The organism is Streptomyces sp. NPDC008137 (assembly GCF_042957035.1).
In the GTDB taxonomy this organism is placed as follows: domain Bacteria; phylum Actinomycetota; class Actinomycetes; order Streptomycetales; family Streptomycetaceae; genus Streptomyces.
The window spans coordinates 1-52,850 of record NZ_JBIBHN010000045.1 but is presented as its reverse complement, the minus strand read 5'-3'; the positions used below and the strand labels follow the sequence as shown (position 1 = coordinate 52,850).

46 protein-coding genes and 3 pseudogenes are annotated in these 52,850 nt (G+C 68.8%); 24 read left to right on the top strand and 25 right to left on the bottom strand.

Annotated features, from left to right (window positions below):
* The 5 genes from ACFZBT_RS38530 to ACFZBT_RS38510 form a co-directional block, all read left to right on the top strand.
* The coding region (locus tag ACFZBT_RS38530; RefSeq protein WP_391114438.1) for an SDR family NAD(P)-dependent oxidoreductase at window positions 1-474 on the top strand (474 nt) is incomplete at its 5' end.
* Between the two features lie 126 nt (window positions 475-600).
* Entirely contained in the window at window positions 601-1,701 is a 1,101-nt protein-coding gene (locus ACFZBT_RS38525; RefSeq protein WP_391114435.1) for a zinc-binding dehydrogenase, read from the top strand.
* A gap of 140 nt (window positions 1,702-1,841) precedes the next feature.
* Window positions 1,842-3,113 carry an aldehyde dehydrogenase family protein gene (locus ACFZBT_RS38520; protein WP_391114433.1) on the top strand — a complete coding sequence of 424 codons (1,272 nt, stop codon included), beginning with the start codon at window positions 1,842-1,844 and terminating at the stop codon, window positions 3,111-3,113.
* Window positions 3,114-3,891: 778 nt separating this feature from the next.
* Window positions 3,892-4,194 (top strand): DUF485 domain-containing protein, encoded by a 303-nt coding sequence (locus tag ACFZBT_RS38515; protein WP_391114430.1) that lies wholly within the window; start codon window positions 3,892-3,894, stop codon window positions 4,192-4,194.
* A 10-nt stretch (window positions 4,195-4,204) separates the two neighbouring features.
* Window positions 4,205-5,818 carry a transporter gene (locus tag ACFZBT_RS38510; protein ID WP_391114428.1) on the top strand — a complete coding sequence of 538 codons (1,614 nt, stop codon included), beginning with the start codon at window positions 4,205-4,207 and terminating at the stop codon, window positions 5,816-5,818.
* Here the strand turns inward: ACFZBT_RS38510 and ACFZBT_RS38505 are convergent.
* From ACFZBT_RS38505 to ACFZBT_RS38480, 6 genes and pseudogenes are all read right to left on the bottom strand, one after another.
* On the bottom strand, window positions 5,742-6,122 hold the full coding sequence (locus ACFZBT_RS38505; protein ID WP_391114444.1) for an integrase core domain-containing protein: 381 nt from the start codon (window positions 6,120-6,122) through the stop codon (window positions 5,742-5,744). The two genes, ACFZBT_RS38510 and ACFZBT_RS38505, sit on opposite strands and share 77 nt — an antisense overlap.
* Before the next feature lie 13 nt (window positions 6,123-6,135).
* Window positions 6,136-6,648, bottom strand: coding sequence for a transposase (locus ACFZBT_RS38500; protein ID WP_391114425.1), 513 nt, complete (start codon window positions 6,646-6,648; stop codon window positions 6,136-6,138).
* Window positions 6,649-6,778: 130 nt separating this feature from the next.
* On the bottom strand, window positions 6,779-8,395 hold the full coding sequence (locus ACFZBT_RS38495) for an FAD-binding protein (RefSeq protein WP_391114421.1): 1,617 nt from the start codon (window positions 8,393-8,395) through the stop codon (window positions 6,779-6,781).
* A 156-nt stretch (window positions 8,396-8,551) separates the two neighbouring features.
* Window positions 8,552-9,550 (bottom strand): helix-turn-helix domain-containing protein, encoded by a 999-nt coding sequence (locus ACFZBT_RS38490; RefSeq protein ID WP_391114419.1) that lies wholly within the window; start codon window positions 9,548-9,550, stop codon window positions 8,552-8,554.
* Between the two features lie 85 nt (window positions 9,551-9,635).
* Window positions 9,636-9,881, bottom strand: coding sequence for a hypothetical protein (locus tag ACFZBT_RS38485; protein WP_391114416.1), 246 nt, complete (start codon window positions 9,879-9,881; stop codon window positions 9,636-9,638).
* Between the two features lie 591 nt (window positions 9,882-10,472).
* Window positions 10,473-10,622 (bottom strand): annotated as a pseudogene (locus ACFZBT_RS38480) (cobalamin-dependent protein); the annotation flags it as partial.
* A gap of 2 nt (window positions 10,623-10,624) precedes the next feature.
* Here ACFZBT_RS38480 and ACFZBT_RS38475 point away from each other — a divergent pair.
* From ACFZBT_RS38475 to ACFZBT_RS38465, 3 genes are all read left to right on the top strand, one after another.
* A complete protein-coding gene (locus ACFZBT_RS38475; RefSeq protein WP_391114413.1) occupies window positions 10,625-11,092 on the top strand; it encodes an ester cyclase in 468 nt (155 codons plus the stop codon).
* A gap of 17 nt (window positions 11,093-11,109) precedes the next feature.
* Complete coding sequence (locus ACFZBT_RS38470; protein ID WP_391114410.1) at window positions 11,110-13,572, top strand: SpoIIE family protein phosphatase; 2,463 nt, start codon at window positions 11,110-11,112, stop codon at window positions 13,570-13,572.
* A gap of 356 nt (window positions 13,573-13,928) precedes the next feature.
* Window positions 13,929-14,093 carry a SpoIIE family protein phosphatase gene (locus tag ACFZBT_RS38465; protein ID WP_391114407.1) on the top strand — a complete coding sequence of 55 codons (165 nt, stop codon included), beginning with the start codon at window positions 13,929-13,931 and terminating at the stop codon, window positions 14,091-14,093.
* Between the two features lie 121 nt (window positions 14,094-14,214).
* Here the strand turns inward: ACFZBT_RS38465 and ACFZBT_RS38460 are convergent, their stop codons facing one another.
* Complete coding sequence (locus ACFZBT_RS38460; protein ID WP_391114404.1) at window positions 14,215-15,267, bottom strand: helix-turn-helix domain-containing protein; 1,053 nt, start codon at window positions 15,265-15,267, stop codon at window positions 14,215-14,217.
* A 96-nt stretch (window positions 15,268-15,363) separates the two neighbouring features.
* Between ACFZBT_RS38460 and ACFZBT_RS38455 the strand changes: the two genes are divergently transcribed.
* On the top strand, window positions 15,364-16,215 hold the full coding sequence (locus ACFZBT_RS38455) for an MBL fold metallo-hydrolase (protein ID WP_391114401.1): 852 nt from the start codon (window positions 15,364-15,366) through the stop codon (window positions 16,213-16,215).
* Between the two features lie 112 nt (window positions 16,216-16,327).
* On the opposite strand, the gene ACFZBT_RS38450 is transcribed toward ACFZBT_RS38455, so the two are convergent.
* The gene (locus ACFZBT_RS38450; protein ID WP_391114398.1) at window positions 16,328-17,188 is read right to left on the bottom strand and encodes a helix-turn-helix domain-containing protein; all 861 of its coding nucleotides are present in this window, start codon (window positions 17,186-17,188) and stop codon (window positions 16,328-16,330) included.
* 257 nt (window positions 17,189-17,445) lie between these two features.
* Between ACFZBT_RS38450 and ACFZBT_RS38445 the strand changes: the two genes are divergently transcribed.
* The 3 genes from ACFZBT_RS38445 (at window position 17,446) to ACFZBT_RS38435 (ending at window position 19,781) form a co-directional block, all read left to right on the top strand.
* Window positions 17,446-18,228, top strand: coding sequence for an MBL fold metallo-hydrolase (locus tag ACFZBT_RS38445; RefSeq protein WP_391114396.1), 783 nt, complete (start codon window positions 17,446-17,448; stop codon window positions 18,226-18,228).
* 62 nt (window positions 18,229-18,290) lie between these two features.
* On the top strand, window positions 18,291-19,226 hold the full coding sequence (locus ACFZBT_RS38440; RefSeq protein WP_391114393.1) for a nuclear transport factor 2 family protein: 936 nt from the start codon (window positions 18,291-18,293) through the stop codon (window positions 19,224-19,226).
* A gap of 279 nt (window positions 19,227-19,505) precedes the next feature.
* Window positions 19,506-19,781, top strand: a complete 276-nt coding sequence (locus ACFZBT_RS38435) for a hypothetical protein (protein WP_391114390.1) — start codon at window positions 19,506-19,508, stop codon at window positions 19,779-19,781.
* 25 nt (window positions 19,782-19,806) lie between these two features.
* Here ACFZBT_RS38435 and ACFZBT_RS38430 read toward each other — a convergent pair whose 3' ends face one another.
* Entirely contained in the window at window positions 19,807-20,700 is an 894-nt protein-coding gene (locus ACFZBT_RS38430; protein WP_391114388.1) for a helix-turn-helix domain-containing protein, read from the bottom strand.
* A 104-nt stretch (window positions 20,701-20,804) separates the two neighbouring features.
* On the opposite strand from ACFZBT_RS38430, the gene ACFZBT_RS38425 reads away from it, so the two are divergent.
* A complete protein-coding gene (locus tag ACFZBT_RS38425; RefSeq protein ID WP_391114385.1) occupies window positions 20,805-21,563 on the top strand; it encodes a nuclear transport factor 2 family protein in 759 nt (252 codons plus the stop codon).
* 44 nt (window positions 21,564-21,607) lie between these two features.
* Here ACFZBT_RS38425 and ACFZBT_RS38420 read toward each other — a convergent pair.
* The 7 genes and pseudogenes from ACFZBT_RS38420 to ACFZBT_RS38390 all read right to left on the bottom strand — a co-directional run.
* Window positions 21,608-22,184, bottom strand: a pseudogene (locus ACFZBT_RS38420) (transposase); the annotation flags it as partial.
* A gap of 76 nt (window positions 22,185-22,260) precedes the next feature.
* Window positions 22,261-23,250, bottom strand: coding sequence for an alpha/beta hydrolase fold domain-containing protein (locus ACFZBT_RS38415; RefSeq protein WP_391114382.1), 990 nt, complete (start codon window positions 23,248-23,250; stop codon window positions 22,261-22,263).
* A gap of 149 nt (window positions 23,251-23,399) precedes the next feature.
* On the bottom strand, window positions 23,400-24,287 hold the full coding sequence (locus tag ACFZBT_RS38410; RefSeq protein ID WP_391114379.1) for a GDSL-type esterase/lipase family protein: 888 nt from the start codon (window positions 24,285-24,287) through the stop codon (window positions 23,400-23,402).
* An 88-nt stretch (window positions 24,288-24,375) separates the two neighbouring features.
* On the bottom strand, window positions 24,376-25,383 hold the full coding sequence (locus ACFZBT_RS38405; protein WP_391114377.1) for an oligopeptide/dipeptide ABC transporter ATP-binding protein: 1,008 nt from the start codon (window positions 25,381-25,383) through the stop codon (window positions 24,376-24,378).
* Window positions 25,380-27,356: an oligopeptide/dipeptide ABC transporter ATP-binding protein gene (locus tag ACFZBT_RS38400; protein WP_391114374.1), complete on the bottom strand. Its 1,977-nt coding sequence runs from the start codon at window positions 27,354-27,356 to the stop codon at window positions 25,380-25,382. Before ACFZBT_RS38400 ends, ACFZBT_RS38405 begins: the two co-directional genes overlap by 4 nt.
* A complete protein-coding gene (locus ACFZBT_RS38395; protein WP_391114372.1) occupies window positions 27,353-28,291 on the bottom strand; it encodes an ABC transporter permease subunit in 939 nt (312 codons plus the stop codon). The genes ACFZBT_RS38400 and ACFZBT_RS38395 overlap by 4 nt, the downstream gene beginning before the upstream one ends.
* A 28-nt stretch (window positions 28,292-28,319) precedes the next feature.
* Window positions 28,320-29,909, bottom strand: coding sequence for an ABC transporter substrate-binding protein (locus ACFZBT_RS38390; protein ID WP_391114369.1), 1,590 nt, complete (start codon window positions 29,907-29,909; stop codon window positions 28,320-28,322).
* Between the two features lie 292 nt (window positions 29,910-30,201).
* Between ACFZBT_RS38390 and ACFZBT_RS38385 the strand changes: the two genes are divergently transcribed.
* The 4 genes from ACFZBT_RS38385 (at window position 30,202) to ACFZBT_RS38370 (ending at window position 35,397) form a co-directional block, all read left to right on the top strand.
* Window positions 30,202-31,227 carry a substrate-binding domain-containing protein gene (locus ACFZBT_RS38385; protein WP_391114366.1) on the top strand — a complete coding sequence of 342 codons (1,026 nt, stop codon included), beginning with the start codon at window positions 30,202-30,204 and terminating at the stop codon, window positions 31,225-31,227.
* 99 nt (window positions 31,228-31,326) lie between these two features.
* Window positions 31,327-32,274, top strand: coding sequence for a family 43 glycosylhydrolase (locus ACFZBT_RS38380; RefSeq protein ID WP_391114363.1), 948 nt, complete (start codon window positions 31,327-31,329; stop codon window positions 32,272-32,274).
* A gap of 74 nt (window positions 32,275-32,348) precedes the next feature.
* Window positions 32,349-33,503, top strand: a complete 1,155-nt coding sequence (locus ACFZBT_RS38375) for a serine hydrolase (RefSeq protein ID WP_391114360.1) — start codon at window positions 32,349-32,351, stop codon at window positions 33,501-33,503.
* A 199-nt stretch (window positions 33,504-33,702) separates the two neighbouring features.
* Window positions 33,703-35,397 carry a CocE/NonD family hydrolase gene (locus ACFZBT_RS38370; protein WP_391114358.1) on the top strand — a complete coding sequence of 565 codons (1,695 nt, stop codon included), beginning with the start codon at window positions 33,703-33,705 and terminating at the stop codon, window positions 35,395-35,397.
* Window positions 35,398-35,706: 309 nt separating this feature from the next.
* Here the strand turns inward: ACFZBT_RS38370 and ACFZBT_RS38365 are convergent, their stop codons facing one another.
* Together ACFZBT_RS38365 and ACFZBT_RS38360 are read right to left on the bottom strand one after the other, a co-directional pair.
* Window positions 35,707-36,624, bottom strand: a complete 918-nt coding sequence (locus tag ACFZBT_RS38365; RefSeq protein ID WP_391114355.1) for an alpha/beta fold hydrolase — start codon at window positions 36,622-36,624, stop codon at window positions 35,707-35,709.
* A gap of 2 nt (window positions 36,625-36,626) precedes the next feature.
* A complete protein-coding gene (locus ACFZBT_RS38360; protein WP_391114352.1) occupies window positions 36,627-37,802 on the bottom strand; it encodes an alpha/beta fold hydrolase in 1,176 nt (391 codons plus the stop codon).
* Window positions 37,803-38,021: 219 nt separating this feature from the next.
* Between ACFZBT_RS38360 and ACFZBT_RS38355 the strand changes: the two genes are divergently transcribed.
* On the top strand, window positions 38,022-38,870 hold the full coding sequence (locus ACFZBT_RS38355; protein WP_391114349.1) for an MBL fold metallo-hydrolase: 849 nt from the start codon (window positions 38,022-38,024) through the stop codon (window positions 38,868-38,870).
* A gap of 35 nt (window positions 38,871-38,905) precedes the next feature.
* Here ACFZBT_RS38355 and ACFZBT_RS38350 read toward each other — a convergent pair whose 3' ends face one another.
* Window positions 38,906-39,499: a CGNR zinc finger domain-containing protein gene (locus tag ACFZBT_RS38350; protein WP_391114346.1), complete on the bottom strand. Its 594-nt coding sequence runs from the start codon at window positions 39,497-39,499 to the stop codon at window positions 38,906-38,908.
* Window positions 39,500-39,807: 308 nt separating this feature from the next.
* Here ACFZBT_RS38350 and ACFZBT_RS38345 point away from each other — a divergent pair, with 308 nt between their 5' ends.
* Genes ACFZBT_RS38345 through ACFZBT_RS38335 form a run of 3 tightly spaced genes read left to right on the top strand, consistent with a single transcriptional unit; the run spans window position 39,808 to window position 42,378 of the window.
* Complete coding sequence (locus ACFZBT_RS38345) at window positions 39,808-40,551, top strand: 3-oxoacid CoA-transferase subunit A (RefSeq protein WP_391114343.1); 744 nt, start codon at window positions 39,808-39,810, stop codon at window positions 40,549-40,551.
* Complete coding sequence (locus ACFZBT_RS38340; RefSeq protein ID WP_391114340.1) at window positions 40,548-41,210, top strand: 3-oxoacid CoA-transferase subunit B; 663 nt, start codon at window positions 40,548-40,550, stop codon at window positions 41,208-41,210. Before ACFZBT_RS38345 ends, ACFZBT_RS38340 begins: the two co-directional genes overlap by 4 nt.
* Window position 41,211: 1 nt before the next feature.
* Entirely contained in the window at window positions 41,212-42,378 is a 1,167-nt protein-coding gene (locus tag ACFZBT_RS38335) for an acetyl-CoA C-acyltransferase (RefSeq protein ID WP_391114337.1), read from the top strand.
* A 225-nt stretch (window positions 42,379-42,603) separates the two neighbouring features.
* Here ACFZBT_RS38335 and ACFZBT_RS38330 read toward each other — a convergent pair whose 3' ends face one another.
* From ACFZBT_RS38330 to ACFZBT_RS38310, 5 genes and pseudogenes are all read right to left on the bottom strand, one after another.
* A complete protein-coding gene (locus ACFZBT_RS38330) occupies window positions 42,604-42,963 on the bottom strand; it encodes a hypothetical protein (RefSeq protein ID WP_391114333.1) in 360 nt (119 codons plus the stop codon).
* 41 nt (window positions 42,964-43,004) lie between these two features.
* Window positions 43,005-45,533 (bottom strand): hypothetical protein, encoded by a 2,529-nt coding sequence (locus ACFZBT_RS38325; protein ID WP_391114331.1) that lies wholly within the window; start codon window positions 45,531-45,533, stop codon window positions 43,005-43,007.
* Window positions 45,530-47,287, bottom strand: a complete 1,758-nt coding sequence (locus ACFZBT_RS38320) for a hypothetical protein (RefSeq protein ID WP_391114328.1) — start codon at window positions 47,285-47,287, stop codon at window positions 45,530-45,532. The genes ACFZBT_RS38325 and ACFZBT_RS38320 overlap by 4 nt, the downstream gene beginning before the upstream one ends.
* Window positions 47,288-47,493: 206 nt before the next feature.
* Window positions 47,494-48,951, bottom strand: coding sequence for a recombinase XerD (locus ACFZBT_RS38315; RefSeq protein ID WP_391114325.1), 1,458 nt, complete (start codon window positions 48,949-48,951; stop codon window positions 47,494-47,496).
* Between the two features lie 112 nt (window positions 48,952-49,063).
* Window positions 49,064-49,558 (bottom strand): annotated as a pseudogene (locus tag ACFZBT_RS38310) (hypothetical protein); the annotation flags it as partial.
* Between the two features lie 114 nt (window positions 49,559-49,672).
* Here ACFZBT_RS38310 and ACFZBT_RS38305 point away from each other — a divergent pair.
* On the top strand, window positions 49,673-50,632 hold the full coding sequence (locus ACFZBT_RS38305; RefSeq protein ID WP_391114321.1) for a DJ-1/PfpI family protein: 960 nt from the start codon (window positions 49,673-49,675) through the stop codon (window positions 50,630-50,632).
* A 30-nt stretch (window positions 50,633-50,662) separates the two neighbouring features.
* A complete protein-coding gene (locus ACFZBT_RS38300) occupies window positions 50,663-51,298 on the top strand; it encodes a DJ-1/PfpI family protein (protein ID WP_391114318.1) in 636 nt (211 codons plus the stop codon).
* Here the strand turns inward: ACFZBT_RS38300 and ACFZBT_RS38295 are convergent.
* Window positions 51,285-52,040 (bottom strand): enoyl-CoA hydratase-related protein, encoded by a 756-nt coding sequence (locus tag ACFZBT_RS38295; protein WP_391114316.1) that lies wholly within the window; start codon window positions 52,038-52,040, stop codon window positions 51,285-51,287. The genes ACFZBT_RS38300 and ACFZBT_RS38295 overlap by 14 nt on opposite strands.
* Window positions 52,041-52,258: 218 nt before the next feature.
* Here ACFZBT_RS38295 and ACFZBT_RS38290 point away from each other — a divergent pair, with 218 nt between their 5' ends.
* A complete protein-coding gene (locus ACFZBT_RS38290; RefSeq protein WP_391114441.1) occupies window positions 52,259-52,759 on the top strand; it encodes an ATP-binding protein in 501 nt (166 codons plus the stop codon).
* Window positions 52,760-52,850: the final 91 nt, after the last annotated feature.

Here is a 52,850-nt window from a genome sequence, read left to right as displayed (position 1 = left end):
CAGATCGGCCTGAACGTGGCCAGCCTGGTCGACGTCACCAGGGCGTTCATCGGCCAGCTGACCGGTGTCCTGGTCAACATCGCCAGCTCCCTCGGGTACCAGCCGTGGCCGAGCGCCGCCGTCTACGGGGCGACCAAGGCCTTCGTGCTGAACTTCACCGAGGCGCTGTGGCAGGAATCGCGAGGCACCGGCCTGCGCGTGCTCGCCCTCTCCCCGGGCCCGACCCGCACCGAGTTCTTCGACACGGCCGGCTCCGACAACATGGCCCGCGGTGTCCGGCTGCAGACCCCGGGTCAGGTGGTCACCACCGCACTGCGCACGCTGGACCGGCGCAACCCGCCGCCCAGCGTCGTCTCCGGCACCTTCAACTGGGTGATGACCCTGACCTCGCGCTTCACCACCCGACGGGCCAACGTGCTGGCCTTCGGCGCGATGACCCAGTGGCAGATGCGCTCGAGTGGGCCCGGCCACTGACACGTCCGAGCTTCGCGACGGCACCGGGCCGTGCGAACACGGTGCCCACCCACCCCCCTGCCCATGGCTCGCCGTGCCCGTCACCGAGTCGATCTGTATGGGAATCATGCACAGAAGGAGACCGCCATGAAGGTGAAGGCCGCCATCGCGACCGCCAAGGAACAGCCGCTCGTCATCGAGAACGTCGAGATCGACGAGCCCCGCCCTGACGAGGTGCAGGTTCGCCTGGTCGCCACCGGTGTCTGTCACACCGACGCGATCGTGCGCGACCAGTGGTACCCCACGCCGCTTCCGGCGGTGCTCGGCCACGAGGGCGCGGGCATCGTGGAGAAGGTCGGCTCCGCGGTCACCGGCATCACGCCCGGCGACCGGGTCGTGCTCAGCTTCGCCAGCTGCGGTGCCTGCGCCAGCTGCAACGCCGGCCACCCCGCCTACTGCACCGACTTCGCCATGCGCAACTTCGGTGGCGCTCGCCCGGACCGCAGCACGGCCTTCCGCGCCGAGGACGGCTCCGCCGTCTCCTCCCACTTCTTCGGACAGTCCTCCTTCGCCGGCGTGACGAACGTCGCCGAGCGCAGCGTCGTGAAGGTGTCCGAGACCGCCCCGCTCGAAATCCTCGGCCCGCTCGGCTGTGGCGTCCTGACCGGCGCGGGCGCCGTGCTCAACGTACTCAAGCCGAAACCCGGTTCGAGCTTCGTGCACTTCGGTACGGGCGCGGTCGGCCTCTCCGGCCTGCTCGCGGCAGTGGCCGCAGGCGCCACGACCGTGATCGCGGTCGACATCGTCGACAGCCGCCTCGAGTTCGCCAAGAGCGTCGGCGCCACTCACACGATCAACAGCAGGAACGAGGACCCGGTCGCCTGCATCAAGGAGATCACCGGAGGCGGCGTGGACTACGCGCTGGACGCAACCGGCAACAAGGTCGTCTTCCGCCAGATGATCGACTCGATGGGCCTGCTCGGCCACGCCGCGATCGTGGGCCTGGCCAAGCCCGGTACCGAGTCGCCCGTCGACATCGGCAGCTCGATGCTCACTGGCGCCAGCGTGACCTTCGTCCTTGAGGGCGACGCCGTGCCTCGGGTGCTGATTCCGCAGCTGATCGCTCTCTACGAGGCCGGCAGGTTCCCGTTCGACAGACTCATCAAGCACTACGACTTCGAGGACATCAACCAGGCCTTCGAGGACAGCGAAAGCGGGGTCACGCTCAAGCCGGTGGTCACTTTTTGAGCACCCGGCACGGGACAAGAACGGCACTCTTTCCCTTGCCCAGCGGAAACCGGGCGGTTTACGGTGACACCGCCCGGAGATTGTTGAACGATCCTCCTGTCACCCGACGCGTAGTGCGCCTGGACCATGAAGGGACCCATGTGAGCAGGAACGAGATGAGCGTGCCCCACTCCGTCCAGGAGGCGGTCCAGGCTTGCGCAGCCCGGGCGACGCAGGGCTCGGCGGACCTGGCCCGGGCGTCGGACGTGGAGATCGACACCGCGCTGCGGGCCATGGCGGAGCGGCTGCACACGTCACGCGACCTGCTGACAGCGGCGAATCAGGACGACCTGAGATCGGCCGCCGCAAGCGGGATGTCGGCGGCACTGCAGGACCGCCTGCGGCTGACCGGCCCACGGCTGGAGGACATGGCCGCAGCGTTGCGCACGCTCGCGGACGTGCCGCACGAGCCGCGGGACACCGTCCTGGAGGAGCGTCCCGACGGCCTGGTCCTGCTGGAGCGCCGCCGCCCGGTAGGGGTCATCGGCGCAAACTACGAGGCGCGTCCGAACGTGACACTCGACGTCGCCTCCCAGTTCCTCAAGTCCCGCAACGGCGGTGTGCTGCGCACCGGTTCGGCGGCCCTGCGCTCCTCCCAGGCCCTGGTCACCCACGTGATCACGCCCGCTCTCAACGACGCCGGACTGAACCCGGACGCCATCCAGCTGGTGCCGAACGAGGACCGAGCGGCGGCATACGCGCTGGTGTCGCTGCCCGAGACCGTCCCCCTGGTCATCCTGCGCGGCAGCGGCGACAGCACCCGGGAACTCGGCCGAGAGGCCGCCCGCCACGGTGTGCGCACGCTGGCCCACGCGGACGGCGGCGGAGTGCTCTATGTGGCCCCGGACGCCGACGAGCAGCTGGTGCACGAACTGATCACCAGCAGCCTGGACCGGCTGGGCGTCTGCAACCGGCTCAATCTGCTCCTCATCGACTGGGCCGTCCGCGACAAGCTGCTGCCGGGCATCCTGAAGACTCTCGAAGACCTGGGCATCGCTGCGTCGCTGCCACCGCACCCCCACGCGCGCGGCTACGAATGGTCCCTGGACTCCGAGCACGCGGCGACGGTGACGATTGACGAGGCGGACGGCCCGCTCCACGCCGCACGGATCGCCAACGAGGAGACCTCCCAACTGGCCGCCGCCATCGCCACCCACGACCCGGACACCGCAGCCCAGTTCATGGACGCCTACGGTGGATCAGGCGTCTTCTGGAACTCCACCACACGCCTCCTCGACGGCTTCAAGCTCCTGCGCCTGCCGGAAACCGGCATCAACATCGACCGCGTCCCCGGCCCCCGAGGCCCCGTCACCTACCGCGACCTGTACCTGCGCCAGTACGTCGTGCGACCCGCGGCGTCCCTGCACAGCTGAGCCGATGCCGCATCGAGGCGCGCTCACTGCCCTCGTTGGCCCTACTCACGCCCCAGAAGCGACAGTTCGGCCCACCCGGCCTGGCGATCAGCCCACATCCGGCGCGAGGCGGTGCGATCCCTGCCGTCCCCACCGTTGGGACGTCTCTGCGACATGGGTCACTGAGCGGGCCGTCGAAGTACCCCGAGGCACAAAGGAATTGCCAGCGCCATGAGCACCCGCCGGGCGGGCAGATCTCGTTCGACCAGCTGGCGGTCAAACCCGCTGGGGAGGTTGGGAATCGGTGAGCAGCTTGCGAGTTCCGAAGTCTCGCTGGCACGCAGTGACATGTCGCACACGTCCCACAGGCTGTTGACAGGCCATCACAGAGTCCGTGATTCTCTTGATCGCAGCATGGCGCATCACGGCAACAGCGGCTTGTAGGTACGCGCACGCTTTCGCGAGGTCCGGCTGGAACCTCACAATCCGTGCCCAGCTCCTCGTCCGCGTTGATCCGCCAGGCCCCCGACACAGCACCCTGTGCATCGAGTGGCAACAGATGCGAGCAGCCCCCATGTGCTGCGTGCCGTGCTCCCCCTTGGCGCCACACCCGTTGGCCCTCACTCACCACCGTCATCCCGTGGCCGGCCGGATCCTCCTGCCCGCCATCGGACGCTGCGCGCTGCGCCGTCACCCACCCTCAATGCCTGGAGATTCCGTGCATTCGCATTTCCCCCCGAATCCCCCTGGCGGCCCGCCGGCGCCGCACCAAACGCACAATGCCGGACGCTCACAACACGTGGACAGACTCCGCGAGACCGCGCATCGCGCGCAGCGCGACTTCCTTGTCGTCAACGGGATTCCCTTCGCCGTCGGCATCACGCTGTCCTGCTTCACCGACGTCCCCGGAGTGCAGGTGTACGGCGAGCTCACCCTGGGACTGGTGTGGGGCGTTCTGCAATGCGCCCTGTTCATCGCCACTGCCTGGTTGTACGAGATGCGCAGTACCCGGTCGGTCGATCCCCTCGAACAGGCTCTGCCCTCCGACGCACCCCCCACCGATGTATCCGGTGTTCCCTCTGTCAACGGTTCCCGGTGGTGACGCGGTGACTATGGACATCCTGGCCTCGGGCGTGCTCGACCCCATCGGTTCGGACGCGAGACGCCCCGTGATCATGGCCTTTCTCATCTTCATCGGAATGGCACTGCTGTGGCTCTTCAGTCTCGCCACAGCGGAGGCGGAGAATCCGGAGAGGCTTTATGTCGCCAACCGGTCCCTCTCCCCGGTCATCAACGGATTCGCCATGGCCGGCGAACAGATCTCGGTCGTCACCCTTTTGGGGTTCTCCGGCGGTGTAGCTCTGTTCGGTTACGACGGGTTCACGTACGCCATCGACTTCCTGATCATGCTCGGTGTAATGCTGCTCCTCGCGCAGAAGATACGTACCAGTGGTCGCTACACCCTCGGTGACCTCTTCGCATTGCGGGCCCCGGGAACGGGGCCCCGCATCGCGGCGACCGCGGTGACGCTGGCCATCTCGCTCCCCCTCATCGTGATCAACCTGCGTGTCGCCGGCACCAGTACGGCCCTCCTGATCGGCATGACGACCGACGGGGCGCAGGTGGTGTGCACGGTCCTGATGGGCTGTCTGGTCGCCTGCTTCGCCGCCGTAGCGGGCTTGAGAGGCGTCAGTTTCATGCACGTCGCCAAGGTGCCGCTGACTTTGGCGGCGCTCGCGGTGATCACATTGCTGGCCGTCAGGAAATTCGACTGGGACCCTGGATCTCTGCTCTCGGCCGCGGTGGACAACAGCATGGCGCCGGACAAATATCTGAAGCCGGGGTTCTGGCCTTACACGGTGAGTCTCGGCTCACTCAACACGTTCGGCAATCACATCGTCCTCATCCTCGGCATGGCAGTGATGCCTTACCAGATTCTTCGGGTCAGCGCGTCCCGAACCGGCCGCGCGGCACGGCGATCCGTGAGCATCGCCATTGGACTGGTCGGCGCATTCGTTGTCCTGCTGATCACCACCGGCTTTGCGGCAGCAGCCGTGGTGGGCGCGTCCGGTATCGGGGCGGTCGATGCCGCTGGGGAGTCGTCGCCGATCCAGCTGGCCTCGGAGGTGCTCCATGACGGTTCGACGGGACGCATCGTCCTCATCACCGTCTTGGCATGCGTCGTGTTCCTCACTGTGATCACGACCATGACCAGCGTGACCTTCGCTGCTGCCGTCGCCCTCAGCCACGATGTGTTCGCGCGTGGCAAGCGCCCCCGCACGGAAACCGGAGAGGTGCGGGCACTGCGCGTGGCCGCCGTCAGCATGTGTGCGGTGAGCCTGTCGCTGGCCGCTGTCATCCACCGGTCTCCCATGGAATTCATGGCCGTTTTCTCGATCAGTGTCGCGGCTTCGTGCGTCTTCCCTACGTTGATCTACTCCTTCTTCTGGAGTCGCTTCAACCGTCGAGGACTCCTGTGGTCCGTCTACGGGGGACTACTGCTCTGCACCGTCCTCACGCTCTTCTCGCCCATCGTCTCGGGAACCGCGTTCGCGCTGTGGCCGCAAGCGAGTTTCAACTGGTACCCGTACCAGACCCCGGGTCTGATTTCCGTTCCCGCGGCGTTCGCCCTGGGTTGGCTGGGCAGCGTCACCTCGTCTCGAGAGTACCAAGTCGATTTCCGGCACGTGCAAGACGAAATCCTGACAGGACAGAAAGCCGGATGACTGGCCACTGATCCGCCCAGGGAAGCGAGTGAACTGACGGATGACCCAAGGCCGTCGCCTCGGAATTGGGCACAGGTGCGCAGATCCCATCGGCCGACTGGGTACGCGAATGCCAATCCTGGTAGTCGTGTTCGTAGTCGATCGGGCTCTTGAAGCCACACACGCTGTGTAGTCGTCGGGCGTTGTAGAAGTCGGTGATCCAGGTCGCGATCCGAATCCGATCCTCCGCACGGGTCGCGAAAGCGTGCCGATGGGCGTACTCGACTTTCAGGACGCTGTTGAACGCCTCGCTGACGGCGTTGATGCCCCTATGGATGTCAAGCAGAGTCTTGGGCTGGTTTCGTGGGCTGTGCCGTGGTGTTTGCGGGGACGATGTGCCGGTAGGTCTCTCGTGCGACGTATCGTTTCAGGCAGTGGATGATCTCGCGTTTGGTCTTGCCCTCCGCGAGCCGTCGCCGCAGGTAGTCATGGGAAGGGCCCGCCCAGCACAGGCGGCTGAGGACGATCCGGTAGAGAGCGGCGTTGGCCTGGCGGTCGCCGCCGCGGTTGAGCCTACGGCGCTGGGTCTTGCCGGAGGATGCCTCGACCGGGCTGGTGCCACACAGGGCGGCGAAGGATGCCTCGCTGCCGAGGCGTTCGGGGTTGTCACCGGCCGAGATACGCAGGGCCGCCGCGGTGTCCGGCCGACGCCGTGCACGTCGAGCAGGCCCGGAGTTCTCGCATGGATCGCTTCTGTTATCCGCTTGTTGAGGTCGTTGATCTCCTCGGTCAGGTGGTGGATGCCGCGGGCCAGCAGTCTCAAGGAGTCGACAACCGGTGTCAGGTCTCACTGATAAAGCCAGCCCGGCCGGCCCCTGTCCGCACGGGGCGACCGCACGGTAGAGGCCGTGGCCACGCCGCCCCGGGCGGGCGTGCGCCACCCCCGCGGCCACCCCGCGCGCACCCGTCCGCCGCACCGGTTCAGTGGCTCTGCCCGCGGAAGCGTTTGGGCCAGATGCCGGACTTGCCGGGGGCGATGACGCCGCGCGGGTCGAGGGCGTCCTTGACGCGCTCGTGGAACTTCAGCAGGGCGCCGTCGCCCCAGTTGTAGGTGGCCATGACGTCGTCCATCAGGGCGTTGTGGGTGCGGTACTCGCCGTAGCCCTCGGCGGCGGCCTCACGGATCAGGAGCCTGGTCAGGTCGAGGGTCTCCTGACGGGCTTTCGGGTCGTGGGTGTCGTAGAGGAAGAGGCCGATGTGGTGCATCTCCCGCAGGCCGATGATGAACTGCGCCGCGTAGTCGGTGCCCCACTCGTCGGTGCGCCGGCGAACCATCCTGAACTGCTTGAGCGCGTCCTCGCCGTCGGGAGCGGAGACCGGGGAGAAGGCGAGGTGCCCGCCGTTGGGGATCCAGTCCAGCAGTTTGAGCTCGTCAAGGCTCGGGACGCCGTTGTTGATCTTGTGGCGGTCATGGAGGGCGTGTGCGCCGCGGTCGCCGGCTTCGGGGCGCTCCTTGTGAGTGTGGAACCTGGCGCCCGGGATCTGCCCGAAGGCGTCCTTGATCATCCCGTAGTACGTGTCGATCACCGGCGGTGGGCCGTAGAGGGTGCCGTAGAAGTTCCAGTAGCCGAGGTTCAGCTCGCGCTTCATCCGCTCGATGGCCTCGGCGGGCAGCGGGCCGTCGCCGTCGTACCACTCGGTGCGGTGCGAGACGACGCCTGCGTCGAGGACGATGTTGCGCAGCACGGGGACGTTCTGAAGCGGGGCCATGTTGATGCGCAGTGGCAGCATGATGTCGACGATCCGCGCGAGGTCGTCCTCGTGCTCGAAGGTGATGAGATAAGACATCGCAGCTGGCGGACGCTGCATCAGCGCGATGCCCATCCTGGTGACGATGCCCAGGTTGGACTGGGTGAACATGCCGTCCAGGTAGGGCCCGAACCCGTACGGGAACAGCTGCCAGGAATTGCTGCCGGGCACCGCGCCCATGCCGGTGCGCAGGACGTCGCCCTCCGGGAGGACGACCTCCAGGCCGGTCTGCCACATGAAGTGGTCACCGTACGGGGTGTAGCCCACCCCCCGGTCCAGGGTGTTGCCGACGACGCTGCCCCAGCCGAGGTCGGGGCAGTCCAGCATCAGCCGGCTGCCGGTGGTTTGGAGGTGCTCGTACAGCTGGAAGTAGGTGACGCCGGGCTCCAGCAGGGCGTAGCCGAACCGCTCGTTGACCTCCAGGATGCGCCGCATACGGGCGCCGGTGTTGACCACGACGGAGCCGGTCAGGCGGGGGGCGGCGCCGCCGTACCCGTTGTTCTTGCCGGTGGAGATCGGGGAGAGCGGGATGTCGTACTCGTTGGCGACCCGGACGACGGCCTGGACCTGCGCTGTGTCGGCGGGACAGACCACCGCCGAGGCCCCGCCGGCCGGCTCCTCGCCGACCGGGTAGGGGTCATGGAACGCGTCGAGGCCGGCGGGTTCGCTGATCACATGCTCCTCGCCCACCACCTCCCGGAAGCGGACGACCGCCTCGGCGAACTGCTTCTCGTCCAGGCCGGGCGGAAGAATTCGGGATGCAGGTGTGGGTGTGGCTGTGCTGGTCATGGCTGGGGCTCCTCACTGAACCGTGCGCCGTTCGTCCACTCGGTGCCGATCGTGCGCGCGGCGGGCGGAACCCGGCAATCCAGAGAGCGAGGCGGAAAACGCGGAGCGGCGCACGGCAGGAAACCCGGAGCCGGACTTTGCCCCGGTCCTTTCAGATCAGCCCCGCAAGGTCTGGGACGGAGTCTCCCCGTAGAGCTCCGCGTACCGTGCCGCGAACCGCCCCAGGTGGGTGAAGCCCCAGCGGAAGGCGACCTCGGCTACGCTCTCCGCCGCGTCGCCGGCCTCCAGCAGTTCGTGCCGTACGCGGGCCAGCCTGACACCGCGCAGATAGCTCATGGGCGTGGTGCCGAGCGAAGCCCGGAAGCCTTCCTGCAGGACGCGGACGCCGACCCCGGCAGCGTCGGCGATGTCGCCCACCGTCAACGGCAGTTCAGGCCGGCTCTCGATGTAGTCGACCGCCTTGCGCACCGCCACGGGCCCGGCGGGCGTCACCGGCGCTTCCAGCTCCGCCCGGTAGTTATGACCGGCCGCGAGCAGCAGACCTCTGGCGATGCTGTGCTCCAGTGACGCCGCCAGCGTGGGGTGCGGTGGCGGGCAGTCCGGGTCGTGCACCTGCCCGGCGAGCGCCTGCACGAGCGCCCACCAGTGATAGCCCCGGCCCCCACTGAGGTCGAGCGGCAGGTCGAAGGCGATGGGCGACCGCACCCGGTGTCCCAGCAGGACTTCCAACTGCCGGTCCAGGAAATCGCGTTCGATCCTGAGCCCGAAGGTCCGGCACGGCCCGTCCCATCCCTGCAACGCGTGCGCCCGGTCCGCCCGGTACACCGCCGCCCGCAGCGGCGAGGCCACCATCCGGTCCTCGCCCGACCAGGTCAGCACGCTGCCGGTGCAGGCCACGTTGACCTGGTAGGCGGACTCCGGCGCGGCCGCTTCGACCCGGACCTCGGTGTCGTAGGACAGCCACCCCACGGTGAGCGCCCCGACACGGACCGCCGCGAGTCGCAGAGCGAAGCGGGTCTGGTCGCCGAGGACATCGAGATCATGCGCGTGATACAGATCCGTGCCCAGGGACCGCGCCTCGTCGATGTCGGTGACGCACTGCTCGACCGCCGCCGTGGCGTACGGCTTTTGATCACGAGGAGCCCCAGTGCTCATACGTCGCATGGTAAGCACCCAAGCGAAAAACAGACAGGAATCCTGAGGATCGTCATTCCGTCAGGGCCGTTCGACCTGCCCAGCGTCAGGCCGAGGTCGCCGTCCGTGGGTCGGCATCCGGTACCGACAGGCGCGTCCCCCTGGACTCGGCGACGTGCAGGGCGTCGATCAGGCACTCGGCCAGGCGGATGCCGGGGGAGCGGACCACGGCCGCCTGCGGTTCCGGCAGCACGTAGCCACGGTCGTGCGTGTCCTGGCTGTTCTGCCAGGCCTCACGCCGGTGCAGCCCGTTGACCGTCTTGCGCAGCCGCCGCAGCGGAGAGCCGGACAAACCGAGCGACCGCGCCGAGCGGCTCCGCCGGTCTCATCCACGCCGAACCCGAACGGGCTGACCCGCACGGCCCTGGGATGCGCCTGCGCGCCGTGTGGCGCGGTCTGCCGCCACACCCACGGGCGCCCCGCCCTCCGCCGTGCCGGAAAAGGCCGGCGATGCCTTGGCCACCGTCGGCCGCGATGCCGGAGGCAGTCCCTTCACCGCTGCTGCCGAGGCCGCCATCCAGGGTGCACTGAGCAGTGCGTCCCTCACCCCCGGCGCGGCCGGGCCAGCTACGTGGGCGAGCACGCCATCGGCGTCCCCGACCCCGGGGCCTTCGCCGTGGCACTGTTTACCGCGCTCGACGGCGTCTACGAGCCGGCCACCGCCACGTGCTGCCCGACCCCCGGCGCATCGCCTCGCGCTGACCCGGACCAGCGCGGCCCCGGCCACCGCACAGGTTTCGGCACGCCATTCCCGGCCACAGACCCGTTCCTCTGCGTCCAGGGCTGCAAGCCGCCCAGGCAGCGGACTTTCCGCGTAGTCAGCGGGTGGCGAGGAACTGAGACGAGCAAGTCGTCGGAGTACCGTTCCGGTGATCGAACCAGCAACCTGTTCGGGGGATTGGTGCAGGCCTGTGTAGATCACCTCGATGCCCGCGTCCCGCAGCGCCCGGGCGATCACCTTGGCTCCGCGATCGTGCCCGTCCAGACCGGGCTTCGCCACAATGATCCTGAGAGGAGGGGGAGTTGCAGACATGTGTGTCACCTGTTTTCACGTTTCGTTCAGACCACAACCCCGCTACTGACGCCTCGGGCATCGACGGCATGCGGGCGTCGATCGCCGCGGTCCGCGACGGGTTCACCGGCGCACAGCACCGGATCCTCTTCCAGCAGGAGCTGCCCGGCGGCTGGGTGGTCCTCCATTGGCGGATGACCGCGACTCACACCGGAGACGCCCTCGGGTTCCCCGCCAGCGGCAACCCGGTCGACATCAACGGCCAGCTCCACACGCGTCGGGTCGCGGGTCCGGCATTCCGTACAAGTGGTCCTGGCGGCCCAGCAGGGGCCGGACAGGACGGGACGAGCGCAGGCCCCCCGCTACGCGGCGTTGTCCCGTTGGGGCACTCTCGCACCGAGCCGCGGGACAGGAGGATAATGGCTTACGTTCAACGATCCGCTGCCCGCCGTATACGCGGACCGCGGATCGCAGACAGTGGATCTCCGTGAGAGCGAGATGAGCGATCATGGGCCAACGCATCGCCGCTGACCGGGCGTCGCGGCCGCTCGCAGAGGTGGACGGCGAGGCGCTCACGGTGCGTGTCACCGTCGATGAGTACGCCACCGTGACCGGGTGGAACACCGGGGCCGAGCAGTTGCTGGGATACTCGGCTGCTCAGACCGTGGGGCGATCAGCGGCCGATCTGCTGGCTGAGCCGATCCCGGCGCAGGACCTGCGATCCCTCGCGGAGCTGCCGAGATGGCATGGGAAGCTCGCCGTCCGGCACCGTGACGGCCGGCGGCTGGAGATCAAGGTCCTCGCGCATCACAGGACACCGGAGACCGGCGCCCGCGAGTGGTTCCTGGTGTCCGCCCTGGCCCCGCAGCCGCCCCGGCCTTCCGACGACGCCCTCGTGAGCTGGAGCTTCGCCCAGTCCCCTTCCTGTGCGCTGGCGCTGTACGACACTAGTCTCCTGGTGCGGCGGGTCAACGAGGGCACGGAACAGATCATGGGCCTCACCGAGGACGACGTGCGCGGACTGCACGTCGACGAGATCTGGGACAGCCCGGTCGCTGATCAGCTGGCACAGGGCCTGGTGCGTGTGCTGGAGACCGGCGAGCCGCAGTACCGGGAGCACTTTCTGCGCGCCCCCGGTGAGACGCGCGAGCACGCCTGGTCGACCGTTCTGTCGCCGGTGCGGGACCGGGCGGGCGAATTGCGCGGCGTCTGCCACACCGCGCGCGACATCACGGAGCAGTACTGGGCACGCAAGCGGCTCCAGCTGATCGCCGAGGCCGGCCGGTGCATCGGCACCACGCTCGATGTGATGCGGACGGCGCAGGAGCTGGCGGACGTGACGGTCCCGGAACTCGCCGACTTCGTCAGCGTCGACCTGCTGACCTCCCTGGACGACCTGCACGAGCCGCCCCCGGGAGGCGTGCCAGCGGCCGGCCATCTCGTGCTGCGGCGCGTCGCCCACCAGTCCGTGACCTCGGGCATCCCGGAGGCGGTCCTGGGCCTGGGTGACGTGGACGAGTACCCGGAGGGCTCCGCACCGGTCGAGAGCCTGCGGTCGGGGCGGCCCGCGGTGCACCGGACGACCGACGCTGCGATCGCCGAGTGGATCGCCCGTGACCCGGCCCACATGTCCCGCGTCTGCGGACTCGGCGCCCATTCGGTGATGACTGTGCCCCTGACGGCACGCGGAACCACGCTGGGCGTCGCCGTCTTCGTCCGCCACCACCACCCCGAGGCCTTCCAACAGGACGACCTGGTGCTGGCCGAGGAACTGACGGCCAGGGCGGCCGTCTGCATCGACAACGCCCTCCGCTACACCCGGGAACGCGGTACGGCGGTGATGCTGCAGCGCAGCCTGCTGCCGCAGCTACTGCCCGAGCAGGCGGCGGTGGAGGTCGCTTCCCGCTACCTCCCGGCCGGCGGGCACGCCGGCGTGGGCGGCGACTGGTTCGACGTGATCCCGCTGTCCGGGGCGCGGGTGGCACTGGTCGTCGGCGACGTCGTCGGCCACGGCATCCGCGCCTCCGCGACCATGGGCCGCCTGCGTACGGCTGTCCGCACCCTCGCCGACATCGACCTGCCCCCCGACGAATTGCTCACCCATCTCGACGACCTGGTCGCCCGCCTGTCCACCGAACAGGAGAGCGCCCAGCCGGCCGACCGAAACCCGGAAATCGGCGGCGACGTCGGCGCGACCTGCCTGTACGCCGTCTACGACCCGATCTCCCGGCGCTGCACGCTCGCCCGGGCCGGACATCCGCGGCCGGTCGTGGTGAGCCCGGACGGCACCGTCGAACTCGTCGACCTCCCCGTCGGCCCTCCGCTGGGTCTGGGAGGCCTGCCCTTCGAGGCGGCCGAGATCGACCTGCCCGAGGGCAGCCTGCTCGCCCTCTACACCGACGGCCTGATCGAATCCCGGAACCGCGACATCGACGACGGCCTCCACCGGCTCTGCCACCTGCTCACCCGGCCGACGCCCTCCCTGGACGCCCTGTGCGACACGGTGCTCGCCGATCTCCTGTCCCAGCGACCCGCCGACGACGTCGCGCTCCTCCTCGCCCGCACCCGCGCGCTCGACACCTCCCAGGTCGCCACCTGGGAGGTACCGGCCGACCCCTCCGTCGTCGCCCAGACCCGTAAGGACGCGGTGGCACAGATCGAGGCCTGGGGGCTGGAGGACGCCGCCTTCGTCACCGAGCTGGTCGTCAGCGAACTCGTCACCAACGCCATCCGGCACGGCCAACCTCCCATCCAACTCCGCCTGATCCACGACAAGACCCTCATCTGCGAAGTCTCCGACGGCAGCAACACCGCTCCCCACCTGCGCCGCGCCCGCACCTACGACGAAGGCGGCCGCGGCCTGCTCCTCGTCGCGCAGCTGACCCAGCACTGGGGCACCCGCCAGAGCACCCAGGGCAAGACGATCTGGGCGGAACAGACATTTGAGCCGGTCCCGTCCGGCCACTTCTGACCCGCGCGGCCATTTCTTCCTCATCGCCGGACGCGAAGTGGGCGACGAGCGGACGCACCGTCCCTCACGGCGCACGCCGTGCGCCCCGGGGCACGCGTCCGGTTCATCGGGGCAGCCGCCACGTCCGTCGGCGCCGGTGGGCGCATCGTCCGCCACGAGCCCCTGGTCCGCCTCTGTGTAGACGTTCCCCTGGACGGCTGGATCCGCGAGGCGGGTTGAGCCGTCGCCCGGGCTGGATCGGCGGCGCCCCCGCCGTGGTGTGCATGGACGCGCGACACCGGGTGACGGCCTGAGCGGCCGGTGCCCAGCTCCTGCTGGGACACCGGCCGCAGCCGTCCCACGGATCCAAGGCCGACGTGGCGGGAGTCGGCTGCCTCTATGCCGTCTACGGTCCGGTTACCCGCACCTGCGCCATGGCCGGCGCAGGACACCTTGGCCCTGCCGTCCTGCGGCTCGACCACTCCCTTGGCTTCCACGAACTGCCTGCCGGCCCGCCGCTGGGTCCCGACGGGAGCCGGTGACCGGCCAACTCATATTCCAAGGGCTGGAGGAGACCGCTCGCGAGGCGTACGTCACAGCGCCACCTCCAGACGGAGAGGGCGCCTGCTCCCGACAACCGTTCAGACCTCCCAGCCAGGCGTGTCAACGGACGCGATTGCCCTTCGACGTGTGATGCGTCCTGCGGTAGGTGGCGGGGCTGGTCCCGAAGCGAGCCTTGAACGCCCGGGAGAAGTGGGAAGCATCCTTGAACCCGACGCGCAGCGCGATGCTGCTGATGCTCTGAGCGTCGTATCCGGCCCCCGACAGCATCGCGCGGGCGCGGTCGAGCCTCAGGGCGTAGAGCCATGCGCGCGGTGTGGTGTCGGCCTCGCGGAACAGCTCATGCAGATAACGCAGTGAAAAGCCCAGGTCGTGGCTGGCGGCCAGCAGCGTCAGGCCGGGGTCGTGGAGCCGGTCGGCGAGGTGGGCTTTGGCCAGGCGAAGATCACGTCGGTGAACGGCCGCGCTCGCTTTCCCGGAGACGCCCGAGCCGAGAGCGTCACACGCGGTGGCCAGGAGATCGAGAAGGTTCCTCATGAAGGATGCGGTGGTCGCCTCGCCAAGGTCATGACCTTGTTCGGCCAGGGCGCGCAGGACGGGGCTGACGAAGGCGCCCGTGCCGCGCGTGGTCCGGAACGGTACGGCGGTGACGTGCTCGGCGACGGCGGAGCGGGAGGTGAGCATCGCGCGGGGTATCTGCAGGACCACCGAGCGGAACGGGCGATCGAAGCGGAACACGTAGGGGTGGGCGCTGTCCACGAGAGCGAAGTCGCCGGGGCCCATCTCGGCGGCGTGGTCGCCTTGCCGGAGCCTGGCCGATCCCTCGGTGAGCAGCGTCAGGAAGAAGTCCTCTCCTGCCGCCCTCCTGACCAGGTCAGGCGTACGAGCGGCCTCATGCGGATCCGCCCGCATGGTGCTGACCATCAGCCCGCCCGTCACCTGGGCGACGGCGGATGCGGCGAAGCGGTGCTTGCTTGGGACGGGAGCCGTGTCGGGCAGTGCGGCCGCACGCATGGCGACGAACGCCGTGCGGGTCACCTCGCTCCAGTAGTCCCACGGGTCATGGTCTAGGCCGAGCGTGGTGAAACGCCGCTCGGCGTCCGCACCGGCGTCGTAGCTGCGCTGTGGTGCCGAAAACGGCGCGCTCCCAGTCATGTCATGGATTCCCAGGTTTCCTTAGCGTTACCGCACGGCTCAGAGGATGCCACGCATCGAGTGGCACGAAAAGGGTCGGTCAGAGAGGAGTGACCCATGATCACCAACATCTTCTCGGAGCAGCGGAACGGGCTTCGTTTCGATGTGTTCGCGGGTTCCGAAGCGGCTCTGTCGCCGAACTGCGTCCTCATCAGCGGCGAGCACGACGCGATCCTGATCGACGTGCAGTTCGTCATCGACGAGGCACGCGAACTCGCCGAGCGCGTCCGTGACAGCGGTAAGCAGCTCAAGGCGGCCTTCATCACCCACGCGCACCCGGATCACTACGGCGGCATGGGTGAGATCGCCTCCGCTTTCCCCGACGCCCGGATCCTGGCCCGGCAGGGCGTCATCGACGGGATCCTGGAGTGGCCGGCCAAGCGCCTGCACTGGCAGGAAGCCTACGGCGACCAGATCCCGGACGAGATGCCGGTGCCCGAGCCGCTGACCGGGGACAGCTATTCCCTGGAGGGGCACGCGGTGGTCTTCGTGGACCTCCCGGTGGCCGAGACGGTCCACGCGACCGCCTTCCACGTGCCCGACGCGCAAGCCGTGATCGCCGGGGACCTGCTCAACCACCACTCGCACTGCTACATGGCGGACACCAACAACCCCGCGTCATGGCTCACCGCCCTGGATCAGGTCCAGGCGCTGGGAGAACACCGGATCGTGGTCCCGGGCCACGGCCCGGTGGGCGGGACAGAGGTGTTCGACGACACCCGCGCCTGGCTGGAGGACTACCGGGAGGTGGCCGAGCCGCGGGTACCCGTCGCCGACATCGCCCGCGAAATGAGCCGCCGACACCCCGAACGTGCCCTGCCCATGGTGCTCTGGCTCACCCGAGGCCCCTCGTTCGGGCTTGTCGGACCCAAGGAACTGGGCGTGCCGCCGGAGGTGTTCGGAGGCTGAGCCAGTCAGGCTTGTGGCCCAAGGGATGGAATGTGCTGCTCGTGACTCCAACGGGCCAGCGTCCGAAGCAGCCCTCGCCGAACTCGTTCACGCAGTCAGGTGGCGTGGGCGGCTACGCAGGCGGCGACGCACGTTGGGAGGCGCGGAAGGCCAGGGGGGTGTGGCCGGTGTGGCGTTGGAAGAACTTGCCGAAGTGGGTGGCGCTGGTGAAGCCGAGGTGGGCTGCGATGGTGGAGGCGGGTTCGGTGCCGTGGGCGAGGAGTCGCTTGGCCTCCAAGGCGAGGCGCTGGTCGAGGTAGTCCTTGGCGCTGAGGCCCGCCGCGGTCTGGGTGGCGCGGGTCAGGGTGCGGGTGGAGTAGCCGAGTTCGCGGGCGTAGTCGTCGATGCGATGGGTGCGGGAGAAGCCTCGTTCGACAGCGTCGCGAAAGCGCAGGAAGGGCTCGGGGGCGGATTCCGCAGCCTGGCCGTGCTGCTGCAGGTGGGCCAGGCGCAGGAGTACGACGTCGAGCAGGCGGTGCAGCAGGGCGGTGTGCACCGGCAGCGGATGGCGGTCCCACTGGGAGAACTCCGCGGCCAGTTGCTCTGCCGCAGCTGTCAGGACGGGGGCCTGCGAAGGGTCGGGGCTGTACAAGGGCATCGGGGCGGTGCCGGTGCCGAGTCCGGCCAGTTCTGCGGTGTCGGGGGCGACGAAGTCCTCCTGGAAGAAGATCAGGATGGCCTCGGCCTGGTCAGGGTTCTGCCACTGGTGCACCTGGCCGGGCCGGATCCACAGCCAGGAACCGGGCGGCAGTACGTACCCGGTGAAGTCGACGCGGTGGCGCAGGGTGCCGGCGGTGACCAGCATCAGGGCGTGGAAGTCCTGCCGGTGCGGGGTGGCGATGTGCCAGGGCCAGTCACGGGTGCGGTCGCGGAAGTCGGCCAGGGTCATGACCTCCATGCCCGCCGGGGTTCCGGCCGGAGGCTGGAAAGCCACCTTCGGCAGGACCGTCTCCCGCCGACCGGGCTTCTGCCGCGCTTGTCGCCTGTGGACCATCACGAGACCGCAGCGTACCTCGCTGGACCTCCGGTTCCGTCCCAGTATGGAGTTGTTCCAGGGGCGCGGGCCCGTGGGGATGGAAAGCCGGCGGTGTCCGTTGCGGCCGATGGTCGGTCGTGAGTCGGCCATTAACGATCCGCCCCTTCCCGCGTCCCCTCATCACCGCTCATCCGCACTTCGACAGGAGCACAGCCATGCACGGCACCCTCACAGTCATCGACAAGGGCCAGGTCCGCATTCACAGCTACGGCGCGCCCGAGGACGGCCTGGCCGTCACCACCCAGCTGATCGAGACGCCGTCGCGGATCATCGCCATCGACGCGCAGTTCGTCCTGGCCTACGCCGACGAGGTCGTCGCCTACGCCAAGAGCCTGGGCAAGCCGCTCGACCGCCTCGTCGTCAGCCACGCGCACCCGGACCACTACCAGGGCGCGGCCCGCTTCGGTGTCCCTGTGCACGCGCTACCGGAGACCACCGCGGAGATCGTCGCCATGGGTGCCAAGACGGATCTGCCCACCGGCGCCGCGATCCCGCTCGCCGATATGACTCCGACCGTGGAGATCACCCCGGGCACCGAGGTCATCGACGGCATCCCGTTCGTGTTCGAGAAGGTCACCGGCGGCGAGATCCACACCACCCTCGTGATCAAGCTGCCCGAGGAGGGTGTCCTGGTCGCTCAGGACGTCGTCTACAACCACACCCACCTGTGGTTCCTGGACAAGGACTTCGACGGCTGGCAGGCCAATATCGACCGCTTCGCAGCCGAGACCGAGTACGACACCATCCTGCCCGGCCACGGCGAACCGACCACCCCGACCGTCTGGGCCGAGCTCACCGACTACGTCAACGCCGGCCGGGAGCTGCTGGGCGACGACGGCGACGCCTACAAGAAGGCCATCACCGAGCGCTACCCCGCCTACCAGGGCGCAGCCCTCATCGACGTCGCCAACGCCTACATGTTCGGCACCAAGAACTGAGTCAGTCCGATCTTCCAGCACAGCGCCCAAGTCCCAAGAGAGGGAACATCGTGACTTCCCGCATGTCCAGCCGGCCCACGGCCACCCGGCGCATCCTCCTCGCCACGGTCGCCACGTCCGCCCTGCTGGGCGCCGCGACCGTACCCGCCTTCGCCTCGCCGCCCGTCAGCGCGGGTCACGCCATCGGGCACGTCGACGGCGGCGCCCGGCTCGACTACCAGAAGACCGTTGCCGTACACGTCCTCAAGGAGGCGTTCGAGCGGGGTGACACCGCGGTTGTGGACAGGTTCGTGCGGGCCGACTACATCCAGCACAACCCCCTCGCGTCCGATGGCCCCGAGGCGTTGAAGAACTTCGCTGCCGGGTTGCATCAGCAGTTCCCCGACACCAAGTACAACGTCAAGCGGGTCATCTCCGAGAACGACCTCGTCGTGGTGCACTCCAACCTCGTACTGACGCCGGGAACTCGAGGCTCGGCCGTCATGGACATTTTCCGGTTCCAGGACGGCAAGATCGCCGAGCATTGGGACACCCTGCAGGACGTCCCCGGCAGCAGTGTCAACGGCAACGACATGTTCTCCACCATCAGCCGGCCGCAGACCGGGCAACCTGGTCCGCGCTCGCTCACCGCCTCCAACAAGAAGCTCGTTACCAAGGCATTCGACCGGCTCATCGTCGACAAGGATCTGTCCGCGCTCGACACGTACTGGAGCGCCGGGTACCACCAGCACAATCCCGGCATCGCGGATGGTGTGGCCGGTGCGCGGGACGGGCTCGGGGCGTACTTCCGGGCGTTCCCGGAGCTGACCGTCTCGCGCAAGCGCGTTGTCGCCGAGGGGGATCTGGTCGCCGTCCACAGTCACTATGTGAACGCGCCCGGCGAGCGCGGGCAGGCCGTCGTGGATCTGTTCCGGGTACAGGGCGGGAAGATCGTCGAGCACTGGGACGTGCTTCAGGACGTGCCTGCCACTTCCGCCAACGACAACACGATGTTCTGAATCTGAGGGGCGTTCGACGAAAACAGAGCGCCCCTTTGCGTTCCAGTAGGTTCCTCGCCGGGCGGATGGGATCTCGCTTTCACCACGCCGGATCACGGCCGCTGCGGCACATGGGTCGGGACGGCCCTCAGGGGGCCGCCCATCGGTCCGTCCGTGTGCCCCGGCGACCTCGCCCGGACACGCGGACGGAACTCACCGCAGGGGCCGACGACTGAAGGCAGTCCGCCAGGTCGGTGATGTACGTCCGCAGTCGGCGGCCTGATGGGGAGCACCGGCGCCGTGCCCGCCCCGTTCGCGGCGCATCCCATCGGCGTGCGCCTGGCCGTCGTGGAGGAGTTCGACTTCAACGCTTGTCCGAAGCTGCCCGCGGCCCAGATCTGCGACTTGGCCGCCCCGCGCAAGGACCTCGGCGTGCTGGTCAACCGCCGCATCCGCACACGCGAAGCCCTCGAGAAAACCGCTGGCCGGGCGTCTTCGGGCTCTGATCTCCTGGGCGACCGGGTGGACTTCGGAGTCGACTCGTTTCGCCACGCCCTTGCCGGAAGAGGGAGCTGAATCCGCATGACGCACATCGGCAGCGTCAGGGCTCACCTTGCGGACTTGGGACCTGTCGGGCTGCGTTCCTGAACTGGATCGGGCTCTGTCCGGCTCGGGACTGGAAGTATTTGCTGAAGTTGGTGGCACTGCTGAAGCCGAGGTGTGCGGCAACGCGGACGGCGGTCTCGTCGCTGTGGGCCAGGCGGCGCTTTGCCTCCAGCATGACTCGTTCGTCGATGAACCCCTTGGCGCTGGTGCCGACCGCGGATGCGGTTGCCCTCGTGAGCGTGCGCGGGGAGTAGCCCAGGTTTCTGGCGTAGTCAGCGACCTCACGGGTCTTGGTGAAGTCACGCTCCACCGCCTCGCGGAATCGGCGGAAGGTGTCGCTGTCTTCCGTAGTGCTGGGAAGCCCAGCCGGCTGGTCGGCCAGCCGGAGCACCAGCACGGACAGCAGGTGTCGCAGGACGGCGATGTGCACGTCGAGCGAACTGTTGCCGACGGCACCGAACTCGTGACAGAGGTGCTCGATCGCCAGATCGACGCCGTGGTCGACGACGGCGTCGTACTGCACCGGGCTGCCCGGCGTCTCCAAGCGCGCCGCGACCACCGTGGCCGGATCGAGGAAGTCACTTTCGAAGAGCACGAGATGCCCCTCGACCTCGCTCAGATCCCCCCACCTCTGGACCTGCCCCGGACGGACCCACAACCAGCTACCGGGGATCGCGTCGTACGTGGTGAAGTCGACCTCCTGCTTCAGCGTCCCGCTGACCGTGGTGATGAGGTGGTGGAAATCGGGGCGCTGCGGCGTGATCCCGCCGCCTCCACGCCGCCGGAACTCGGACAGTGACATCACCTCGACGCCGGCCGGAGTGCCGACCCGCGCGTTGAAGTCAACCCTCGGGATGGCATCACGCTTACGCTGTCCGATATTGACCATCACAAGACCCGAACTTACCGCAGGACTGGCCCTATACGTACCTACGTTGATGTCAGAAACCACAAACCGCCCACCGGGGCCACCAGCAGAAGGAAATGGCGAACATGAGCGACAACAAGACCACCGTCCTCACCGCACTCAAGGAGCTTTTCGGCGACAAGGACGTCACCGCCGTCGACCGGTGGGTCGCCGCCGACTACCGCCAGCACAGCTCGGCCGCGCCCGACGGCCCCGAAGGCCTGCGTGGGCTGATCGGGTCACTCACCGACGACGTCCGTCACGAGGTCGCCCGGGTCATCACCGAGGGCGACCTGGTCGCGGTCCACGGCGTCTACTACGGCTTCGGTCCGGACCCGATGGTCGCCTTCGACCTGTTTCGCGTCGCAGACGGCAAGCTCGCCGAGCACTGGGACGCGCTCACCCCCCAGATCACCAAGACCGTTTCGGGCCGCTCGCAGGTCGACGGCCCGGCAGAGGCCAGCGACCTCGACAGGACTGAGGCCAACCGCGCCTTGGTCCTCGAGTTCGCCGAGAAGGTCCTCAAGGGTGGCGACTTCTCCGTGGTGACCGACTTCATCTCCACCGAGCAGTACGACCAACACCACCCGGAGATCGCTGACGGGCTTGACGGGCTCGGCGCCGCCGTTGCAGCGTGGGCTGAGCAGGGCAAGAACGTCGTCTACGGGACAGTTCACCGGGTGATCGCCGAGGGCAACTTCGTGTTGGTGGTCGGCGAGGGCGAGTTCGATGGGCCGGTCGCGTACTGGGACCTGTTCCGTGTCGCCGACGGCAAGATTGTCGAGCACTGGGACATCGTCCCGGCCATCCCGGACACCCTGCCGCACGACAACGGCCTGTTCTGATCGCCGGACCCGAGAGATAACGCGACGGGCACACCCGCGTTCGCCGCGGCTCGTGTGAGGTCCTTGATCCAGATCATCGAGGAGCGAAGGTGAAGCCGGTGAGATGGCTTCCCTGGAGTCTCGTCGTAGCGGGTTGCGATGCCTCGCCATGCCTCCACTCTGTTGATCGCGCGTTCCACTGTGTTCCGTTGCTTGCGGAGCTCGGTGTCGTGGCTGACGGGCCTGCCTCCCCTGCTGATCTTCTTTCTCCGGTTGGTGGTCTGGTCCTTTCCTCCGGGATCATCGCCTTGATGCGGCGTTTACGCAGGTAAGCGCGGTTCCCCCGGGACGAGGAAGCCTTGTCTGCGGCAACCGCGTCGGGCCGGGTGCGAGGACGGTCGATAGGACCCGCGCACCCGCACCCTCTTCAGGACGGGGACGAACCGCGGGCTGTCCGCCGCCTGGCCCGCGGTCAGGAGGAGGGCAAGGGGGCGGCACTTTTGATCGGCAGCGAGGTGGACCTTGCTGGTCTGCCCACTCCTGGAGCATCCCCAGGAGGGCGGCCCCCAGCCGGAGGTTGCGCCCCCGGATCATCAAGGGGAGCGGCAACGAGTCATACCGGCCCCGATGACCGCGAGCCCGAACCGGGCTCCACGACCAAGGTAATGGGCGACTTGGAGGCCGATCGCCCCGCTGCCCGGTCATACGCCGTGGGCTGTCAGCGGGTTTCGCCGGCGGCTTCGGAGTGCAGCGGAAGGCGGAGGGTGCCGGCGTGCGCCGCACGGAGGACCTTGAGTGCTTCCTCACGCCACGCTCGTGCGGCGGGCAAGACCTTCGTGAACGCGGGGGAGGGGTGGATGTGACCGTGCTGGAGGGCGAACTGGGCGGGCACTGCTGCTTCGTTGAGCTTGTCGGCGTAGGCCTGGCCGTCGTCGCGGAGCAGGTCGAACTCCGCGGACATGATGTACGCCGGTGGCAGGCCGGCGAGGGTGTCGGCGAGCAGGGGCGACGCGTAGGGGTGCGTGGGGTCGCCGTCTTCGCCGAGGTAGAGGGGGATGAGGCGGTCCACGTCCTGTCGGTGCAGCGCGTACTTCGTGCCGAGCTCCGGGTCGGAGTGCGAGGGGAGGCTGCCGGTGAGGTCGAGTGCGGGCACTTCGAGGAGTTGCAGTGCGATGGCGGGGCCGTGTTCGTCGCGCAGCTTCAGGGTGAGCGCGGCCGCGAGGTTGGCGCCGGCGGATCCTCCGCCGAGGGTGATCGTGTTCGTGTCGATACCGAGTTGCTCGGCATGCTGGATCGCCCATTCCAACGCTGCCTGGCAGTCCTGGAGCGGGATGGGGAACTGATGCTCGGGTGCCTTGCGGTAGTTCACGGTGATCACGACGCACTGCGCGCCCACAGCCCGTTCGCGCCCGATGATCGCGGTGCTGAGGCTGAGGCCCGATCCGGCGACCCATCCGCCGCCATGCACGTACATGTGCAGCGGGAGTACTCCGTCCGAGACGGGGCGGAAGATCGCCAGTTCGATGGTGCCGCCGTCCACAGGAATGGTCTCGATGCGGTGTTCAGCGACGTCGGGACCGGGCTCGGCGATCTGGCTGACGAGCGCTTCTCCATTCGCTTCTTCCAGGGCGCGCCAGGCGGGGAAGTCGATGTCCTCGGGCAACGAGGGGAAAGGCAGGAACGACACAAGCGCGGGATCGATGGGCATGAAGACTCCTGTTCGGGGTGCGCGAGGAAGGTCGCAGGCAGGAAAGCCGTGCGGCCGAGAGGATCTCCGCGCGTGTCGTCGTCGCCGGCTTAGGCGGTTTGGAAGGCCGTGCAGGTGAGCGCCCTTGGCAGCTCGCCCGCACCACCGGCTTATGGGAGGTGCAGGACCCTGCGGACTTGGGCGGCCATCTCGGATTCGCCGAGTGCGTTCGGATGTCCGACGGCGAGGGAGGTGGTCGTCACGAGGGGTTCGACCCAGCGGACGCCGGGCGCTTCGCAGGCGTCGTGTCCGTTGGACGGGCCGCTCATGTCCACGTAGATGGCTCCTGCGGCACCAGCTGCCCGACGGACGGTGTCGTTCATGGTGGCCTGGATCCCGCGGACGTAGGGGATGTCGCCGACCGCGATCGGAAGCGTGGGGTAGCAACCGCCGGCCGCAGGGGCGATCCAGGGGTAGCCGAGGATGGCGACGCGGGCGTGAGGTGCTTTGGCCTTCACGGCCTTGAGCGCCTGGATGATCGCCGGGTAGGTGGTGCTGTTGATCGTGTCGACGAAGCTGGTGCCGTACTGCTGCTCGCAGGGGGTGCCTTGTCCGAGGGTGGTAGCTGAAGCGATGGCGCAGCCGTTCATCACGTTCGCGAAGACGTTGTTGTCGTTGCCGCCGATCGTCATCGTCACCAGCCGTGTTGTCGAGGTCACGGCGTCGAGCTGGGGCGCGATCCCAGGTCCCTGCGAAGTCGCGAAGTTCGCGGTGGTCGCACCACTGCAGGTGACATCGGTCAGGCTGGCGCCGGTCGCACGCGTGATGACGTTGGCGTAGTTGACGGTGGAGCGCCAGCACGACGGCGGCGCGGTCAGATCCAGCGGCAGATTTCCTGCTCCGGAACTGTACGAATCACCCATCGCGACGTACTCCAGAGGAGCAGTGTCCGCACTGGCAGGAACGGCGACACCGGCGACCGCGATGAGGCTGGTAGCCGCAGCCAGGGCGGCTGCACCGCGACTGACGGTTGGTGCATTCCAAAAGGTTCTCGTCATCCTCGACACTCCATTGAAGGATCAGCGCAAACACGGAGACTCCCTGGTGCGGGCGGAAAGGCGAAGAGTCTTGCGCCCGGCAGAGGGGTCACCGTGCGATGTCGGTGGAGATCTCGCTCTGCCACTCGGGGTAGCGATGGCAGGCGACCGTCCGGCCGTCGGCCGTCGTCCGGGCCTCCGGTCGGGTCTGTCGGCAGCGTTCCTGAGCGACTGGGCATCGGGCGGCGAACGGACATCCGCTCCCCGGCTGCGGGTCGCCGTTCGCGAGTTCACCGGCTGCGGCGATCGCGCGGCGCTTCCGTTGGACGGCGGGGTCGGCGACCGGGGCGGCCAGCAGGAGTGCGCGGGTGTACGGGTGTGCGGGTTCCTGTGTGACCAGCCGGGTCGGTCCGGCCTCCATCACCTGCCCTCGGTACAGGACGGTGACGTCGTGGCAGATGTGCCGTACGACGGACATGTCGTGCGAGATGAACAGGTATCCGACCCCGTGCTCGTCCTGTAGGTCCGCCAGGAGATTGAGGATCTGGGCCTTGACCGACAGGTCCAGCGCGCTGACCGACTCGTCGCAGATCACCAGCTGGGGCTCGGTCATCAGGGCACGGGCGATGGAGATGCGCTGGCGTTGCCCGCCCGAGAAATCGCGCGGGTACTTCGCGGCGGCGGCCGGGTCCAGCCCCACGTCCTCAAGCATCTTCGTCGTCCGGCGCGCGATGGTCTCCTGGGAACGGATGCCCTGGGCCAGCATGGGCTCCGCCAGGCTGCGGCCCACGGTGTAGGAGGGGTTGAGGGAGCTGTTCGGGTCCTGGAAGACGGCTTGCATGGAGCTGCCGAGCTTCCTTCTTTCCGCCAGCCTCAGGTGAGTCGTGTCCTGGCCGAGTAGATGTACGCTGCCGGACTGGGCGGGTGCGAGGCCCAGCACCGCCTTCGCGAGCGTGGACTTGCCCGATCCGGACTCTCCGACGAGCCCCATGGTCGTACCGCGCGGGACGGTCAGACTGACGTCGTCGAGTGCCTGGAACAGCGGTTCACGGCGTCGGCGTCTGAATCCCACACTGACGTTGCGGACGTCCAGGACGGGAGACTGCTCCTCGGTCATCGCGGTAGTGCTCCTTCACGGACGAGATCCTCGGTGCGGATGCAGCGGGCGGCCGCGTCCGGGCCGACCGGCAGGAGAGGGATGGGCCCGCTGGTGCACTCCTCGCGCGCGTGGACGCACCGGCCGGCGAACCGGCATCCGGCAGGCCAGGCTCCGGGGGGCGGCACCCGGCCGGGCAACGTGGGCAGTCGTGCCCCGTGCTCCGCGGTGCTCGGATCGGCGGCCAGCAGCGCCGCGGTGTAGGGGAAGCGCGGCGCGTGGAACAGGCTCTGGACGCCGGCCTGTTCGACGACCTCTCCGGCGTACATGACGACGGCTCGGTCGGCGATGTCCGCGACGACGCCCCAGTCATGGGTGATCAGCAGGATCGCCATGCCGGTGTTCTGCTGCAGTTCGCGCAGCAGCGCGAGGATCTCCGCCTGCACGGTGACGTCCAGCGCGGTCGTGGGTTCGTCGGCGATCACGAGTTTCGGCCGGCCGGCGAGCGCGAGGGCGATGTTGACGCGCTGGGCCATGCCGCCGGAGATCTCATGCGGGTACGAGGCGAGCACGCGGTCGACGTTGTGCAGCTTGACCTGGTGGAGCAGTTCGGTGGCTCGTGCGCGCGTCGCGGGTCCGGAGAGCCGTTCGTGGCGGCGGATGACCTCCTTGAGGTGGCTGCCGACCGTGTGCGTGGGATCGAGGCTGCCGAGTGCGTCCTGGGCGACGTACGCGATGCCGGAGCCGCGGACGGCACGGTAGGCCCTGGGGCCGCCGGCCACGAGGTCCGTACCGCGATGGACGACCGCGCCGCCGGTGACGTCTACACCGTCCGGCAGGAGCCCCAGCAGTGCGAGGGCGGTCATGCTCTTGCCGCATCCGGATTCGCCGACGACGGCGACCGTCTCTCCGGCGCCGATGCTGAACGTCACGTCGCTGACCAGGGTGGTGTCCGGGCCGGACGTGCTCGCCGCCACGGTGAGTCCCCGAACGTGGAGAAGACCGTCGTCCGGACCGCCCGGCGGTGTCACCACCACCGCCCGCTGTGCCGCGTTCGTCCTGCGGTCGCGTGCCGCCCGGGGTCCGCGCGGTGCGGGTGCCCTCCGTTCGAACGCCGTCTGCTCGCGGATGGCATCGCCGAGCACACCGAACGCCAGCACGGTGAGGGCGATCGTCACACCGGGGGGAACGAGCAGCCACCCGTCGGAGGTGACGACGGTGGAGGCCTGGCTGATCATCTCCCCCCAGCTCGGCCGGTCGCCCGCGGACATGACGCCGAGGAAGGCGAGCGCGGCCTGGAAGCCGAGGCCGATGCCCGCGAACACCGACGCCTGGGCCAGGATCGGGCCAAGTACCCGGCGCAGCACATGGCCGCTCATGATCCGCCAAGGGCGTACTCCGGCGACCCGGGCGGCGGTGACGAACAGTTCCTCGCGGACCACGAGCGTGGCGCCCCGTACGAGCCGGACGAGTCCCGGTGAGCCGAGCACGCCGAGGGTGATCATGGCCGCGGTGGGGCTGGAGGAGAAGACGCCGAGCACGACCAGGACGATGATGATCGCGGGGATGCCGAGGATCAGTTCGGCCGTCCGGCTGATCGCGGTGTCGAGCCAGCCGCCCCGGTAGCCGGCGATGATGCCCAGCGGCACACCCAGTAGCAGGAACACCGCCAGCGCGGTGAGCGTGTTCACGAGTGCGGGGTTGATGCCGTACAGCAGGCGGCTGAGTACGTCGCGGCCCACCGTGTCGGTGCCCAGCCAGTGCGCGCCCGATGGGCCGCTGAGTACGGTGCTGAGGTCCTGCTCATCGGGTGAGTAGGGTGCGATGGCGGGGGCGAGCAGCCCGGCCAGTACCAGCAGAGCCAGGTAGGCCGTGGCCACAGCGCCCAGTGGGTGCCGGCCGAGGGCGCGGCGCAGCCCTGGGGGTTCTGGGGCCGACTTCACTGGGTGCGAGGGGGCCTGGGAGACCTCTGGGTTCATGGTTTGCGTCGTCATGATGTGCGCACCCTCGGGTTGACGACGTGGTAGGCCACATCGACGAGGAGGTTCACCGCGATGACGATCATCGTGAAGTACACGACGACTCCTTCGATCAGTGGCAGGTCGTGGGAGGCGGTCGCCTGGACGGCGGTGCTTCCCAGCCCGGGGATGGCGAAGATGAACTCCACGGCCACGGTTCCGCCGAGGGCGCCGACGAACACCGTGCCGATCACGGTGAGGACCGGGACCGCGGCGTTCTTCAGGGCGTGCCGGTAGACCACGGACCGTTCCGGCACCCCGGCCGCCCGCAGGGTGCGGACGAAGGGCTGGTCGAGCGCGGTCGCCACGGCGTCGCGGCTCTGCTTGGCGATCACGGCTGTGGCCGGGACCGCCAGGGTGACGACCGGCAGGACCAGGGAGTTGAACCACGCCGCCGGATCCTCGGGCAGTGCCACATAGCCGGTGGGCGGGAAGAAGGGCAGCTGCACCGCAAAGAGGACGACCAGCACGAGGCCCAGCCAGAAGTCGGGAATGGCGAGGCCGATGACCGATCCCGACTTGACCGCCTGGCCCAGCACGCCTCGCTGCGCGCCGCGCACTCCGAGAAGGATCCCGACGACGGCAGCGAGGAGTGTGGCGCCGATGATCAGCGACAGCGACGGCCCGAGCCGGTCGTCGAGTTGGGCGGCCACCGGCTGCCGGTTGATCAGCGAGGTGCCGAAGTCACCGTGCAGCGCCTTGGACAGCCACCGCCAGTACTGGACCCACAGGGGTTGGTCCAGGCCCAGTTCGTGGCGTGCGGTGTCCAACTGCGCCTCGGTGGCGTTCTGCCCTAGCAGGGAGCGGGCGGCGTCACCCGGCAGCAGCGCCACGAGGACGAAGGAGACCGCCGAGGCCACGAGCGCCAGCGGGACGGCCCAGGCCAGCCGGCGCAGGACGAGCCTCAGCATCGGTCACCTCTGCTCACGGGCGTGCTCATCAGTTCTCCGGACGCAGGTCGGCGAACGTGGGAACACCGGCGTTGGCCGTCGTGGCCTCCAGACCGGTCAGGCCCTTGGCGAGGTAGTAGCTCAGCGGTGAGCCGACGACGGGAAGTGCCCATGCCTGCTTCGTGAGGTAGGCGTTGATCTTCTTCTGCAGCGCGGCACTGTCCTTCTCGTTGGCCGCGAAGTACTGCTTGTACAGCGCGTCGAGGCGAGGGTCGGACACGTGGAAGGGGTTGAACGGCCCCTTCGGATTGACGAAGCCGACGTGCAGCGTGGCCATGTTGGCCAGGCCGTACCCGATCACGGGGGCCGGATACTTCCCGGAGGTCATCGCGACGAAGTAGTCGCTCACGCTCGGCTTCGTGGTGATCTTGAGCTTGACGCCGACCTTCGAGAGCTGGCCGGCGACTGCCTGCGTCATCTTGTCGAGCCCGACGAGAGTGGTGTCGAGCACGGGAAGCGTGAACCCGCCCGGGTATCCGGCCTCGGCGAGGAGACTCTTGGCGCGCGCCGGGTCGTACGGATAGGTGGCTTCGAGAGAGGCCTCGTATCCGGCCTGTCCGGGGAGGGCGTACTGGCTGAGTGCCAGCTTCTCGTCGCCGTACAGCGCCTTGGCGATGGCCTTGCGGTCGACCGCGTAGTTCAGTGCCTGCCGCACCCGTACGTCGCTCAGCGGCTTGCTCAGCTTGCCCTCCCGGTCCGCGAGGTTGAGGCCGGTCATCGCCTGCGGCGGGGCCAGTACGGTGAGTCCGGCGCCCGCAGCCGCCTGGAGCGTGGTGGCGTCGCCCATCGCCGCCTGGACCTGACCGGCCCGCATCGCCTGGATCATCGACGACGAGTTGGGGATGACGCGGATCGTCACCTGCTTCCAGTGCTGCCGGTCCTTGTTCCAGTAGTGCGGATTGGGGACGAAGGTGTAGTGGTCCGAGGCGACCGTCCGAGTCGCGTCCAGCATGTACGGACCTGCTCCGGCCGTGCCGTTGTCCAGCGACGCGGGCTTGCCCACCGCTTTCGGGCTGGCGATGTTGCCCGCGCCGAACGCCTGGGCGAACGCGAACGTCAGGTTGGGGTCGGACGCGCGCAGCTTGAGCCGTACGGTCAAGGGCCCGGTGGCCTCGATGGACTCCACGCTGCCCAACAGGCCGGGCACACTGCCGGTCTTCTGGGACCTCTCGTAGTCCAGGTACGTCTTCACCGCCTGGGCGTCCAGGGCCGTGCCGTCGCTGAACTTGACGCCCTTGCGCAGGGTCAGCTCGTAGGCACGGTTGCCCTTCCCGACGTAGCCCCACTTGACCGCGAGGCCGGGGCCGAACGTGCCGTCGGCCTGCATGACCATCAGCGGGTCGTACGCCCACTGGTAGAAGGAGCCGTAGGCGGGGTCACCGACCGCCGGGTTCAGGCTCGGCGGCGACAGCGGAGCGCCGAAGGTGAGGTCGTCGCCCACGCTCCCGGCACCGCCCTTCGAGGACGCGCCCCCCGAACAGGCGGTGAGGACCAGGGCGGTGGCGGCGATCACGGCGACCGCCGCGCTGCTGCGCGGGCGGGGTGCCTGGAGTCTGCGGTGAGACAGGCGAGAGGACACGTTCATCTCCTGCGGCTCTGAGGAGTTTATCGATTTAGCAAGCGCGAAATCGATAACGAGGTGTGCGGGGTGCGGTGCGAGTGCGTCAAGGCGATCGGGCTAGGCCCGCCTGATGGTGCGGGAGGCCCGTTCGCGGCCCCACGAACTTGGGGTATCCCGCGGTGGCGAGATCACGGTGTACCTTGCTCAAAGGTTTTAGCAGGATGCGCCCGACCGGGCGCCTCGTCAAGACCCCGTTCTATGCTTCCCGAGCCCGAGCACCGGACGACGCGAGCCATACATGGAGGAGCCCATGCCCCAGCGGCGGGTGACACTGGCCGACGTGGCCCGGCGCGCGGGACTGTCCACGACCGCGGCCTCGCTGGTACTGAACAAGCGGCCGGGGACCCGGCTGTCCGAGGACGCGCAGCAACGCGTCCTGGCCGCCGCCGAGGAACTGGGCTACCGCCCCAACGCCGCGGCACGCAGTCTCCGTACCCGCAAGAGCGCCACCGTCGCCTTCGTGTCGGACACGGTCGCCACCACGCGTTTCGCCGGGGACATGATCCGAGGCGCTCTCGACGCGGCACGGGAACAGGGCCATGTGCTGCTCATCGCCGAGACCCAGGGCAACGCCGATCTCGAACGGGAGGCGATTGAGGCGATGTTGGACCGCCAGGTCGACGGCATCGTCTACGCCGCCATGTACAGCCGCAGGCTCGCGGTCCCGCAGGAGATCCTGGGCCGGCCCGCCGTCCTGCTCAACGCCACCTCGGACGACCCGGTGCCCTCCGTGCTGCCGGCCGACGAGCAGGCGGGGCGCACCGTGGCCACCGCACTCCTCGACCACGGGCACCGCCGGATTGCCGTCATCGGGCGCGTGGAGGAGAAGGAGCGCGACCCGTGGAAGTCCCTCGCCGTCGGCCCACGGCTCAGGGGCATACGGCGGGCTCTCGCCGATCGCCGCCTGCGGCTCGTCGGTGCCGAGTACACCGCCGAATGGGAACCCTCGGACGGGTATGAGGCCATGACTGCGCTGCTGGGGCGGGCCAACCCGCCCTCAGGGGTCATCTGCATGAACGACCGGCTGGCCCTCGGCGCCTATCAGGCCGTGGCCGAGGTGGGGTTGAGTATCCCGGACGACATCTCGGTCGTCTCCTTCGACGACGACCCCATCGCCACCTGGCTCCGCCCCGGGCTCACCACCGCCGCCCTGCCTCACGAGGACATGGGGCGACTGGCCGTCCGGCTGCTGCTCGACGAGGATCCCGGTCCGGGAGTGCGCTGGGTTCCGATGCCCCTGCAGGAGCGCGGTTCCATCGGCGCACCCGCGCGCTGATCGACATCACCGGTCCGAAACAGCACGACGAACTGACCTTGCGCGGGAACCGTACAGCAGCCCATGATGCTAAATCGATTGAGCAAAGGAGACCGAAGCATGCTGCGTCTTACCGACCACTGGGTCTGGGACAGCTGGTACGCACGGGACGACCAAGGCCGGCACCACGCCTTCTTCCTCCGTGCTTCCCGCGCCCTGCACGATCCCGAACGCCGCCACCGAAGGGCATCGATCGGGCACGCCGTCTCCACCGACCTGCGCACATGGGAACTCGGCACCGACGCCCTCGTGGCCGCCGACACGCCCGCCTGGGACGACCTCGCCACCTGGACCGGCAGCGTCGTCCGCGGCCCGGACCGGCGCTGGTACCTCTTCTACACCGGCCTCACCCAGGCCTCTGACCGCCATGTGCAGCGCATAGGCGTGGCCGTGTCGGACGACCTGAACGTCTGGCAGCGCCACGGCGACAAGGCCCTGGTGGAGCCAGACCCGACCTGGTACGAGGACTGTGACCGCTCCGCATGGCCGGGTGAGGCGTGGCGCGATCCTTTCGTCTTCGCCGACCCGTCCGGCGACGGCTGGCACATGCTCATCACCGCGTACGCCAAGCAGCGCCCCGCCCACGGCGGTGGAGTGATCGGGCATGCCTGGTCGCCGGACCTGCTCACCTGGCAGGTGCGGCCGCCGCTGACGAAACCGGCGGGATTCGGTCACCTGGAGGTCCCGCAGGTGGCCGTCGTCGACGGCCAACCGCTCCTGCTGTTCTGCAGCAACTACGCCGAACGCCCCCTGACCCATCAGATCTGGGTGGTGCCCGGCCCGTCCCTCACCGGCCCATGGGACATGGCACAGGCGCGGGCCGTTCTGGTGGACAACCTCTACGCACCACGCCTGGTGCAGGACGCGACCGGGGGCTGGAACCTCATGGGCTTCGTCGAAGAGCGCGACGGACTGTTCGCGGGTGAGCTGTCCGACCCGATCCCTGTTCGCTACACACCCGAGGGAGGCCTCGGCGTCGTCGGACGAGTGGTGAGTTCCGAATCCTGAGCTCTTGCTAAATCCATTCACCACTGTGCATCCTGCCTGCGGGGTGCTGACCTAGAACCCCCGAGAGGGACAACATGCACGCTGATCACGACGGTCTCGTCGCCCCGGGTTACGGCAAGGTCGCCGACGCCTTTAACGCGGAGCTGACCCACAGCTCACGCGGCGGCGCGGCGCTGACGGTCATGGTCGACGGTGAGAAGGTGGTCGATCTGTGGGGCGGAGCGGCTGACGCCGACAACGGCCGCGCCTGGGGCCCGGACACCCCCACCGTGACGTTCTCCTGCGGCAAAGGGCTCCTCGCCCTGCTCGTCGCCCGGCTCGTGGCAGCCGGAAAGATCGACCTGGACCTGCCGGCCAGCACCTACTGGCCCGAGTTCGGCCAGGCCGGCAAGGAGACCATCCCCGTACGGTGGCTGCTCTCGCACCAGGCCGGCCTGTCCTATCCGACCGAGGACATCACGAGGGACGACGTCCTCGCGTGGCATCCCGTCGTGGACAAGCTCGCCGCCCAGGCGCCGCTGTGGCAACCCGGAACCGGTCACGGCTATCACGCCCTCACCTACGGTTGGCTGGTTGGTGAGGTGGTCCGCCGCGTCACCGGCCGGAGCGTGGGCGAGGCGTTCACAGAACTGGTCACCGGGCCGCTCGGCGCCCGTGCGTGGTTCGGCGTGCCGCAGGAGGAGCTTGCGTCGGTGGCGGTTCTCGCGATGGCCCCCGAGATCAACGTCGACATGTTGCCGTCCACACCGGAGTTCGACCCTGTGAGAAGGGCCTTCACTCTCGGCGGTGCTTTCCCCGGCACTGTCGCCGGGAATGGCACGGGCCTGAGCGATCCGGCCATCCAGGCCGCCGAAGTCCCCGGCGGCGGAGCAGTCGCGACTGCACGGGCACTGGCCGAGATCTGGTCCTCGGCGATCCTGCTCACGAGCGCGACCGAGCCTCTCCCCGAGGACGTGGTGACGGACATGGTGCGCATCCAGTCCTCCGGGCCACAGATCCTGGGCCTCCAGGGCATCCCCCAGCCCAGCTGGGGAACGGGCTTCATGCTCGACAGCCCCGACCGCCCGTTCCTGACCTCGTCGTCCTTCGGCCATGACGGCACCGGCGGCCAGCTCGCCTTCGCCGACCCAGCCCATGGAGTCGGTTTCGGCTTCGTCACCAACGACGTGCAGGGAGCAGCGGAAACCCGAGCCCTGGACATCCTCGACGCGCTCCGCAATGCCCTCTGAGTCGGCTTCGCCACGATGAGGGTCGACGGCCTGCGGGCCGTCGATTCGCAGCGGGCTCCCTCACGGCGCCGGCGATCGTCAAGCACAGCGCCCCGACGTGCTCTCCGCGCGCTGCGCGCCTGCCCGTGAACCACCCTTGACGCTCGTGCCGGCGCGTCACGTTCCGAACCCCTCCACTGAAAGAACCGGAAACCAGGCAATGACCACCGCGCTCCCGCCGCACACCGCTTCAGCACCGCCGAGCCTGGCCGCTCGCGTCACCGACCGGGTCATGACTCGCCTGATGGCGTTGCCTGGCCCGCGAAACGACTACCGGGTCGAGCGGAACCTCCCGACGCCTGCACGCGACGGCGCCGTCCTGGTGACGGACCACTACGCCCCCGTCACCGACCGGCCGAAGGGTACCGTCCTCGTGCGCACTCCGTACGAGCGCGGCTTTCCCGGCGACCTGGAGGCGAGGGTCTACGCGGGCCGCGGGTATCACGTCGTGCTGCAGAGCTGCCGCGGGACGTTCGGCTCCACTGGAGATTTCTATCCGATGGCGAACGAGGCCGACGACGCCCAGGACGCGGTGGCCTGGCTGCGGACCCAGCCGTGGTTCGACGGGCGGCTCGCGACCTCCGGGGGTTCCTATGTGGGCTGGACCCAGTGGGCGCTGCTGATGGATCCGCCCCCCGAACTGCGTACGTGCCTGATCGCCGTCGCCCCGCACAACGTGTACGACGCGGTCTACGGAGGCGGAGCGTTCCAAGTCGGCGACTTCCTGCACTGGGCGGCGATGATGATCAACCAGGAGCGATTCACCGGGCTGCGGGCTCTGGCCCGGGTGCTGACGATGAAGCGACGGCTGGCCCCGGTCTTCGACGCCCTACCGTTGGCCGACGCGGCCGACGCGGCGACCGAGCACCATGCGCAGTGGCTCCGGGAATGGCTGACGACTCCTGACTCCGACGATCCGGTATGGGATCGGCTCAAGCTCGACGAGGCTCTTCAGCGGGCGAATGTTCCGGTGCGGCTCACCGCAGGCTGGCAGGATCTCTTTGTCAACCAGACCTTGCGCCAGTACCAGGCACTGCGTACCCGCGGGGTTGACGTCTCGCTCACCGTCGGCCCCTGGACCCACAACGAACTGGCCACCAAGGGCATGGGGCACCTGCTCCGCGGCAATCTGGAATGGCTTCAGACGCACCTCGCCGACAAAGCGCCGGAACCCCCACGGTCCATACCCCCGGTCGAGGTGTATGTCACCGGACAGGGCGCCTGGCGACACCTGGCCGAGTGGCCACCGGCGGCGGGCGAGACCGTGCATTACCTGCAGCCGGGCGGAAGACTTCTGGTCGACGATAGCGGTGGTGCCCCGTTCACGTACGTCTACGACCCGGCGAACCCCACCCCGACCCTCGGCGGCCCCCTTCTCTCCCTCGACGGCGGAAGCAAGGACAACGCGAAGCTGGAGAGCCGCTCCGATGTACTCACCTTCACCACCGACCCGCTGACCACGCCGCTCGAGATCATGGGAACACCCGTCGTCGAACTGGCGCACACCAGGAGCAACCCGCACGCCGACGTCTTCGTACGGCTCTGCGACGTCGACTCCAAGGGCGTGTCCCGCAACTTCACCGAAGGATTCCTCCGGCTGGACCCCACCTCGTCCATCGACCAGGCGCAGACCGTGCGCGTGCGGCTGGACGCCTGCGCCCACCAGGTCAAGGCCGGCCACCGGCTACGTCTGCTGATCGCTGGCGGCTCTCATCCCCGGTACGCACGCAACGAGGGCACCGGTGAACTGCCCGGCACCGGAAGCGAGTTGCGGCCGTGCACGCACACCATCCACCATGACGCCGACTCGCTGTCCCGCGTGATCTTGCCGACGCTTCCCGCAGGGCACGAATAGTCGTGCCAATTGGGAGCTGGGGAGCCAGACCGTCGCGCCGTGCTCGCCAACACAGGGTGGATGCGGGGGGTTTCTCGCGCGTGCGCGGTCATGTGCGCTGCGTGTCGGCTGGTGAATGTTGCCCGCAACACTGATACCACTCTTCGCCGTTCGCCTAGAAGACGGCCGACGGCCACGTGCTGCCCGACGACCCGGTCGACGGCGGGCACCGCGTCGAGACTACGTCCCTCGGTGGTGTAACCGAGTGTGACACGGAGCGGGCACCTACCTGGGGAGGCGGTTCCAGCAGCTGCCGGAACCGCCTACGTTTCACGAGCCAGTTGAGGCCGGGGCCTTGTCGAGGTGGGTTTGGAACCACGACAGCGCGGCCCCGCTGGATTCCTCGAAGTGCACCTTGTAGGCGTCGAAGTGACCGCCGGGCAGCAGCACCAGTTCCTTCGGGGCGAGGGCTCGCTCGAAGGCGGCGAGCTGGATGTCGGCCGGGACCACCGTCTCGCCGGTCTCGACGATCATCATGAGCGGCTTGGGCGAGACCCGGGAGATCCATACGCCCGGCTCGTACAGCCGCGCGGCCCGGCTGGAGCGCAGAGTCACCGTGTTGTTCTCGCGGCCCGGGGGAACCAGGTCGTGGTAGAAGCGCACGGCGTCCGGGCTGTTGTACAAGGCCGGGTCGGTGGGATCGTCGCCGATGGAGGTCTGGTACGGCAGTTCACCGCCGGCCGCCAGGGCGCGTTCGGCGTCGGCCTGGGCGAGCTCGAAGGCGGCGATGCGCTCCGGAGGGACCTTGCGCTGCCACTGCTCGAATCCGCTGATGGTGGGCACCTGCGACACCACGGCCTTGATCCGCACGTCGGTCGCCCCGAGCACGATCGCATGGCCGCCCGAGAAGCTCGAGCCCCACACTCCGATGCGGTCCGCGTCGACCTCCGGGCGGGCCTCCAGGAAGCTGATCGCGCGGCGCCAGTCAGCGATCTGACGCCACGGGTCGACGTCGTTGCGGGGCTCGCCGTCGCTGGCGCCGAACGTGCGGTGATCGTGGACGAGCACCACGAACCCGGCGTCGGCGAACTTGCGCGCGTACGGGTCGAGGCCCATCTCCCGGTTGGCGCCGAATCCGTGCGCCATCGTGATCGCGGGGCGCGGGCCCTCGGCGTCCGGCAGGTAGAGCCAGCCGCGCAGCGTCACGCCCCCGTCCGCCGTGAACTCCACGTCGATGCGTTCAGTCATGGTCACTTGCCTTCCGTGAAGTCGAAGTACTCGGCGGGGACGAGGCCGGCCTCGACGAGGGGGCCCCCGACCTTCGCGTTGATCTGCAGCACGGCGCCGATGGGCCGGTGGTGAATGGCGATCTCCGTGATGAGCCCCTCGTCATCACGCGTGAGGATCGTGATCCCCTTCATCTGGAAGCCACCGAACGCGGCGGCTTCCCACTCCAGATACGTCCGCGGGCCGTCCTGCGCCTTCCGGACGAACTCGAGCCGTTCGTACACGGAGCTCACCGCGGTCATGAGGGCCTCGACGTGTTCCTTGCGCTCGACCGGCTTGGCGAGCGCGCTCGCCTCCATCCTCACGTTCGGCGAGAGCGCCGCCGAGAAGGCATCCTCGGTGCGCTGCTCGAACGCGCTCGTCCAGGCCTCGGCCGGGCGGTCGTCGGCGGCGTTCGACGCGCTCTCCTCGGCGACCGTGGTGATGACGGCGGCGACCGCAGCCGGGTTCTCGGCGTGCGCCCAGTGACCTGCGCCAGCGATCGTCTGAGTGGCGGCGCCGGGGAAGCGGGGCGTGACATACGCGGAGACGATCTCTTCGGTGACGAAGGGGTCGTTCTCGCCGCGCAGGACGGTGACGCTCCCGGGGAACTTGCTGGGCTGCTGTCCGTCCGGGTGGCCGTTGTTCCATGCCGTCGCCGTGTCGGAGATCGCCGACGGGTCGACGTGAAGGGCGACTTGGGCGAGCCGGTCGTTCTCCTCGGCCGGGAACGCGGTGGCGAGCGCGCCGCGGAAGGCGCGCTGCGCGTCGAGTCCGAGATCGGGTGCCTGGAAGGGCGCGAGCTGCTCCGGAGGCAGGTGAGTGCCCGCAAGCGGGATCGGGTTGACCAGGACGAGCGAACGCACCTGTCCGGCCAGGCGGGCGGCGACGAGCTCAGCGATCTGGCTTCCCATGCTGTGGCCCACCAGCACGACGGGACCCTCTGTCGCGCGTACGAGGCTCTCGAGATCGTCGGCCCAGCGGGCGAGGGTGAACGGCCCTTGGTCCGAGGCACGCCCACCCATGCCGGCGAGCTCGAACGCGATCGACGGGATCGACTGCTCGTCGAGGACAGCGCGGACACTGTTCCAGATGGGGCCGTCGTCCAGATATCCGTGGACGAGCACCGCGGTAGGCGCCTGCGTCGCTGGGCTGTTCATCTCGTGTCTCCTTTGACGATCGCTCTCTTGCGGCGACGGAATCGGAGCCGGTGGCTCTCGGGATTCTCGGCCGACGCGAGAGTATGACGTAAGCATGGGGGCTATGCTTATGTCAATGTCATCGCTCTGAGATCGAGGCGACGAGGGCCGGTCCTCCCGGCGTCCGCCGCGTTCCGGCCGGAGCGGAAGTGACCACCCGAGAATCCGAGGAGTCCACCCATGACGTCGAACGCCTTGTCCTACGCCGTGCACATCGCGGACGGCATGCCGACCACCAACGCTGACGTGCCGCCCGATCAGACCGAGCGTGCCTGGTCACCGACGTCGAGCATCCTCATCTCGAACGGGGGAGAGGCGCTGCTGGTGGATCCGCTCTTCACGATCGCGCAGTCCGAGGGCCTGCTCCGCTGGCTCGGTGAGCGCGACGCCCCGGTGACAAGCGTGTACGTCACACACGGCCACGGGGACCACTGGTTCGGCCTCGGAGCCGTTCTGGAGCAATACCCGGGTGCGCGCGCCTTCGCACTGCCCGAGGTCGTCGAGGACATGGCGTATCAGTCCTCGCCCGAGGTCCTCAAGGCGGTCTGGCGCGCATGGTTCCCCGGGCAGATCCCTGAGCGACTCGTGCTCGCCGAACCGCTGGAGGGTGACGTCCTGACCGTGGGCGGGGCGGAGGTCCGCCCGGTCCGCCTGGGGCACACCGACAGCGACAACACCACCTGCCTGCACGTTCCCGACCTGGGGCTGGTCGTCGCGGGCGACGTGATCTACAACAACGTGCACCTCATGCTCGCGGCCTCGGACGCGGAGGGGCGGGACGAGTGGCTGAAGGCCCTCGACACGGTCGAGGCGCTGGCGCCGACCGCGATCGTCGCGGGACACAAGGATCCGGCCGCCGATGACGATCCGCGTCACATCGAGGAGACCCGCCGCTACATCCTCGATTTCAACACCGGGGTGCGCCGCACCGGCAGCACCCTCGAACTCTACGAGTACATGCTGGAGCGCCACCCGTCGCGCATCAATCCCGGTGCGCTGTGGGGCTCCTGCCGGGCAGCCAAAGGCTGAGTAGTCCGAGCGACGGTCGGGAGGCCTGCGGCGCGCTACGCGCTCGCGGCCGCCCGGCGGGCCCGCGAGGCCCGAAGGTTCACGGCGTTACCGCAAATGCGCACGTCATGCCAGGCGCCGTTGTTGGGGTTCGTACCGTCGTAGAACGCAACCGAGCAGACCCGGTTCCGGCACATCTTCAAACGACGCCACGTGCCCGTCAGTTGGGCGTTTGTGATCTCGTTGAGCACGGTCGCGACGACCCATGGGGCGTCCTTGCCGCGCGGCGTCAGCGAGAAGACGCCGTCGGCGTCGATGCGCACCTCCAGCGTGCCGCTCACTCCCTTCGGTGCGGATCGGACCGGGGTGTCGCGCACCGCGCCCGCAACCGTCAGCTGCAGTGACGCGCGTAGCTGCTGAAGCCGCACCAGTCCAGGCTCGTCGACCTCGATGGTCGGCGCCTGCATCCCCGTACGCCGACTCCATTCGGCCAGCGCGCCGAAGAGCCACGACGTCGCAGCATCCGGAGTCGAGAGCAGGTCCTCAAGCGCGGGCTTGCCGGCGGCGCGGGTGTTCAAGACCTCCTGGACGAGGACGAGCGGTCCGGTGGCGATGCGGTCGGTATAGCGCTCGCTCGCGAGTTCAGACATAGGCATAGCTTATTAGCTCCAGTCTTCATTGGCGAGGAGAGCGGGATCGCCACTGAGAAGGACCCTAACGGCGATGCCCTGCGATGGGCGCACCGGCGAGTGCCCGGCATCGCGCGGTGACCGTAAGGCCGGGGGTGCCGCGCTTCGCGCTCATCGGGCCTGTCCGAGGTGTCTACGGTGTGATAGGACATAAGCATAGAGGTTATGCCTACGTCAGATGGTGTCGATCGTCGTGCACTGTCACCACGCGGGCCGGCCATGTGAAATCGCTTGAGAGGTCCCGCGATGCCCGAACGCGTGGAGGAACAATGATCGACAAGACCGTCGAGGACACCGCGGCTGCCGTCTCGGGCATCCGTGACGGCGCCACCGTGATGATCGGTGGATTCGGCCGTGCGGGCCAGCCGGTGGAGCTGATCGACGCACTCATCTCCCATGGCGCAGGTGATCTGACCGTCGTCAACAACAATGCGGGCAACGGCGACGCGGGTCTTGCCGCGCTTCTCGCGGCGCGACGGGTACGGAAGATCATCTGCTCGTTCCCGAGGCAGAGCGACTCGTGGGTGTTCGACGGTCTCTATCGCGCGGGAGACATTGAACTGGAGCTCGTGCCGCAGGGGAATCTCGCCGAACGCATCCGCGCCGCGGGCGCGGGAATCGGCGCGTTCTTCTCGCCCACGGGCGTCGGCACCCAACTCGCCGAGGGCAAAGAGACACGCACGATCGACGGCCGCGACTATGTCCTCGAGTACCCGATCCGAGCCGATTTCGCCCTGATCAGCGCCCTGCGGGCCGACCGCTGGGGCAACCTCGTCTACCGCGAGACCGCCCGCAACTTCGGCCCGATCATGGCGGCCGCGGCTGCCACCACCATCGCCCAGGTCGATCAGATCGTGCCCCTCGGAGACATCGACCCCGAGACCGTTGTGACGCCCGGCATCTTCATCGACCACGTTGTCGCGGTGGGAGAACGCCGCTGGCTCAACGAAGGCGCGTTCGTCGGCGGCGTCGACATCGAGGGAAGCCCGCTGGCAAAGGAGGAGAGCCGATGACCACGCGCATCAGCCGCACCGACCTCGCCCGCCGCATCGCGGCCGACATCCCCGAGGGATCGGTCGTGAACCTCGGTATCGGCGCCCCCACCCTCGTGGCCAACTACCTGCCGGACGACACGGAGTTCGTCCTGCACACCGAGAACGGAATGCTCGGCATGGGACCCGCACCCGAGCCCGGCACCGTCGACCCCGACTTGATCAACGCAGGCAAGCAGCCGGTGACCGCTCTGCCGGGCTCGGCGTACTTCCACCACGCCGACTCCTTCGCGATGATGCGCGGCGGACACCTGGACGTGTGTGTGCTCGGCGCGTTCCAGGTGTCGGAAACCGGCGATCTCGCGAACTGGTCGACCGGCGAGCCCGGCGCGATTCCCGCCGTCGGCGGAGCGATGGACCTCGCGATCGGCGCGAAGTCGGTCTACGTGATGACCGACCTGCTCACCAAGCAGGGCACGCCGAAACTCGTCGCCGCCTGCACCTATCCGCTGACCGGAGTGCGCTGCGTGACCCGCATCTACACCGATCACGCGGTCTTCGACGTCACGCTCGCCGGACTGCGCGTGCGCGAGACGTTCGGCGACAACACGGTGGACTCCCTGGCCGCCCTGACCGGCCTCAACCTCGCCGACGCCGCGGCATCCCTGGAAGGTGTCTGACATGCCCGCGAGCTTCGTGTACGACGCCGTCCGCACCCCCTTCGGACGGTACGGCAAGGCCCTCGCCGATGTCCGCCCCGACGACCTCGCCGCGATCGTCATGCGCGCCACCGTCGAGCGCACAGACCTCGACCCCGCACGCATCGACGACGTGATCTTCGGCGATGCGAACCAGGCCGGCGAGGACAACCGCGACGTCGCACGGTTCGGCGCGCTGCTCGCTGGATTCCCCACCTCGGTCACGGGAGTCACGGTCAACCGCCTGTGCGGATCCTCGGTCGAGGCCGTCATCCAGGCGTCACGAGCCGTCGAGGCCGGAGACGCCGACATCGTGCTCGCGGGCGGTGTGGAGTCGATGAGCCGCGCGCCGTACGTCATCGAGAAGAGCACCAGGCCCTACCCTGCGGGCAACCAGACGATGTGGAACACGTCGATCGGATGGCGCATGGTCAACCCGCGACTGCCGAAGGAATGGACGATCTCCAACGGCGAGAGTGCCGAGAAGCTCGCCGGGATCCACGGGATCTCACGTGAGGAGCAGGACGCATTCGCGGCGCGCAGCCATCGCCTGGCCGCCCGAGCATGGGCGGACGGCATCTTCGACCACGAGATCGTCCAGGTCGACGGGCACCACCTCGCCCGCGACGAGAGCATCCGCGACGAATCAACCGTCGAGGTACTCGCTGGCTTGCGCCCGGCGTTCACCGCGCGCGGCACGGTAACCGCCGGGAACTCGTCGCCCATCAACGACGGCGCCTCCGCCGTGCTCGTCGCCCGCGAGGGCGTACTCGACGGCGAACCTCTCGCCCGCATCGCCGCCCGCGCGGCGTTCGGCAACGACCCCGACATCTTCGGAGTCGCTCCCGTCGAGGCGGCCAACCGCGCCCTCGCCCGTGCCAGCCGCACATGGGCCGACGTCGACCTGGTCGAACTGAACGAAGCGTTCGCGGCACAGTCGCTCGCCTGTCTGCGGCTGTGGCGAGACCTCGACCCGCAGAAGGTGAACGCGCACGGAGGGGCGATCGCGATGGGTCACCCGCTCGGAGCGTCCGGGGGCCGCATCATCGGTCGCGCGGCCCACGAACTCGCCCGCCGGGGCGGTGGCATCGCGGTCGCGGTGATCTGCATCGGAGTTGGCCAAGGGCTTGCTGTCGTGCTCGAAAGGTGAAGGGAGGTCGAGCCGCGGGCCAGAGCGGGTCGCAGCGTCTTCGCGCCGAGCGATAGTAACGTCCAGAGGGCATCGGATAGATCGTCGGGGCAGGGCAAGCCGAGCAGCAGCGGGGCCTAGTAAACATTGGTGCACGCGCCCCGTAGGGCAGCCATCGCTCGATCGAGCGGTAGGCTTCCCCTCGGTCAATACCGTGGCCAGCGACTACGGGAAGACCGAACTCGGCTAGTCGCGGTCTTGGGCGGGCAGAGCCGTCACCCGTCGGCGTCCGAGGCGCTTTTTCAGGGTGAGGTTCTCTGCGTACAGGTTCGCCGCCACCGTGGCGAGGGCCTCGAGCTTGTTCTGGGTCTGGGCCGCCTGCTCCCTCGCCTCGCGAAGTTGCTTGCGGAGCTGGGCGATTGTCTCGTCGCGCTGGACCTCTCCGGGCGTACGCAGGACGGGGCGGGCGACCTTCGCGTTCCACTCGGCGAGGATGTCTTCGGCGCGGTGCACGGTTGCGTGGCTGACCTGAGCTTCGCGGGCGAGGTTCTCCTTGGTGAGGGCGCCGTCGGTGTGCACGGGCTTGCCGGATAGCAACCGGGCCATGGCCGCCCTCAATTTGTCGGCGGACGCTGCGGATACCGGCATCAGGCGCGGCCTTCCTCTTCGAGAGCACGGGTGATGCGCTGGACATCGGCAAGGCGGACGAAGACCGCCTCCCGTCGTGGTGGTGACAGCCGCGGGTTTGTGGACTGGGCGGTCAGGTCGGCTTCTTCGGCGACCCAGTACGGGGCATGGGCTCGGGTGATCGTGGAGTTTCGGCAGCGGGCTGGCTGGCAGGCGCCGAGGAGGGGAGCCAGCCCGCGCTGCTCTTCCGGGAGTTCGCCTTGGCATTCGGCCTGCGGGGCGTCGAACATGCAGTGGTTGATGGTGCCCAGATGCAGGTTGGGGAACTCGTCAGAGAGCAGGGCCTCTTCCACCCGCTCGTCGGCGATCTGCGCCCTTAGTTGCGGGTTGTTGTTGATGGTGCCGATGACCTTGTCGAGACCGGCGTGGAGGCGGGCGGCGCCGGGACCGACGGCGACGCGTTCGCCCCGTTGGCGGCCGCGGAGCAGGTCCACGAGTTTGCGGGCGGCAGCCTGCTGTAGTTCGGTGTCGAACTCCTTGGCCCAGCTCGCGTCCATCTGTGCATACGCCTGGGTGGTGCGGTTGGCCAGAGCCCGGCGGGCGGCGTGCTTGAGCTGCAGGCCGAGGGCGATTTCGGAGTCCGGTTCGCGTCCGGCGACCTGGGACATGGTCTTGCGGAACATGTGCGAGCGCACGTGGGCGGATGGGATCTTGGACAGGCCGTGACGGTAGGCGATGGTGTTGACGCCGTTGATGAAGAAGTCGATCTCGGCTTCGGAGCTGATCCCGGGCTCGGTGTGGGTCTGTTTGCCGACTGGCGGCCGCAGGGCCGCGAAGAGGTGAGTGGGGTGCCAGGCCAGCTGCTCGAGGACTGCGAGCGCCTCGGCGACCGGCTCGATGATCCACCAGTACAGTTCCGGGCGGGTGGGGTCCAGCTTGGTCTTTCGGGACCGGACGGCTGGGGAGCCGAAGTAGGTCCGTACGGCGTCGCGCTGGATCTCTTGAACCTCCGAGTCGCGCATTAGGGTTAAGGCCGCAACGAAGACGTAGATCGCGGCTCGGAGCATGTGCAGTTCGAAGGCGAGCTCGATGGCACTGATCTGCCTGCGCCACGGCGCTGACGTTCCGTCGGTGCCTTGGACGTGCGCGGCGTCCGGGCACTGGAGTGGGTACGCGCGCCAACCGGACCACACATCCGAGTCGACGGGTATCCCGCGTCCGTCGGCCACAGCCTGCAAGACGAGGCGGGCGCGTGCCGCCCCGGTCCGGTTGCGCCGGTCAAACCGCTTGGCGTTCCGCTGCCGGGACACGTCAGGTGGGGTGGGCCCCCAGATCATGCGGGCGGCCACCCCCCAGATCGGCTCCCCGGCCGTCCCGTGGTCGTCGGTCGCGTACACCGGCACTACGGTGTTCGGGTCCGCGAGCCACCGTCGTACGTCGTCGTCCAGCTGCTCCTTGGTGACGCCTGCACTGGTGCCCGGTGCGTTGTAGCGCGGTCCGGCGGGGCCCTTCCCACGGCCCACGGTCGCCTTGACAGTCGCGATGCGGCCTTCGCCGATCGCGGCCTGAACGGTGGCTCGCCGCTCGCGGGGTCGGCCGCTCTGGTTGTCGCTGAAGATGTTCATGGTTCTGCCGCCGGTGACCATCTTGCTGAGCGCGGTCCACATGGGGGTGCCGGCCGACACGTTGCTGTAGGACACCTCGTGGACGGGCACCGCGTTGCCTGGCGTTCTGAGCCATTTCTTCAGTAGGGCGTCCGTTTCCTCCGGGCGCACCGGCCGGGCTTTGGTGGAGCGCGGCTGGTCGGCGGGAGCCTCCTGCTGCCGGGCGAAGTGGTCGCGCCAGCGGAAGATATCCGAGGCGAAGGTGTGGATGTAGGTCCAGGCGCCCCGTAGCAGCGGCCACCAGGTGTCGGGCGGGATGGCCGGAGTGGCAAGCGTGTCGCGGCTAGGTGCGTCCTCGTCATACACCTTGGCGGCCACGCTCGCGGCTGATTCGTCGCCCCAGGGGTCGTCGAAGGCGCTGATTCCGGTGAGGACCGGGGCGAGTTGGCGCAGGCGGCGGATGGTCGTCACATGGAAGGCGACGGTTTTCACACTCTCGACCTGAGAGGCCTTGTGGACGATCTCGTCGTGCCAGTCCTCCGGGTCCCACAGCCCAAGGTCGGTGGGCAGTCCTTGTTCGCGGCCCCAGTCCATGATCTTTCTGATTTCCATCATCGAGGGGCGGACGGTGGCCACGGACAGCGGGAGAGCGGACAGGAAGATCAGGGATTGCCGCAGGACGGGGTGGGAGGGGTTGAGGAGGCCGAAGCAGTACTCGCGCAGCTGCAGGTTGATCAAACGGTCGTCCAGAGGGAAGACGAAGCACCACTCGCCCGGTTTTCGACTGGCGGGCCGGCCGATGCAGTCGGCGGGCCACCGGTGGATGTCTCCGAACAGTGGCACCTGGATGTCGTCGAGAAGCTGGTAGCCGCCGTAGCTGAAGACCTTCTCATCGTCGCGGAACGCCGAGGAGGCGAGCGCCTTGGGCGCGGGGCGGGCCATCATCGGTCGAACTCCGTCCGCATGCCCAAGGGGAGGTCCAGGCGCAGGCCGAGCTCGGCGATCTCGCGGCGTGCTGCGGGGACGAGGTCGGCGCACTCCTCGAAGACCTCTGCCAGGGCCGCGGCCTGCCGGCCCCAGAGGGCCTGCCAGTGGCGCGGGGCCAGGTTGGCCCGCATGTGCTCGATGTGATCGGACAACAGGAGAAGCCGCGGGATCTGGGAGGTGAACACGACGGCGTTGCGGCACAGCATGCACATCGCGGGTGCGACGTGGCAGACCTTGGCATCGTTGCGGTGCGGCGAGTCCCACGGGTTACGGCAGTTGACCAGCCCCATGTCCAGCTCTCCCGTCCGCAGGGCTTTGGCCTGCTCGGCGTCCAGGCCGAGGTCCTCGGCGACCTCCGTCACCTCCAGGTGCTGCTCGGCCTCTTCGGTGACGAGAACTGGCCGTGCGGGTGTGGTCATGCGATCGAAAACCCACTTCTGCGCCCGGTTAATCGACTGGCCGGCCAGGATGTGTGCGGTCGTGCCGTGCGCGTAGTGCATCCGGTAGACCTCCACGTGATGGTCATCGCCCGCAAGGTCGCTGACGGTGCCGCCGAGCGCGACCGCGCGGACGACCTTCGTGGTCTTGCGCAGCCGCCGGATCTCATGCGGCTCGGAGATCTTCAGCGGCTTCCCGGCCGCGTCGCGCTGCTCGGCGATCCAGCCGCCGAAGCGCCGCTCACGGTCTCTGAAGCCGGCGAGCTTGGCTTCCAGGACACCCCGGTACCGTCGTTCCACCGCGAGGAACAGCCATGGGTCCGCATCGGGGAAGACCGTCCGGGACAGTTCAGTGACGGCCAGCAGGCGCCGAAGCAGGCCCGGGACGGTCCAGGCGCCGTCCCCGGTGAACTCCTGCGCTTCCGCCTCGGCCGCCTGCTCCGGATCGGGATGCAGGTCGGCACGGACGCGATGGGCCCGCATCTTGCGCTGGACCAGGCGCACACCGCCGTCGGTGAACTCCATGTCGGAAAGCTGAAATTGGTGGAGTTCCTCCGGGCTTGTATCGCTCATGCCCAGCATCAGCAGCACCCGAAATGCCTGCAGATCCGCTTCGGTCGGATACAGAAGGCGTCCCAACTCGGCGACGAGATAGCGGAATCCGCGCTTGAGAAGGGTGCCGTCCGGTGCGGTCGGGAGCAGCGCCTTCACCGGCTCCGGCCAGCTCAGCACGTTCTGCCGGAACTGCGGCTCCAAAACCTTCCCGGTCAGCAAAGAGGGACGCGTCGCCGCCCACAGCAGGTTCGCCGGTTCGTGCCATCCGCCAACTTGGGGATCTACCCCGCGCTCCAGCAGCTCCCGGCCGCGGGCCAGACGGGCCTCCAGCGACCGGATGGCGTTACGGGCCGCATCGCGCAGGGCGATTCGCTCCGCATTGGAGAACTCGTCCAGCGGCTCGCTCTTGTACGTCGGATAGGCGGTCGGGGCCTGCGAGCGTACTCGCAGCGCCTCCGGCATGCTCGGGTCCTTCAGTGCCCGCTGCTCGATCAGCGTCAGCAGACAGTTGGCCTTCTCGTACGGGGAGTTGGAACGCAGCCCGTGATGCTGGCGCAGGTCTTCCTCCCACACGTGGATCACCTCGACCAAGTCGACTTTGCGGCCGTCCAGTCGGGCATCCGCCGGATCTACCCCGAGCGTCGGCAGATACTTGTCGACGAACTTTGCGAAGGACCGCACTGCTTGGGACAAGTTCGCGCCACCGTCGGTCCGGGCCATGGACCGGGTGTAGGTGACCCACTCGTCGGCCAGCTGGGCCGCTAGGACGCTGCACCGGTACTTCGCCGGGTTCACGATGTGGGTGGACGTCCCGCCCCGGCGTGTCCGAGTCAGGGTGCGGATGCCCACGTGGTCCAGGTCCCGGATGGGCAGCGGCTTCGGGGCGCCGTTGCGTACGCGCTCTTTGCGCTCGCCGCGGCGGGGCATCAGGCGGCCCGCTTTTCGGCGATCGTGGCCGCGTAGTCGGCGTAGGTGGCGTTCTTGTTGTTCCACTCGGCGATTGCCTTCGCCACCAGCACGTTGGTATCTCGCATGTACCGGAGGTACCGCAAAGTCGACTGTGGACGACGATGCCCCAAGAGGTCCTGCAGTATCAGCAGAGGGTTCCGCGAGATATGGTCCGTCAGGTAGCCGGAGTGCCGGCCGGCGAGGTAGTCCTCGGCTTCCTCCTGGAGGATCAGCTTGGTCAGCAGCCGCAGCATGTAGACCGCGAATGTGTGCCGAGTGTCGTGAATCCGGACCTCGCGCGGCATGACGATGCCGACCTTGTGCTCCTCGCTTAGATGAACGGCGCGCAGATGCGCGGTGTCGAATATCTGCTCCCAGCGCTGTCGGGTCGGCATCCGTCCGCCGCGGCCGACGAACATCGCCATCGGCTCCAGCCCGTGATCGCCTTCGATGACTGCGCGGCGGCGCTTGTCCGCGTTCATGCTCTCGACCCGGAAGGTACGGCGCCGGCCATCGAGCATTCCGCGTACCTTCATTCGCCGCAGGTCGATGTCATCGACGATGAACAGCTCCTCACGGCGTCTCCACAGCGCCTTCGCCGCGGCCCGCACCTGCGCCGCACGCTCGGTTCGCCGGTACATGTCCAGCTCCCGCAGTGTCGGATCCTGGATCATCACCGAGCGGGGCAGGCCGAATTTCGCGATCGCCTGCAACTGGACCTCTGCCGGGGAAGCATCCCGTCGCGGTGGCCCGACCTCGATATCCAGCAGGCAGCTGAACTCCTGCAGCCGCATGCCCGTCGTGATGGACAGTTCGGGCGCTGCGCTGTCGCGCAGGGGCGAGCGTCCGCGAAACGCGCGATCGACGCGCCCGTCGGGCAGGTAGCCACGTAGTCCGACCTGCTTGAGGAAGTTCCACTGCCGCCACGTCAGATGGCGGACGTCGAGCTGTGTGGTGGCACCCCAGGACAGCACGTCACGGCCGTTACGACGGCGGAAGTAGGGGCGCTTCTCGATCAACTTCTCGTCGTCAGCCCAGCCGTAGAAGTTGTTGATCATGGCCCGACGCCGCTTCCAGGTCGCCGGCGCATCCGGCGACTCGCGGTGCTCGGTACAGTCTTCTCGGTACGCCAACAGGTCTTCTTCAATCACCGACAACAGATCGACGGGCGGGTCGAGCTCGTCCTCCAGGAAGTCGGTCAAGTCGAGCGCGTCATACGTATAGTCCTGCAGCGACTTCGCCTTCAGCGTCTTGGCCATCTCCAGAAAGAACGAGACGAGCGGCTCCGCCGGGCGCATCTGCGAGTCGAGGAAGAACGGAGTTCCTTCCTTCAGCGCCCCTTTCCGCGACACGTACGCGAAAGCGTCGAGATCCACCCCGGGCGGCGCCTCGTAGAAGCGACGAACCTTGCTGCGTGACACAAAGAAGTAGTCCATCCCGCACCACCGCGATCATGAGACATCCAGACGGGGTGGAACCTAACAGCCGCACGTGGGGCCCTAGGTCACTCGGGGATCACGGCTGAGACATCTGGACTTCCTTTGCATAATGCTCGCGCAGCAGGGTCGCCGCGTGCCAGTACGCGAGGTGCGGCTCCTCGGGAACGGGCAGGTCGGCGTGGGCGGCGTACAGCGGGCGCGCGCCGCGCGAACAGGCCTCGGTGGCGCGCAGCGCGAGCCGCGCGGCCTCGGCCATCTCCGCCGACGCCAGGGTCTCCTCGCCCAGCAGGCGCCGCAGCGTCGCGTCGACCGCACGCGCGCGTGCCGCCAGCACCTGGCCGGGGGTGGCGCTCTCCCACACCGCCGGCACGTGCCGGGCCACCAGCTCGTACTTGTAGTTGTAGAAGGCCGCCGCCACCGCACCGGGCCCGACCGGTCCGAACGCGGCGGCCCGCACGGCGAAGTTCACGGCGTGGGGATGGGTGATCCCGGCAGCACCCACTTCCCGTCCCAGGTCCGGCGAGAAGTAGTGCGTCGCGTGCAGGGAGTTGAGCACGTTCTGGCAGCGGCGGCCGGCGAGCGGCTCAAGGGCGGCAGTCGTCATGCCGGGCAGGTTACCAACCGCTTGGTATGGCCTCCGGGGCCGCACATCCCATGGCAGGAAAGGTGGGAAGTTCGTCATTGCGGCCACCCTCCGGGCCCGCGAAGAATCAAGGCCATGGCCCAGCGCACCGTTCTCGCCGTCCTCTTCGACGGCGTGCAGAGTCTCGACGTCACGGGGCCCGTGGAGGTCTTCGCGGGCGCGGAGCTGCTCTCCCCGGGGACGTACCGGATCCGCACGGCCTCCCCGGACGGCGCGCCCGTGCGGACCACCAGCGGTCTGACGCTCGTCCCCGACGAGTCCCTGGACGGCGCGTCCGACCCGCACACCCTGCTCGTCCCCGGCGGTCCGGGCTCCCTGGACCCCGACCCGCGTCTGGTCGGCTGGGTGCGCGAGCACGGGCCGCGTGCCGCGCGCCTGGTCTCCGTGTGCACCGGTGCGGCCGTACTCGCGGCCGCCGGGCTCCTGGACGGCCGCCGCGCCACGACGCACTGGGCGTACTGCGACCAGTTGGCCCGCGACCACCCGGCCGTCGAGATCGACCCCGACCCCGTCTACGTACGCGACGGGCACATCGCCACCTCGGCCGGTGTCACCGCCGGCATCGACCTCGCCCTGGCCCTGGTCGAGGAGGACCTGGGCCGGGACGCCGCCCTGACCATCGCCCGCCACCTGGTGGTCTTCCTGCGGCGCCCCGGGAACCAGGCCCAGTTCAGCGCCCAGCTCGAGGCCCAGACCGCTCATCGCGAGCCCCTCCGGGACGTCCAGCGGTTCATCACGGAACGCCCGGACGCCGACCTCTGCGTGGAGGCGCTCGCCGCCCGCGCCCGCCTCTCGCCCCGCCACTTCGCCCGCGCCTTCCGGGCCGAGACCGGTATGACGCCCGGGCGGTACGTGGACCGCGTCCGTCTCGAACACGCCCGCCGTCTCCTGGAGGACACCGCCGACGGCATCGAGGAGATCTCCCGAACCAGCGGCTACGGCACCCCCGAGGCCATGCGCCGGGCCTTCGTCAAAGCGCTGGGGACGCCCCCGGCCGAGTACCGCCGCCGTTTCCGCCCCGCGACCACGCCCTGACCCCCTCACCCGACCGGAAGGGACCACACCATGCAGATCGCCATCGCTCTCTACGACGGCTTCACCGCCCTCGACGCCGTCGGCCCGTACGAGACCCTCAGCAGGGTGCCGGACGCGGAGACCGTCTTCGTGGCCGAGCGCACCGGCCCCGTACGGAACGAGTCGGGGAACCTCGCGCTCACCGCCGACCGGACCTTCGCCGACGTGACCGCCCCCGACATCGTCGTCGTCCCCGGCGGCCCGGGCCAGGAGCCGCTGATGGCGCACGAGCCCTTCCTGGACTGGCTGCGCGAGGTCGACGCCCGGACCACCTGGACGACGTCCGTGTGCACCGGCTCCCTGTTGCTCGCCGCCGCCGGACTCCTCCGGGGCCGCCGCGCGACCTCCCACTGGCTGGCCCTGGAGGAGCTCAAGCGCTTCGGCGCCGAGCCGACGGGGGAGCGGGTCGTCACCGACGGCAAGTACGTCACCGCGGCCGGCGTCTCCGCCGGCATCGACATGGGGCTGACCCTGCTCGGCCGGATCGCGGGCGACGACCACGCCCGGTTCGTCCAACTGCTCACCGAGTACGACCCCCAGCCGCCCTACGACGCCGGATCACCGCGGAAGGCGCCCGCACACGTCGTGGAACGGCTCCGGTCCTACGCCGACGTCAACCAGGCGTAGGCACGCTCCAGCCGAACCGCGGCTGCCTGCGCTCCAGGAACGCGGCGACCCCCTCGGCGGTGTCGCCGCCGGCGCGCGCCTGCCCGGCCCAGTACGCGTCCCGGTCCGTACCGCCGTTCGCGAACTCCTTCGCCGCCGCCTGGGTCAGCTGCGAACGCGACACCAGGATGCGGGTGAACTCGGCGACCCGCTTGCCGAGTTCGCCCTCGGGCAGCACCTCGTCGGCCAAGCCGGTGCGCAGCGCCCGCTCCGTGTCGATCAGCTCTCCGGAGAACAGCAGGTACTTGGCGGTGGCCGGACCCACCAGGGACACCAGCCGCCTGGTCGAGGACGCCGGGTACACGATGCCGAGCTTCGCCGGCGTCACGCCGAACAGCGCGCCTTCCTCGGCGAACCGCAGATCACAGGCCGCCGCCAGCTGCGCCCCGCCGCCCACACAGTGCCCGCGCACCGCGGCCAGCGTCGGCTTCGGAAACGCGGCGAGCGCCTCCTCGGCCCGCACGGCGAGACCCTGTGCCTCCTCCGGCGAGCCGCGGAGGGTCGAGATGTCGGCCCCGGCGCAGAACGTCCCGCCCTCGCCGGTGAGCACCAGCGCCCGGACGGCCGGATCGCCGGCCAGACCCTCCAGCAGCGGCGGCAGCGAGCGCCACATCGCGGCCGTCATGGCGTTGCGCTTCTCCGGATGACGGATGACGACGGTGGCGACCGAGTCGGTCACGCTGTTCAGCAGCTGCGGCTCCATGCGCCGGATGCTATCCGCAAGGCAAACCCGTACAACCCGAATAGTTCGCCGAGACGGCACAACAGGGACAGGACCAGTCCCACAACTGACCGTGTCATACGCCAACGGTCAGAAGTGCTCGATAGTTGCTGACTTCTGTTCAGCCCCGGGGTGTGGAGCGCATCGTTACCAACACTCGAGACGTGGCGACAATCGAGCGCGAGGGTGGCGACCGGACGATGGACGACGAGGGGCGTGGGTCCGGCCCACGTCCACAGGGCGGCGCGGTGCCTCCCGGGCCCGCGGATCCGCTGCCGTACGAGGGGGTCTGGCGGTTCACCGCGCCCGCGGTCGACGCCTCGGTCCCGCAGGCGCGGCACGCCGTACGGGACCTGCTGCTCCGTCAGGGTGTGCCGGTCTCGGACGACCTGGCCCAGGGGCTGCTGCTGATCGTCTCGGAGCTGGTGACGAACGCCGTGAAGCACGCTGCGGTGCTGTCGCCGACGGTCGCCGTCGAACTGGCCGTCGGGGCGGAGTGGCTGCGTGTGTCCGTGGAGGACAACCACCCGTACCGGCCCACCGCCCTGGAGGCCGACCACGGCCGGACCGGCGGCCGCGGACTGCTCCTGGTGCGCGAGGTCACCCGGGAGGCGGGCGGCATGTGTGACGTCGAATACACCGCGAGCGGCGGCAAGGTGATCTGGGCCGCCCTGCCGCTCAAGCCCGCACGCTTCCTCTAAAGGGTGTTGCAGAAGGCTTGGTGGCGGGCATGGCTGAGCAACGCCTGACGTGCTGTTTCACCCGGCTAGGGCGAGGTTGTGCATGGTGGCG

Bases quoted from the DNA above. Each gene is read 5' to 3' on its own strand.
- ACFZBT_RS38525 (WP_391114435.1), top strand. From the start codon at position 601: ATGAAGGTGAAGGCCGCCATCGCGACCGCCAAGGAACAGCCGCTCGTC.
- ACFZBT_RS38470 (WP_391114410.1), top strand. From the start codon at position 11,110: ATGGGCCAACGCATCGCCGCTGACCGGGCGTCGCGGCCGCTCGCAGAG.
- ACFZBT_RS38295 (WP_391114316.1), bottom strand. From the start codon at position 52,040: ATGGAGCCGCAGCTGCTGAACAGCGTGACCGACTCGGTCGCCACCGTC.
- ACFZBT_RS38405 (WP_391114377.1), bottom strand. From the start codon at position 25,383: ATGACCGAGGAGCAGTCTCCCGTCCTGGACGTCCGCAACGTCAGTGTG.
- ACFZBT_RS38415 (WP_391114382.1), bottom strand. From the start codon at position 23,250: ATGCCCATCGATCCCGCGCTTGTGTCGTTCCTGCCTTTCCCCTCGTTG.
- ACFZBT_RS38300 (WP_391114318.1), top strand. From the start codon at position 50,663: ATGCAGATCGCCATCGCTCTCTACGACGGCTTCACCGCCCTCGACGCC.
- ACFZBT_RS38365 (WP_391114355.1), bottom strand. From the start codon at position 36,624: ATGACTGAACGCATCGACGTGGAGTTCACGGCGGACGGGGGCGTGACG.
- ACFZBT_RS38350 (WP_391114346.1), bottom strand. From the start codon at position 39,499: ATGTCTGAACTCGCGAGCGAGCGCTATACCGACCGCATCGCCACCGGA.
- ACFZBT_RS38305 (WP_391114321.1), top strand. From the start codon at position 49,673: ATGGCCCAGCGCACCGTTCTCGCCGTCCTCTTCGACGGCGTGCAGAGT.
- ACFZBT_RS38410 (WP_391114379.1), bottom strand. From the start codon at position 24,287: ATGACGAGAACCTTTTGGAATGCACCAACCGTCAGTCGCGGTGCAGCC.
- ACFZBT_RS38400 (WP_391114374.1), bottom strand. From the start codon at position 27,356: ATGACGACGCAAACCATGAACCCAGAGGTCTCCCAGGCCCCCTCGCAC.
- ACFZBT_RS38370 (WP_391114358.1), top strand. From the start codon at position 33,703: ATGACCACCGCGCTCCCGCCGCACACCGCTTCAGCACCGCCGAGCCTG.
- ACFZBT_RS38335 (WP_391114337.1), top strand. From the start codon at position 41,212: ATGCCCGCGAGCTTCGTGTACGACGCCGTCCGCACCCCCTTCGGACGG.
- ACFZBT_RS38325 (WP_391114331.1), bottom strand. From the start codon at position 45,533: ATGATGGCCCGCCCCGCGCCCAAGGCGCTCGCCTCCTCGGCGTTCCGC.
- ACFZBT_RS38380 (WP_391114363.1), top strand. From the start codon at position 31,327: ATGCTGCGTCTTACCGACCACTGGGTCTGGGACAGCTGGTACGCACGG.
- ACFZBT_RS38460 (WP_391114404.1), bottom strand. From the start codon at position 15,267: ATGACTGGGAGCGCGCCGTTTTCGGCACCACAGCGCAGCTACGACGCC.
- ACFZBT_RS38495 (WP_391114421.1), bottom strand. From the start codon at position 8,395: ATGACCAGCACAGCCACACCCACACCTGCATCCCGAATTCTTCCGCCC.
- ACFZBT_RS38315 (WP_391114325.1), bottom strand. From the start codon at position 48,951: ATGGACTACTTCTTTGTGTCACGCAGCAAGGTTCGTCGCTTCTACGAG.
- ACFZBT_RS38345 (WP_391114343.1), top strand. From the start codon at position 39,808: ATGATCGACAAGACCGTCGAGGACACCGCGGCTGCCGTCTCGGGCATC.
- ACFZBT_RS38445 (WP_391114396.1), top strand. From the start codon at position 17,446: ATGCACGGCACCCTCACAGTCATCGACAAGGGCCAGGTCCGCATTCAC.
- ACFZBT_RS38290 (WP_391114441.1), top strand. From the start codon at position 52,259: ATGGACGACGAGGGGCGTGGGTCCGGCCCACGTCCACAGGGCGGCGCG.
- ACFZBT_RS38320 (WP_391114328.1), bottom strand. From the start codon at position 47,287: ATGGCCCGGACCGACGGTGGCGCGAACTTGTCCCAAGCAGTGCGGTCC.
- ACFZBT_RS38395 (WP_391114372.1), bottom strand. From the start codon at position 28,291: ATGCTGAGGCTCGTCCTGCGCCGGCTGGCCTGGGCCGTCCCGCTGGCG.
- ACFZBT_RS38355 (WP_391114349.1), top strand. From the start codon at position 38,022: ATGACGTCGAACGCCTTGTCCTACGCCGTGCACATCGCGGACGGCATG.
- ACFZBT_RS38330 (WP_391114333.1), bottom strand. From the start codon at position 42,963: ATGGCCCGGTTGCTATCCGGCAAGCCCGTGCACACCGACGGCGCCCTC.
- ACFZBT_RS38430 (WP_391114388.1), bottom strand. From the start codon at position 20,700: ATGGTCAATATCGGACAGCGTAAGCGTGATGCCATCCCGAGGGTTGAC.
- ACFZBT_RS38360 (WP_391114352.1), bottom strand. From the start codon at position 37,802: ATGAACAGCCCAGCGACGCAGGCGCCTACCGCGGTGCTCGTCCACGGA.
- ACFZBT_RS38425 (WP_391114385.1), top strand. From the start codon at position 20,805: ATGAGCGACAACAAGACCACCGTCCTCACCGCACTCAAGGAGCTTTTC.
- ACFZBT_RS38510 (WP_391114428.1), top strand. From the start codon at position 4,205: ATGGACATCCTGGCCTCGGGCGTGCTCGACCCCATCGGTTCGGACGCG.
- ACFZBT_RS38375 (WP_391114360.1), top strand. From the start codon at position 32,349: ATGCACGCTGATCACGACGGTCTCGTCGCCCCGGGTTACGGCAAGGTC.
- ACFZBT_RS38340 (WP_391114340.1), top strand. From the start codon at position 40,548: ATGACCACGCGCATCAGCCGCACCGACCTCGCCCGCCGCATCGCGGCC.
- ACFZBT_RS38385 (WP_391114366.1), top strand. From the start codon at position 30,202: ATGCCCCAGCGGCGGGTGACACTGGCCGACGTGGCCCGGCGCGCGGGA.
- ACFZBT_RS38455 (WP_391114401.1), top strand. From the start codon at position 15,364: ATGATCACCAACATCTTCTCGGAGCAGCGGAACGGGCTTCGTTTCGAT.
- ACFZBT_RS38490 (WP_391114419.1), bottom strand. From the start codon at position 9,550: ATGAGCACTGGGGCTCCTCGTGATCAAAAGCCGTACGCCACGGCGGCG.
- ACFZBT_RS38440 (WP_391114393.1), top strand. From the start codon at position 18,291: ATGTCCAGCCGGCCCACGGCCACCCGGCGCATCCTCCTCGCCACGGTC.